The organism is Pseudomonas sp. NPDC086566, assembly GCF_050280885.1.
In the GTDB taxonomy this organism is placed as follows: domain Bacteria; phylum Pseudomonadota; class Gammaproteobacteria; order Pseudomonadales; family Pseudomonadaceae; genus Aquipseudomonas; species Aquipseudomonas vlassakiae.
This window is the reverse complement of the sequence record NZ_JBNNWD010000006.1, coordinates 1-55,018: the sequence shown is the minus strand read 5'-3', so window position 1 is coordinate 55,018 and position 55,018 is coordinate 1. Positions and strand designations below refer to the sequence as shown.

General features: G+C 63.0%; 51 protein-coding genes (1 of these 51 cut by a window edge). 26 read left to right on the top strand and 25 right to left on the bottom strand.

Annotated features, from left to right (window positions below; translation table 11 throughout):
• From ACQKPS_RS15105 to ACQKPS_RS15085, 5 genes are all read right to left on the bottom strand, one after another.
• Positions 1–1,866 carry the 5' portion of a ligase-associated DNA damage response DEXH box helicase gene (locus tag ACQKPS_RS15105; RefSeq protein ID WP_427604685.1) on the bottom strand. Its footprint begins 585 nt before the window's first position, so the window shows 1,866 of its 2,451 coding nt (coding positions 1–1,866); it begins with the start codon at positions 1,864–1,866; the stop codon falls past the left edge of the window.
• A gap of 68 nt (positions 1,867–1,934) precedes the next feature.
• Positions 1,935–3,050 (bottom strand): succinylglutamate desuccinylase/aspartoacylase family protein, encoded by a 1,116-nt coding sequence (locus ACQKPS_RS15100; RefSeq protein WP_254481174.1) that lies wholly within the window; start codon positions 3,048–3,050, stop codon positions 1,935–1,937.
• 98 nt (positions 3,051–3,148) lie between these two features.
• Positions 3,149–4,807 carry an ATP-dependent DNA ligase gene (locus ACQKPS_RS15095; RefSeq protein ID WP_254481173.1) on the bottom strand — a complete coding sequence of 553 codons (1,659 nt, stop codon included), beginning with the start codon at positions 4,805–4,807 and terminating at the stop codon, positions 3,149–3,151.
• On the bottom strand, positions 4,804–5,820 hold the full coding sequence (locus ACQKPS_RS15090; protein WP_427604682.1) for a ligase-associated DNA damage response exonuclease: 1,017 nt from the start codon (positions 5,818–5,820) through the stop codon (positions 4,804–4,806). The genes ACQKPS_RS15095 and ACQKPS_RS15090 overlap by 4 nt, the downstream gene beginning before the upstream one ends.
• A 104-nt stretch (positions 5,821–5,924) precedes the next feature.
• Positions 5,925–6,266 (bottom strand): hypothetical protein, encoded by a 342-nt coding sequence (locus ACQKPS_RS15085; protein ID WP_254481171.1) that lies wholly within the window; start codon positions 6,264–6,266, stop codon positions 5,925–5,927.
• A gap of 296 nt (positions 6,267–6,562) precedes the next feature.
• On the opposite strand from ACQKPS_RS15085, the gene ACQKPS_RS15080 reads away from it, so the two are divergent.
• Both ACQKPS_RS15080 and ACQKPS_RS15075 read left to right on the top strand, forming a co-directional pair.
• Positions 6,563–6,748 (top strand): type II toxin-antitoxin system HicA family toxin, encoded by a 186-nt coding sequence (locus ACQKPS_RS15080; RefSeq protein WP_254481170.1) that lies wholly within the window; start codon positions 6,563–6,565, stop codon positions 6,746–6,748.
• A gap of 17 nt (positions 6,749–6,765) precedes the next feature.
• Positions 6,766–7,191 carry a type II toxin-antitoxin system HicB family antitoxin gene (locus ACQKPS_RS15075; protein WP_254481169.1) on the top strand — a complete coding sequence of 142 codons (426 nt, stop codon included), beginning with the start codon at positions 6,766–6,768 and terminating at the stop codon, positions 7,189–7,191.
• 45 nt (positions 7,192–7,236) lie between these two features.
• On the opposite strand, the gene ACQKPS_RS15070 is transcribed toward ACQKPS_RS15075, so the two are convergent.
• From ACQKPS_RS15070 to ACQKPS_RS15050, 5 genes are all read right to left on the bottom strand, one after another.
• Positions 7,237–9,678 (bottom strand): penicillin acylase family protein, encoded by a 2,442-nt coding sequence (locus ACQKPS_RS15070; RefSeq protein ID WP_427604679.1) that lies wholly within the window; start codon positions 9,676–9,678, stop codon positions 7,237–7,239.
• 240 nt (positions 9,679–9,918) lie between these two features.
• The gene (locus ACQKPS_RS15065) at positions 9,919–10,122 is read right to left on the bottom strand and encodes an SEC-C metal-binding domain-containing protein (RefSeq protein WP_060486211.1); all 204 of its coding nucleotides are present in this window, start codon (positions 10,120–10,122) and stop codon (positions 9,919–9,921) included.
• 7 nt (positions 10,123–10,129) lie between these two features.
• Positions 10,130–10,606: an LEA type 2 family protein gene (locus ACQKPS_RS15060; RefSeq protein WP_254481166.1), complete on the bottom strand. Its 477-nt coding sequence runs from the start codon at positions 10,604–10,606 to the stop codon at positions 10,130–10,132.
• A gap of 2 nt (positions 10,607–10,608) precedes the next feature.
• A complete protein-coding gene (locus tag ACQKPS_RS15055) occupies positions 10,609–11,085 on the bottom strand; it encodes a YchJ family protein (protein WP_427604677.1) in 477 nt (158 codons plus the stop codon).
• A gap of 2 nt (positions 11,086–11,087) precedes the next feature.
• Positions 11,088–11,582 (bottom strand): DUF6231 family protein, encoded by a 495-nt coding sequence (locus ACQKPS_RS15050; protein ID WP_427604675.1) that lies wholly within the window; start codon positions 11,580–11,582, stop codon positions 11,088–11,090.
• A gap of 159 nt (positions 11,583–11,741) precedes the next feature.
• On the opposite strand from ACQKPS_RS15050, the gene ACQKPS_RS15045 reads away from it, so the two are divergent.
• From ACQKPS_RS15045 to ACQKPS_RS15030, 4 genes are all read left to right on the top strand, one after another.
• The gene (locus ACQKPS_RS15045; protein ID WP_254481163.1) at positions 11,742–12,431 is read left to right on the top strand and encodes an OmpA family protein; all 690 of its coding nucleotides are present in this window, start codon (positions 11,742–11,744) and stop codon (positions 12,429–12,431) included.
• A gap of 84 nt (positions 12,432–12,515) precedes the next feature.
• The gene (locus ACQKPS_RS15040) at positions 12,516–13,229 is read left to right on the top strand and encodes an OmpA family protein (protein WP_283725190.1); all 714 of its coding nucleotides are present in this window, start codon (positions 12,516–12,518) and stop codon (positions 13,227–13,229) included.
• Between the two features lie 101 nt (positions 13,230–13,330).
• A complete protein-coding gene (locus tag ACQKPS_RS15035) occupies positions 13,331–13,606 on the top strand; it encodes a DUF1145 domain-containing protein (protein WP_254481161.1) in 276 nt (91 codons plus the stop codon).
• Positions 13,599–14,357 (top strand): collagen-like protein, encoded by a 759-nt coding sequence (locus tag ACQKPS_RS15030; protein ID WP_283725191.1) that lies wholly within the window; start codon positions 13,599–13,601, stop codon positions 14,355–14,357. The genes ACQKPS_RS15035 and ACQKPS_RS15030 overlap by 8 nt, the downstream gene beginning before the upstream one ends.
• 96 nt (positions 14,358–14,453) lie before the next feature.
• On the opposite strand, the gene ACQKPS_RS15025 is transcribed toward ACQKPS_RS15030, so the two are convergent.
• Positions 14,454–14,918 carry a CopD family protein gene (locus ACQKPS_RS15025; RefSeq protein WP_254481159.1) on the bottom strand — a complete coding sequence of 155 codons (465 nt, stop codon included), beginning with the start codon at positions 14,916–14,918 and terminating at the stop codon, positions 14,454–14,456.
• Between the two features lie 98 nt (positions 14,919–15,016).
• Here ACQKPS_RS15025 and dinG point away from each other — a divergent pair, with 98 nt between their 5' ends.
• From dinG to ACQKPS_RS14995, 6 genes are all read left to right on the top strand, one after another.
• Positions 15,017–17,161 carry an ATP-dependent DNA helicase DinG gene (gene dinG / locus ACQKPS_RS15020; RefSeq protein WP_254481158.1) on the top strand — a complete coding sequence of 715 codons (2,145 nt, stop codon included), beginning with the start codon at positions 15,017–15,019 and terminating at the stop codon, positions 17,159–17,161.
• A gap of 81 nt (positions 17,162–17,242) precedes the next feature.
• Positions 17,243–19,480 carry a beta-galactosidase gene (locus ACQKPS_RS15015; protein WP_427604671.1) on the top strand — a complete coding sequence of 746 codons (2,238 nt, stop codon included), beginning with the start codon at positions 17,243–17,245 and terminating at the stop codon, positions 19,478–19,480.
• Between the two features lie 144 nt (positions 19,481–19,624).
• Positions 19,625–20,770 (top strand): serine hydrolase domain-containing protein, encoded by a 1,146-nt coding sequence (locus ACQKPS_RS15010; protein WP_427604669.1) that lies wholly within the window; start codon positions 19,625–19,627, stop codon positions 20,768–20,770.
• A gap of 99 nt (positions 20,771–20,869) precedes the next feature.
• Positions 20,870–21,847 carry an OmpA family protein gene (locus tag ACQKPS_RS15005; RefSeq protein ID WP_427604667.1) on the top strand — a complete coding sequence of 326 codons (978 nt, stop codon included), beginning with the start codon at positions 20,870–20,872 and terminating at the stop codon, positions 21,845–21,847.
• A gap of 19 nt (positions 21,848–21,866) precedes the next feature.
• Entirely contained in the window at positions 21,867–22,514 is a 648-nt protein-coding gene (pdxH, locus tag ACQKPS_RS15000; protein ID WP_427604665.1) for a pyridoxamine 5'-phosphate oxidase, read from the top strand.
• 222 nt (positions 22,515–22,736) lie between these two features.
• A complete protein-coding gene (locus ACQKPS_RS14995; RefSeq protein ID WP_009684613.1) occupies positions 22,737–23,201 on the top strand; it encodes a glycine zipper 2TM domain-containing protein in 465 nt (154 codons plus the stop codon).
• A 105-nt stretch (positions 23,202–23,306) separates the two neighbouring features.
• On the opposite strand, the gene ACQKPS_RS14990 is transcribed toward ACQKPS_RS14995, so the two are convergent.
• On the bottom strand, positions 23,307–24,914 hold the full coding sequence (locus tag ACQKPS_RS14990) for an NAD(P)/FAD-dependent oxidoreductase (RefSeq protein WP_254481153.1): 1,608 nt from the start codon (positions 24,912–24,914) through the stop codon (positions 23,307–23,309).
• A gap of 103 nt (positions 24,915–25,017) precedes the next feature.
• Entirely contained in the window at positions 25,018–25,692 is a 675-nt protein-coding gene (locus ACQKPS_RS14985) for a COG3650 family protein (RefSeq protein ID WP_427604662.1), read from the bottom strand.
• Between the two features lie 282 nt (positions 25,693–25,974).
• On the opposite strand from ACQKPS_RS14985, the gene ACQKPS_RS14980 reads away from it, so the two are divergent.
• Together ACQKPS_RS14980 and ACQKPS_RS14975 are read left to right on the top strand one after the other, a co-directional pair.
• Positions 25,975–26,280, top strand: coding sequence for a hypothetical protein (locus tag ACQKPS_RS14980; protein WP_427604660.1), 306 nt, complete (start codon positions 25,975–25,977; stop codon positions 26,278–26,280).
• A 6-nt stretch (positions 26,281–26,286) separates the two neighbouring features.
• On the top strand, positions 26,287–27,270 hold the full coding sequence (locus ACQKPS_RS14975; protein WP_427604658.1) for a hypothetical protein: 984 nt from the start codon (positions 26,287–26,289) through the stop codon (positions 27,268–27,270).
• A 109-nt stretch (positions 27,271–27,379) separates the two neighbouring features.
• Here the strand turns inward: ACQKPS_RS14975 and ACQKPS_RS14970 are convergent, their stop codons facing one another.
• The 5 genes from ACQKPS_RS14970 to ACQKPS_RS14950 all read right to left on the bottom strand — a co-directional run bounded on the left by ACQKPS_RS14970 (position 27,380) and on the right by ACQKPS_RS14950 (position 32,323).
• Positions 27,380–28,081, bottom strand: coding sequence for an ABC transporter ATP-binding protein (locus ACQKPS_RS14970; protein ID WP_003254879.1), 702 nt, complete (start codon positions 28,079–28,081; stop codon positions 27,380–27,382).
• Positions 28,082–28,849 carry a high-affinity branched-chain amino acid ABC transporter ATP-binding protein LivG gene (livG, locus tag ACQKPS_RS14965; RefSeq protein WP_254481151.1) on the bottom strand — a complete coding sequence of 256 codons (768 nt, stop codon included), beginning with the start codon at positions 28,847–28,849 and terminating at the stop codon, positions 28,082–28,084.
• Complete coding sequence (locus ACQKPS_RS14960; protein WP_054886947.1) at positions 28,846–30,102, bottom strand: high-affinity branched-chain amino acid ABC transporter permease LivM; 1,257 nt, start codon at positions 30,100–30,102, stop codon at positions 28,846–28,848. Before ACQKPS_RS14960 ends, livG begins: the two co-directional genes overlap by 4 nt.
• Positions 30,099–31,022 carry a high-affinity branched-chain amino acid ABC transporter permease LivH gene (gene livH, locus ACQKPS_RS14955; protein WP_054886946.1) on the bottom strand — a complete coding sequence of 308 codons (924 nt, stop codon included), beginning with the start codon at positions 31,020–31,022 and terminating at the stop codon, positions 30,099–30,101. Before livH ends, ACQKPS_RS14960 begins: the two co-directional genes overlap by 4 nt.
• Positions 31,023–31,207: 185 nt before the next feature.
• Positions 31,208–32,323 carry a branched-chain amino acid ABC transporter substrate-binding protein gene (locus ACQKPS_RS14950; protein ID WP_254481149.1) on the bottom strand — a complete coding sequence of 372 codons (1,116 nt, stop codon included), beginning with the start codon at positions 32,321–32,323 and terminating at the stop codon, positions 31,208–31,210.
• A 360-nt stretch (positions 32,324–32,683) separates the two neighbouring features.
• On the opposite strand from ACQKPS_RS14950, the gene ACQKPS_RS14945 reads away from it, so the two are divergent.
• A complete protein-coding gene (locus tag ACQKPS_RS14945) occupies positions 32,684–32,989 on the top strand; it encodes a DUF2288 domain-containing protein (protein ID WP_254481148.1) in 306 nt (101 codons plus the stop codon).
• 160 nt (positions 32,990–33,149) lie between these two features.
• Here ACQKPS_RS14945 and ACQKPS_RS14940 read toward each other — a convergent pair whose 3' ends face one another.
• The gene (locus ACQKPS_RS14940; protein ID WP_427604963.1) at positions 33,150–35,192 is read right to left on the bottom strand and encodes a hypothetical protein; all 2,043 of its coding nucleotides are present in this window, start codon (positions 35,190–35,192) and stop codon (positions 33,150–33,152) included.
• Positions 35,193–35,531: 339 nt separating this feature from the next.
• On the opposite strand from ACQKPS_RS14940, the gene ACQKPS_RS14935 reads away from it, so the two are divergent.
• On the top strand, positions 35,532–36,419 hold the full coding sequence (locus ACQKPS_RS14935) for an NAD(P)-dependent oxidoreductase (protein ID WP_254481146.1): 888 nt from the start codon (positions 35,532–35,534) through the stop codon (positions 36,417–36,419).
• Here the strand turns inward: ACQKPS_RS14935 and ACQKPS_RS14930 are convergent.
• Both ACQKPS_RS14930 and rapA read right to left on the bottom strand, forming a co-directional pair.
• Positions 36,319–38,583 (bottom strand): putative bifunctional diguanylate cyclase/phosphodiesterase, encoded by a 2,265-nt coding sequence (locus tag ACQKPS_RS14930; protein ID WP_427604655.1) that lies wholly within the window; start codon positions 38,581–38,583, stop codon positions 36,319–36,321. The genes ACQKPS_RS14935 and ACQKPS_RS14930 overlap by 101 nt on opposite strands.
• Positions 38,584–38,778: 195 nt before the next feature.
• Positions 38,779–41,625, bottom strand: a complete 2,847-nt coding sequence (gene rapA / locus ACQKPS_RS14925; RefSeq protein ID WP_427604653.1) for an RNA polymerase-associated protein RapA — start codon at positions 41,623–41,625, stop codon at positions 38,779–38,781.
• A gap of 131 nt (positions 41,626–41,756) precedes the next feature.
• Here rapA and ACQKPS_RS14920 point away from each other — a divergent pair, with 131 nt between their 5' ends.
• The 7 genes from ACQKPS_RS14920 (at position 41,757) to ACQKPS_RS14890 (ending at position 46,596) form a co-directional block, all read left to right on the top strand.
• Positions 41,757–42,449 (top strand): M949_RS01915 family surface polysaccharide biosynthesis protein, encoded by a 693-nt coding sequence (locus ACQKPS_RS14920; RefSeq protein ID WP_283725202.1) that lies wholly within the window; start codon positions 41,757–41,759, stop codon positions 42,447–42,449.
• A 106-nt stretch (positions 42,450–42,555) separates the two neighbouring features.
• Entirely contained in the window at positions 42,556–42,885 is a 330-nt protein-coding gene (locus ACQKPS_RS14915) for an aspartate-semialdehyde dehydrogenase (protein WP_254481142.1), read from the top strand.
• Between the two features lie 67 nt (positions 42,886–42,952).
• Positions 42,953–43,114 carry a hypothetical protein gene (locus tag ACQKPS_RS14910; RefSeq protein WP_165837386.1) on the top strand — a complete coding sequence of 54 codons (162 nt, stop codon included), beginning with the start codon at positions 42,953–42,955 and terminating at the stop codon, positions 43,112–43,114.
• 135 nt (positions 43,115–43,249) lie between these two features.
• Entirely contained in the window at positions 43,250–43,366 is a 117-nt protein-coding gene (ccoM, locus tag ACQKPS_RS14905) for a cytochrome c oxidase subunit CcoM (RefSeq protein ID WP_054886936.1), read from the top strand.
• A gap of 167 nt (positions 43,367–43,533) precedes the next feature.
• The gene (locus ACQKPS_RS14900; protein WP_427604650.1) at positions 43,534–45,522 is read left to right on the top strand and encodes an FUSC family protein; all 1,989 of its coding nucleotides are present in this window, start codon (positions 43,534–43,536) and stop codon (positions 45,520–45,522) included.
• Positions 45,509–45,715 carry a DUF1656 domain-containing protein gene (locus ACQKPS_RS14895; protein WP_254481140.1) on the top strand — a complete coding sequence of 69 codons (207 nt, stop codon included), beginning with the start codon at positions 45,509–45,511 and terminating at the stop codon, positions 45,713–45,715. The genes ACQKPS_RS14900 and ACQKPS_RS14895 overlap by 14 nt, the downstream gene beginning before the upstream one ends.
• An 11-nt stretch (positions 45,716–45,726) precedes the next feature.
• Positions 45,727–46,596 (top strand): efflux RND transporter periplasmic adaptor subunit, encoded by an 870-nt coding sequence (locus ACQKPS_RS14890; protein ID WP_427604648.1) that lies wholly within the window; start codon positions 45,727–45,729, stop codon positions 46,594–46,596.
• A 38-nt stretch (positions 46,597–46,634) separates the two neighbouring features.
• Here ACQKPS_RS14890 and ACQKPS_RS14885 read toward each other — a convergent pair whose 3' ends face one another.
• On the bottom strand, positions 46,635–47,393 hold the full coding sequence (locus ACQKPS_RS14885) for an SDR family NAD(P)-dependent oxidoreductase (RefSeq protein ID WP_254481138.1): 759 nt from the start codon (positions 47,391–47,393) through the stop codon (positions 46,635–46,637).
• Between the two features lie 112 nt (positions 47,394–47,505).
• On the opposite strand from ACQKPS_RS14885, the gene ACQKPS_RS14880 reads away from it, so the two are divergent.
• Together ACQKPS_RS14880 and ACQKPS_RS14875 are read left to right on the top strand one after the other, a co-directional pair.
• Positions 47,506–48,447 carry a LysR family transcriptional regulator gene (locus tag ACQKPS_RS14880; protein WP_283725207.1) on the top strand — a complete coding sequence of 314 codons (942 nt, stop codon included), beginning with the start codon at positions 47,506–47,508 and terminating at the stop codon, positions 48,445–48,447.
• 87 nt (positions 48,448–48,534) lie between these two features.
• A complete protein-coding gene (locus ACQKPS_RS14875) occupies positions 48,535–48,855 on the top strand; it encodes a DUF2025 family protein (RefSeq protein WP_176507425.1) in 321 nt (106 codons plus the stop codon).
• 8 nt (positions 48,856–48,863) lie between these two features.
• Here ACQKPS_RS14875 and ACQKPS_RS14870 read toward each other — a convergent pair whose 3' ends face one another.
• Positions 48,864–51,434: a bifunctional diguanylate cyclase/phosphodiesterase gene (locus ACQKPS_RS14870; protein WP_427604644.1), complete on the bottom strand. Its 2,571-nt coding sequence runs from the start codon at positions 51,432–51,434 to the stop codon at positions 48,864–48,866.
• 55 nt (positions 51,435–51,489) lie between these two features.
• Positions 51,490–52,563, bottom strand: coding sequence for a diguanylate cyclase (locus ACQKPS_RS14865; protein ID WP_427604961.1), 1,074 nt, complete (start codon positions 52,561–52,563; stop codon positions 51,490–51,492).
• 130 nt (positions 52,564–52,693) lie between these two features.
• Here ACQKPS_RS14865 and ACQKPS_RS14860 point away from each other — a divergent pair, with 130 nt between their 5' ends.
• The gene (locus tag ACQKPS_RS14860; protein WP_254481135.1) at positions 52,694–53,788 is read left to right on the top strand and encodes an MBL fold metallo-hydrolase; all 1,095 of its coding nucleotides are present in this window, start codon (positions 52,694–52,696) and stop codon (positions 53,786–53,788) included.
• Between the two features lie 2 nt (positions 53,789–53,790).
• Here the strand turns inward: ACQKPS_RS14860 and ACQKPS_RS14855 are convergent, their stop codons facing one another.
• A complete protein-coding gene (locus tag ACQKPS_RS14855) occupies positions 53,791–54,672 on the bottom strand; it encodes a formate/nitrite transporter family protein (protein ID WP_283725210.1) in 882 nt (293 codons plus the stop codon).
• Positions 54,673–55,018 lie beyond the last annotated feature (346 nt).

Sequence of the window (55,018 nt, the reverse complement as noted above, 5' to 3'; positions counted from 1 at the left end):
CCCGGCAAAAGGGTAGAGGAACAGATGCGAGCCCTGGCGTGATCCCAGCGTCTCGGCCAGCAGCGTGCCGCGGGTGGGTAAGGCTGACCACTTCGACTGCAAGGCCAGCAGTGGCCGCACTGCCTGCATCTCCGGGCCGTGACAGGTACCGTGCGCGGCGGCATCGAGCTGCTCGACCACGGCGTCGGCCAGCTCGCTGGACAATGGCATGCGCCCGCCATTCCAGCGTGCCACGGCGGCCTTGCGCGCGGTGCTGCGGCGCACGTAGGCGGTCATCCCTTCTACCCGTACCAGCTCCAGGACCCGTCCGGCAAACACCAACGTATCGCCAGGGCGCAGGCGGGCGATGAAGGCTTCCTCGACACTGCCCAGGTGCTTGCCGCCACCGCCCTTGCTCCAGTACTTGAGCTGTAGGCTGGCGTCGCTGACGATGGTGCCGATGCCCATGCGGTGACGCCTCGCCAGGCGCTCGCTGGCCACCCGCCAGACCCCGTCGGGGTGCGCCTCGACACGCTGATAGTCGGGGTACGCCGTCAATGCGTGGCCTCCGTGATTGACGAAATCGAGCGCCCATTGCCACTGGCTGTCACGCAGTTCACGAAACGCCCAGGTGCTGCGGACTTCGGCGAGCAGTTCGTCAGGCCGAAAGCCCCTGCCCAGGGCCATGCTGACCAGATGCTGGACCAGTACGTCCAGGCACAGGCGCGGCGAGCGGCGCGCTTCGATATGCCCGGCGGCCAGGGCTGCGCGGGCGGCGGCAGCCTCCACCAGCTCCAGGCTGTGCGTAGGCACCAGGGTGATGCGCGAGCGGCGCCCCGGGGCATGGCCGGAGCGCCCGGCGCGCTGCATGAGGCGGGCAATGCCTTTGGCCGAACCGATCTGCAGCACCCGTTCGACCGGCAGGAAGTCCACGCCCAGATCCAGGCTGGAGGTGCAGATGACGGCCTTGAGCGTGCCCTGCTTGAGGCTCTGCTCGACCCAGTCGCGGGTCGCCCGGGCCAGTGACGCATGATGCAAGGCGATCTGCCCGGCCCAATCGGGGCGGGCATCGAGCAAGGCCTGGTACCACAGTTCGGCCTGGGCACGGGTGTTGGTGAATACCAGGCTGCTGGTGCTGGCGTCGAGTTCCTGGGCTACCTGGTCGAGCATCTTCAGGCCCATGTGCCCGGCCCAGGGGAAGCGCTCGATGGCATCGGGCAGCAAGGTGTCAACCAGCAGCTGCTTGTCCTGGCGACCTTTCACCAGCAGTCCACCGCCCGGCAACAGCACGTCGAGGGCGTGCGCCAGGTTGCCGAGCGTGGCCGACAAGCCCCAGGTCATCAGGCCCGGATGCCAGCGGCGCAGGTGGGCCAGGGCCAGCTGCAGCTGGACGCCACGCTTGTTGCCAAGCAGCTCGTGCCACTCATCTACCACCACCAGGCGCAAGCTGGCGAAGTCTTCGGCAGCCTGGGCCCGGGTCAGCAGCAGTGTCAGGCTTTCCGGCGTGGTGATCAGCACGCTTGGCAGGCGTCGGGCCTGGCGAGCGCGCTCGGCGCTGGCGGTATCGCCACTGCGCACGCCGACTGTCCAGTTCAGGCCGAGCTCATCCAGTGGCGCTTGCAGCGCGCGCGCGGTATCAGCGGCCAGTGCGCGCATGGGGGTGATCCACAGCACTTGCAGTGCGGCCGGCTGGCGCCCGCCGGTGGGTGTGGCGAAGGCGCGCAATGCAGCCAGCCAGACCGCATAGGTCTTGCCCGTCCCTGTGCTGGCATGCACAAGCCCGGATTCGCCACGTCCGACCGCCGCCCACACTTGGCGCTGGAAGGCGAAGGGTTTCCAGCCGCGGGCGGCGAACCAGGTATCGGCGAGGTTGGAGGCGGCGGGCATGGGGGCGAGCGGTCCTGCGCAGGCTGTGCTTCTACAGACCACTCGCCGCATGCTTTGGTTTTAACCGATCAGTTGGCCAGCAGGTAGCCGCTGCGCAGCACCTGCTCGCCGGCGACATGGGCGATGACCATGCCGGCCGTGGCCATGCGCCGCACGCTGCGGGCGTAGAGCAAGCCAGGCTGGCTGTTGCGCACCGCGGTCACCCGGTCGCTGAGCGGGTCGATGACTTCAGCGATCAGTTGCCCGGCCTCCAGCTGCTGACCGGGGCGGGCGTGGTACACCAGCAGCCCGCCAAGGGGCGCGGCCACGGGTTCGACAGCGGCCAGCGGGGTGGCCGGCCGTGGCAGCTCGGGCAGTGGGGCGGCGGTGCCTTCGATGACGCCAGCGTGGGTCAGGTAGTCGAGAATCGCCTGGCAGTCCTGGCTGGCCAGGTCATGGCTGACATCGGCCTGGCCCCGCAGTTCTACGGTGACCGAGAGGCTGCCCAGCGGGATCGGGAAGTGCTTGCCAAAGCGTTGCTGCAGCTGCCACCAGACCAGGCTGAAGCATTCGTCGAACGATTGCCCCCCGGAGTCGGTGGCCAACAAGCTGGCCTGGGCACCCAGGTAGCGGGCCAGTGGCTCGACCTGCGGCCAGGCTTCCGGGGTGGTATAGAGGTGCTCGACAGCTTCGAAATCACAGTGCAGGTCCAGCACCAGGTCGGCATCGCAGGCCAGCCGTTGCAAGGTCAGGCGTTGCGACTGCAACGGCGTGCGCGCCGGGTGGGCATCCAGGCCTCGGCGCAGGTACTCGCGGATCAGCGCCACGTTGTGCGCCGGGTCCTGGCTCAGGTGGCCTTCGATCTGGTCGCCGATGCTGTCGGACAGGTCGACGAAGTTGCGGTTGAAGTTCTCACCGCTCTGCAGTTCGAAACGGCCCAGGGGCGCATCCAGCATCACCTGTTCCAGGCCGACCGGGTTGGCCACGGGTACCAGGATGATTTCGCGCAGCAGGCGACCCTGCTGTTCCAGCTCGGCGAGGCGGCGCTTGAGATGCCAGGCGACCAGCATGCCGGGCAGCTCGTCGGCATGCAGCGAGGCCTGGATATACACCTTGGCGCCACCGCGTGGGCCGAAGTGGAAGCTGTGCAATTGGCGGGAAATGCCCGGTACGGGCGAGAGCAGGTCGTGGGTTGAATGGTGCATGGGGGTCCTGGCTGCGTGGCGAAAACGTTCTGCGACACGGGTCGGCACAAAGATAGAAGCATAATTTCCGTCATCGCGCCTCACCGTGGTGCCTTCTTTCAGACCAACAATGCCTGCAGGCTTGCCAGGTCGTCGGCTTCGTCGACCGGTTTGTCCAGGCGCCAGCGCAACATCCGCGGAAACCGAACGGCGATACCGCTCTTGTGGCGCTTGGACAGCGCGATGCCCTCGAAGCCCAGCTCAAAGACCAGCGTCGGGGTGACACTACGTACCGGCCCGAAGGTTTCCACCGTGGTCTTGCGAATGATCGCGTCCACCTTGCGCATCTCTTCGTCGCTGAGCCCGGAATAAGCCTTGGCGAAGGGCACCAGCGCGCGGTCGGGCGTGCCCGCTGGCGCATTCCACACGGCGAAGGTGTAGTCGCTGTAGAGGCTGGCACGGCGGCCATGGCCGCGTTGGGCGTAGATCAGCACCGCATCGACGCTGAACGGGTCGATCTTCCACTTCCACCACAACCCCATGTCCTTGGTCCGGCCCACGCCGTACAGCGCGTCGCGCTGCTTGAGCATCAAGCCCTCCACACCCAGCTTGCGCGATTGCTCGCGTTGCCGCGCCAGTTCGCCCCAGTCGTTGCCCTCGAGCAGGGGTGAAAGCAGCAAAGGGGCCAAGGGGTGGTCTGCCAACAGGCGCTGCAGTTGCTGGCGCCGTTCATGTTGGGGCCGGTTGCGCCAGTCCTCGCCTCGCCACTCCAGCAAGTCATAGGCTTGCAGTACCACCGGGGCGTCCGCCAGCAATTTTTTACCCAGTGTCTTGCGGCCGATGCGTTGTTGCAGCACGGCGAACGGCTGCACTGCCGGTACGCCGGCATCGACGCCGGGCTTCCAGACCAGTATCTCGCCGTCGAGCACCGTACCGTCGGGCAAGCTTTCGGCCAGGCTGTGCAGCTCGGGAAAGCGCTCGGTGACCAGTTCTTCGCCGCGGGACCAGATCCACAGCTGGCCATCACGCTTGACCACTTGCGCGCGTATGCCATCCCACTTCCATTCGATCTGCCAGGCAGCGGGCGACCCAAGCAGGGCTTCGAACTGCTCGAGCGGTGCCTGTAACGCGTGAGCAAGGAAGAATGGATAAGGTTGGCCACCCCGCTGGCTATGTTCATCACTGGATTCTTCGGCGATCAGCCGGTGGTAGCTGGCGGCCGTAGGGCGGTGGCCAATGTCGGTATAGCCGACCAGGCGCTGGGCCACGCGCTTGGCATCGAGGCCCGCCAGTTGCGCCAGGGCACGAGTGACCAGCAACTTGGACACCCCGACGCGAAAGCTGCCGGTGATCAGCTTCAGGCAAAGCATCAGGCTGGGGCGGTCCAGTTGTGCCCACAACGGGGGCAGGCGTCGCTGGATTTCCTCGGGTGGCTGGCCGCGCAAGGGCAACAGATGCGCTTCGACCCAGTGTGCCAGGCCGTCTTCGCTGGCATGGAAGGCCTGCGGCAACAGCAGCGAAATGGTTTCGGCCAGGTCGCCGACGGCCTGGTAACTCTCTTCGAACAACCAGTCGGGCAACCCCGCCAGGGCCGTGGCCAATTCGCGCAAGACGCGGGTCGGCACCAGCTGGCGCGGACGCCCGCCGGCCAGGAAGTAGACGGCCCAGGCAGCATCTTCGGCAGGCGCTGCAGCAAAGTAGTCTCGCAAGGCTTCGAGCTTGGCGTTGCTGGAGGTGGTCGCATCCAGGCGCAGGTACAGTTCGGCGAAGGCTTTCATACCTCGGGCTCCGTGGCTGTGATGTCATCCTCCTCGCCGTATTCGGTCACGAAGGCGCGGGCATCCAGGCCTTGTTCGGTCAGGTAGCGCACCAGCACATTCACTGAACCGTGGGTGACCATGACCCGCTCGGCACCCGTCTGCTCGATGGCCCACAGCAACCCCGGCCAGTCGGCGTGGTCGGACAACACGAAGCCACGGTCGACACCACGCCGGCGGCGGGTACCGCGCAACAGCATCCAGCCGCTGGCAAAGGCATCGCTGTATTCGCCGAAACGACGCATCCAGCTACTCCCTGCGGCGGAGGGTGGTGCCAGGATCAATGCCTGGCGCAGCAGCGGGTCGTTGCGCGGGACATCCCCGGCATAGCGGGTGGTCGGCAGGTGCACGCCGGCTTCGCGGTATACCCGGTTCAGCGGCTCGACAGCGCCATGCACGAGGATCGGCCCGATGTCCGGATCCAGGCCATGGAGAATTCGCTGAGCCTTGCCGAAGGCATAACAGAACAGCACGCTGGCCTTGCCTTGCTCACAGTTGCTCCGCCACCAGGCATTGATCCCGGCAAAGATATCCGCCTGGCTGGGCCAACGGTAGATCGGCAGGCCGAACGTGGACTCGGTGATGAAGGTGTGGCAGCGCACTGGCTCGAAGGCAGCGCAGGTGCCGTCCGGCTCGACTTTGTAATCCCCCGAAGCGACCCATACTTCGCCTTGGTACTCAAGACGCACCTGTGCCGACCCCAGCACATGGCCGGCCGGGTGCAGGCTGAGGGTAACGCCATGATGCAGGATGCGTTCACCGTAGGGCAGGGTCTGCAGGTCGATGCCTTGGCCCAGGCGGCTGCGCAGGATGCCGGCTCCGGGGGCGGCGGTCAGATAGTGCTGATTGCCGGTGCGGGCATGGTCGCCATGGCCGTGGGTGATCACGGCGCGCTCGACCGGGCGCCAAGGGTCGATGTAGAAGTCGCCAGGTGGGCAGTACAGGCCTTCAGGGCGGGCGATGACGAGGTCCATGGCAATGCCTGGGCAGGGGGCTTACCAGTTGAGAACGTCACAGGGTGGGGGAAGTTCGGACGAGGAAGCGCGCCAGCCGGGTTCCCAGATGGCGCCTCGAATGCTTAGCGCAGGTTTATTTTCCAGCCATTGGCCTTGGCATCGGCAATGCTGATTTTTTCGGCATAGCCGTTATTCAGGCGTTTGTTGTCGTGCGCCAGGTAGGGCGAGGTGTGGAAGTAGTCCCAAGTCGTCTTGCCATCATGGGACTTCAAGTCTTCCTGGCTGTACGGAATTTCCAGTATGGCCGGCGAGCTATCTGCGGCCGCCGAGGCATCCAGGTCGCCGATCAGGCTGTAGCCAGCGCTTGCATTGCCAGCCCACAGCTGCGCATTGATGGTCGCGCCTGCGGGGACGGTCAACGATGCTGGCCAGGAGATTTCAATCTTGAGGGTTTCGCTGCTCATGTTAGTCATCCTTTTTGGTTGAGTCGTACTGCGCTCGCCGAAGGGCAAATGCAGTACGACAGGATGCTAAGCACATGGCTCAAGGGTGATCAGAAGGAACTCTGGCCGCTAGCGGCCAGGTACCAGGGTAAACCGCTGGCGCTCCCTCAACGTAGTGAAGCAGCGAAAAAGACTACACATTATTCGGAAACGCAGACGCGCCATTCACGGTTTACTACGGACTCACATTTATCAGGCGCAACAAAAATGTTGCGTTTGGTGTGCGTGTAATGCACATTGAGCAATCGAAGGCCCGTATGAAATACAGTGAATTTCGCCGATGGCTACGCGCCCGAGGTGTTACGTTCGTTCCGGCCAAAGGCAGCCATTTCAAGGTTTACCTCGGTAATCGCCAAACGATTTTCCCTGACCACGGCGGCAAAGAGATTGGCGAGGGGTTGAGAAGAAAGATACTCAAAGACCTGGGCCTGAGCGAATGTTGAAATTAGGGGAGAACACCATGACCTTTGATTATCCAGTCATCATTCATCGAGAGGCGGGGAGTGTCTGGATCAGTTGCCCCGATGTGCCTGAGATGTCCAGTGCAGGCGATACCGAGGAAGAGGCGCTGTTCGATGCTGTAGACGCCATGGAGTCCGCGCTTTCATTCTATGTCGACCAGAAGATTGCCATACCGCTACCTGCCGAGAGATCGGCTGATCTGCCTGTCGTACGCTTGCCGGCCCTGACGGCGGCGAAGGCAGCCCTGTGGAACACCATGGTTGAGCAGAAAGTGAGCAAGACCGAGATGGCGCGGCGGCTAGGCGTCAATCGCCCTCAGGTCGATCGCTTGGTGGATCTCTTGCATCGTTCGAAGATCGAGCAGGTCGAACATGCATTGCATGTGCTCGGTCAGCGAATCGAACTCGCTGTCGTCACGGCTTGACGCCCCCAGGAAAGAAAAAGCCGCCAGTCCAGGCGGCTTTTTTCATTAGCGGCCCGGCACCAGTGTCAACCGCTGGCTGCCATACGCACGCCCAAAGTTCTGCGGCTGCAGCGGCAGGCTCATGAACCGCCCCTTGAACCAGGCGTCCAGCCCGTCGCTGTAATGCGCACTGGCCGGGTTACCCGACTGGCCGTTGCTGGTCAGGACCTGCAGCGGCTCGGCCTGGCCGAAGTCGACAATCATGCGTGCCGAGGCCGGCAGGCGGGTATCGAAATCGCTGCCCCAGGCGTAAGGGGTCAGGGCCGGGGTAGTAAAATCGCCACCGGCAGCCATCGGAGAGCGGCTCAGTGCATCGCCCAGGCCGTGGTAAGCAGGGGCCGGCCAGCGGTACTGGTGCAGCTTGCCCCACTGCCAGGCGCGTCGGTCGCTGCCCAGTTGCGCGGCGCCAGCATCCACGGCGGCCGCCAGGCTGCGGGCGAGGATGGCCGGTTTGTCCTCTTTCTGCGGCGTGTTGCGATCGTCCCAGAACGGGCTATCGTCGCGGCCCAGCAGGTGGTCGGCCTGGGCCGAATACGACAGGCGGGCATTGCTGACGAAGGCGTGCCAGGCTGGGCTCGATTCTGGACCGAGGTCGTCGAGGAAGGTCTGCCGGGCCACTTCCTGGAGGAACAGTTGGTACAGCGCGGCATCGGCCGAGACTGGGCTCAGACGGCCGTCGAAGGCCTTCAGCCGGGCCAGGGCGTCGCGCGCCTTGTCACGCTGGGGGGCAGGCAGGGCGTCGATCGCCTGTTTGAGCGGCTGGGTCATGCCGGGGGCGTCGAACATTTGCTTGAGCTTGCCGCTCAGCAACGTCACCTGATCGTTCTGCAGGGCCATCAGGCTGCGGCTGTCATGACGACCATTGCCGGCCAGCTGACCGAGGCGCTCGGCGCGTTCAGGGTAGTACCAGGTGCTCGACAGCTGCATGCCGTAGCCGCGCGGCAGGCTGCGCTGGTTGGCGTGGGCGATCCAGCCGGCCGCAGGGTCCTGGTCATAGGGATGCAGCATCGGATCGGCATAGCCATCCCAGTCATAGCGGCCTTCCCAGCCGGGCGATGGCAGCAGGCCCTGGCCTTCACGGCGGTTCGGGTAGCGGCCGCTGACCTGCCAGCCGATGTGCTCAGGCTCGGCGAAGACGAAGTTGAGCGCGGCAGTGGCGACTTCGCGGGTGCTGTCGAAGGCGCGCTCGACATTCTGCGCGCGGGTCAGGTCGAACAGCGCATCGAGGCTACGGTCGCCCTTGAGCTGCGGCAGGCTCAGGGCCAGGCCCAGGCTGGCGCTGCCTGCCTGGGGGAGCAGGGTGCCGTGCCGGGTGTCGTACATCACCTCGCGCACCGGGCGTTGGCCACGGATGAAGAAGGTTTCGCTGCGGGCACGGGCCGGCAGCCACTTGCCGTCGGCCAGGTAGGTCACCTGGCTGCCGGCGTGGCGCAGCTGCTCCAGATACAGGTCCTGGTTGTCGGCCATCACCGCGCTGCTGCTCCAGGCCAGCTTGCCGTTGTAGCCGGCCAGCACGATGGGCAGGCCTGGCAATGACAGACCTGCGACCTGGTATTTGCCGGTGTGGATCTGCACCGGGCTCAGCGCCCACGCTGCACGGCTGTCGCTGGCCAGCAGGCTCTTGCCGCTGCGGCTGCGTTGCGGGCCCAGCGCCAGGTTGGCGGAACCTGGGCTGCCGAGCAGGTCGAGATCGGCAAGTTTCTGGCTGGCCGCTGCCAGCGCGGGCAAACCTGGCAGTTGGCTGCTCAGGTTCAGGCCCTTGAGCTTTTCCACCTCGGCTTCTGCCAGGGGCTCGTCCGGTGCGCCGGGCAACAACCAGGGCAGCTTGTCATTGCCGACTTTCTGCGCCAAGGTCAGGGCACTGAGTTCTTCCTGCAGGTTTACCGACTGGCTGAAGGCGTACAGGTTGAAGATCAATGCCGAGTCTTCAGGCTTCCAGTACTCCGGGCGATTGCCACTGCTGGCCAGGTTGGCCGGCAGCTTGTCGCGGTAGCGGAACAGGTAGGCGTTGACCCCGCGGGCATACACTTCGAAGAAGCGCTTCAGACGCGGCGAGGCATCGGCGTACTGCTGGGCGGCGTTCTGCTTCAGGTTAGCGGCGCGCATCAGCCGGTCGATATCCAGCGCTTCGCTGCCGGCCAGCTCCGCCAGGCGGCCTTGGGCAAGCAGGCGCATGGCGAGCATCTGCTCGATGCGATCGCCAGCATGCACATAGCCGAGGGTGAACAGCGCGTCATGGAAGCTGCTGCTTTCGATCAGCGGTGCGCCCATGGCATTGCGCCGGACCGAGACGTTCTGCGCCAGGCCTTTGAGTGGCTGCACGCCAGTGGAGGGTGGCACGCTGTCCTGATAACCGCCCATCTGGCAGCCGGCGAGCCCGAGCATGCCGAGCAGCGTGGCGGCGGTACTGAGCCGCAGGCGGAAGGGAGGAAGGACGGGGGCGGCCATGACAAGGGCTCCTGCAAGGCGTGGCGGGGTTGTGAGAGGCGCTAAAGGTAGCATGCCGAAAGGGTTTTCAGTGTGCTTGCAAGGCGGAATAAGGGGACGCAGATGTGCCTGCCTTGAGATGTTCAGCGCCTGTGAGATCGAGCGCCGCGCGGGCGGCGCTCGGTCTCACAGGCGCCAGAGGGCTTCAGGCATGCACTTGTCAGCCCAGATGCTGTCTCAAGCCTTACAGCCTTTCAGCCATCAAGCGCCGTGGCACTTCTTGAACTTTTTCTGGCTGCCGCACGGGCACGGGTCGTTGCGGCCGACGTCCTTCAGCGCGTTGCGCACAGGCTCCTGGTGGCCATGGTTGCAGTGCGGGCCGTGTACATGGCCGTGGTCGTGATCATGCTGATGATCGTGACCGTGGTTGCAGTCCGGGCCATGAACATGGGGTTGCTGGGTCATTGCAGGGTTACTCCGGTATGAGATCGCCGGGGATTATCTCACCACTGCGCGACAAGTGCAGGTCCTGATGGATGATCAGCCCGGTCTCCAGCTCGCCCTTCAGGCGGTAATGCAGCGGCTGGCCGCTCTTGAGCAGCTTGGCCAATGGCTTCAGGTGCTGCCACAGGTTGGTTCGCGCCGTGATCTTGAACGTGCGCCGGGCATGCCCGCCGACGCTGCGCCAGAGGCTCACTTCGTCCTGCGCCAGCAGCAGGTCGTCGAGCCACACCGAATAACTCAGGTTGCGAATGAACAGGCGGCTGTCGTTGGGGTTGTCGACGCGCAGGTGCAGGACGAACTCCTGCTGCAGCAGCCGCGCCTTTACCGTTTCCACCCTGTCCAGGTGCAACTCAGGCTCGCGCGTATCATCGTCGCCCCAGCTCGCACAGCCCGCCAGCAGCCCCAGCAAGGCGCTGAGCAAGAGCAGGCGGGTGGCGGCAACCATGCTTAATTGCCAACGTAGCTGGCACAGCATTTCTTGAATTTCTGCCCGCTGCCGCACGGGCAGGGGTCGTTGCGGCCGGCCTTGAGCGCAACGGTGGGGTCGATGAAATACCAGCGCCGCTCGTGCTGCACGAAAGCAGAGCGCTCGCGGTGCTGATGGTCGCCCTGCTGGTCATGCCAGCGCGCGGTGAAGGTCACGAAGGCGTGTTCGGGCTGGCCGCCGAGCACTTCGGCGCTTTCCACCTCCAGGCCCAGCCAGGTGCTCTGGGCGCTCCATGCTGCCATGGCGGCACGGTCCAGCCCCTCCTGCTGGGCCGGCAGGGTGGTGGCCACCAGGTAGTCGACCAGCCCCAATACATAGGCGCTGTAGCGCGAGCGCATCAGCGTCTGGGCGTCGGGAGCCGCGGTGCCGGCATGGTAATGCCCGCAGCAGGCGTCGAGCAGGTTGCCGCTGCCACAAGGGCAAACCGAGACACTCATCATCACCACCAATACTTGCCGAAGTTTTCAGGGTTGGCCCAGAACTTGGCGTTGAGCCAGTCCGGGACCTGCTTGTAGTCATGTAGATCATAGGTGAACAAGCTCAACACCTGCTCGTTACGGCGGAATTTCTCGCTGGCCGACAGCGCCAGTGAGAAGAAATCGGTGTCTTGCCAACCGCAGGCGGGCAGGTCGGCCAGTACTGCCACCCGGCTTGCGTTGAGGTTGCGGATGCCGCCCAACAATTGCAGGCCGGTGCGTTTGGGCAGGTGCTCCAGGCAGTCCACCAGCACCGCCAGGTCGAAGCGCTGCGCAGCCAGTGCTGCTGGCAATGGGCCCGGCGCGCAGGCTTCGATGGCCACCTGGGGGTGCGCCTGGGCAAACGCATCGAGAGCCGGGAAGCGGGTGCCCACGAGCAACAGGCGTTGCGGGGTGAAACGCTCTAGCAGGGCGGCCAGGGCTTGTTGTGGCGTGCGCTGGGAAAAACCGTCGGTCATTGCCAATCCTCGTTCAAGTCATCCAAGACTAGCGGGCTGCTGCCCGCCGGCATAGAGGCAAGAGGCCGCGTCGTGGCTTATTGCTGGCAGGGATGGATTGCGCGGTCTTTACTCCCAGAGATCGGCCTTATGCCGATTCCCCTAGGAGAAGCTACGAAAATGAGCATAGTACGCACAGCGTTACCCCTGGTCCTGCTCACCAGTGTGTTGACTGGTTGTGCAGGTTTGCAAAAAACCGACTGGCCTAAGTGCGCTGCCGTCGGGGGTGTTGCCGGTGCCGGCCTGGGTGCCATCGAGAGTTCCAGCTGGGCTGGCTGGGGCGCGCTGCTCGGCGGTGGCCTGGCGGCAGGCTATTGCTGGGCTCACGGCGATGGCGACGAAGACGGTGATGGCGTGCCGGACAGCCGTGACAAGTGCCCGGGTACGCCGCACGGCGTGAAGGTCGATGCCAATGGCTGCCCACCGCCTCCACCGGTGGTCGAGGAAGTGGTGGTACAGAAGGAGGAAGTGATCGTCATTCGTGATGTGCACTTCGAGTTCAACTCTTCGCGCCTGACTGTGGCCGACAAGGAGCGCTTGAACACGGTTGCCACGCGCCTGAAGCAAGAGGCCCCGAGCGCCCGTTTGAGCGTGACCGGCCACACCGACAGCGTGGGCTCCGACAAGTACAACCAGAAGTTGTCCGAGCACCGTGCCCATGCGGTAACCGATTACCTGATCGAGAGCGGTGTGCCTCGCGCCAGCTTCGTTTCGGTGGCAGGCGCAGGCGAAACCCAGCCAGTGGCGGACAATGCCACGGCCGAAGGGCGTGCCATGAACCGTCGTACCGAAATCAAGATCCAGCGTTGACGTCACGGCGCCCGCGCCTTGTGAAGTGGCGCGGGCGCGTCTTCAACCCCGCTGGTGATGGCCGATGACACAGGAGCATTCAGCATGAGTGTTATGTCGAAGGCGGCAATGCCATTGTTGTTGGTTACCAGCCTGCTTGCAGGCTGCGCCACCCACAGTGACGGCAGTGCGCCCCTCAATCAAAGGACCTGGCCCGTCTGCAGCCTGCTCGGTGGTGCGGTCGGTGGTGGCCTTGGCGCCATCGAAAACTCGGGCTGGGCGGCTGGCCTCGGCGCCCTCGGCGCGATCACCGGTGGGCTGATCTGTTATGCCCAGGATGGTGACGAGGATGGTGACGGTGTGTTCGACCGTCGCGACCGCTGCCCCGACACCCCGGCCAACACAACGGTCAACCACATGGGCTGCCCGCTGCCGCAGTATCCACCGGCGCAACCCGCACCACAGCCCAAGCCTGAGGTGATCAGCCTCGATGACCAGGGCCAGGTGATGTTCGCGTTCAATTCTGCCGATCTCACCCCGGGTAGCGAAGAACGCCTGAAAAGCCTGCTGCCGCGCCTTAACGAGCTGGGTGTCACGCGTGTCAAGGTCGTCGGCCATACCGACAACGTTGGCTCGGACAGCTACAACCAGGCGCTTTCCGAACGCCGCGCCGCCAGTGTTGCCGAATACCTGATCGGTCAGGGCCTGGCACCGCAGAAGGTGACCAGCGAGGGCCGTGGCGCTCATGAGCCGGTCGCCGACAACGCCACCGATGAAGGGCGTGCGCACAACCGACGGGTGGACCTGCACCTCAACTGACTGCACTGGCGCGTGCCTGGGCATGCAGGTAGTGTGGGCTGCGCGGCGCGCGTGCTCGGGCCGCGTAGACATAACAATAAATAGACACGTAGGGGCGGGGTATGAAGTTCATCCTGGGCCTGGGCAAGGTCCTGACCGTGGCGTTCTGGGGCGTGGTGCTGTTCAACCTGATGATGCCGCAACCGTTGCCGTTGAATCTGTTGATCAATGCCCTGGGCATTTTTGTGCTGAGCCTGCATTTTCTCGAAATGCTGTTTTTCAATGGCAGCTTGCGTGGCCGCAGCCATCGCTGGTTCGACCGGTTGCAGATCCTGCTGACCGGTATTTTTCATGTCATGTCCATTCCCCGTCCGCAGGAGGCGCCTCGCCATGCGTAAGTTGATGTTGCTGGCAGTACTGGCCGCGCCCATGGCACAGGCGCAGAGCCTTGAGGTTGCCTCGCACTCCATGTTGCGCCTGCCGAACAAGTCGGCCAGCGTGCACCTGGAACAGTTGAATGTCGCGGATTCGGCGACCTTGCTGTTGCCGTCCACATTGACCGAGCTGAAGGTCGATCACCTGCAACTGGGCCGCGATGCGCGGATTGCCATTGCGCCTGCCGAAGCACCGCTACTTATCGAGGTACGCAGTGCTGTGCTGGGCGAGGGCAGCGAATTCAGCGCACCAGGGGCGCCCGGCACCTATGAGCGGGCTGCCCGCACGGGGCGCAGCCTGGAGTTGAAGCTCGCCGAGGTCGATGCCGAGCGCCTGGCCATCGATGCCCGTGGCGGCGCTGGAGCGCCGGGTTACATGGGCCTCGATGGCGCCAATGGCCAGGCGGGAGGTTGCGCCTGGGGCCAGGCCAGCAAAGGGGCGAATGGCGATGATGGTGGCAACGGGCATGACGGTGCACCCGGCGGGCGGATCCGCCTGAGCCTGCCGCAAGGGTTCCCGCAGGAACGCATCGTGGTACGCCTGGAGGGTGGTGCGCCGGGCAAGGCCGGGGCTGCGGGCAAGGCCGGTAAAGGTGGGGCGAGTAAGGGCTGCCTGGTGTATCGCACCGATGCCGGAGCCAATGGCCGACCGGGGCAGGAGGGTCAGCCTGGGTTGGCTGGCGCCGAGGGGGAGCTGATTTTGCAGCGTTTGTGAGACCGAACGCCTGACTTTGTAGTTGTAGGGCCTGTATCGAGCGCCGCGCGGGCGGCGCTCGATCTCACAGGCGCTGAAAATCTCGCGTAGACCCCCTCACATCACCAACCGGGAACTGGCTACTGCCACGACCGCCAGGCCCAGCAGCAGGTTGATCCCTACCATCCGTCGAATCCGTCCGAGCACCGCAGCGCCCGCCGGCCAGTCTTCAGCCTGCACCGCCGCCTTGAGCTCCGGCAGCAGCAATGCCTGGATGCGCATGAACAGCGCGAACATGGCAATCCCGCCGCCAATCATCACGTGTACATATTTGGGCGCAGTCTCGAAGCCGCTGAAACGCATGTGCAACATGCCGATACCACTTATCGCCAGAATCGCCACGGCCAGCCAGACCCAGACGAAGAAGCGTCGGAAAACTTCCACCCACAGGCGCAGGCGGGCGGGCCCTTCAAGGGCTGCAACCGTTGCCGGGCGCAGCACCAGCCAGGCGAAGAACATGCCGCCGACCCATATCAGGGCGGCAAGGACATGCAGTGTGTAGGGCAGGGCAAAGGCAAGCATCCGGATCTCCATGCGGCACAAAGGGCAATAGCGGGTTATGATAGCCGCCCCATGCGAAACACTGAAAATATATCCAGCCCTCCGGGCGCCTGCAGACCATGATCAGCAACGAACTCAAAGCCACCATCCAGGGCGCCTACACGCGTTTTCTCGAAGCCAAGGGCCTCAAGCCACGGTATGGCCAGCGCCTGATGATCGCCGAAGTGGCCAAGGTGCTCGGCGACATCGCCTGTGACGACGAAGGCCGCCGCGCCGGCGAGCCCGCCGTGGTTGCGGTGGAGGCGGGCACCGGTACCGGCAAGACGGTCGCCTACGCGCTGGCCGCGATCCCGGCCGCCAAGGCCGCCGGCAAGCGCCTGGTGATTGCCACTGCGACCGTGGCATTGCAGGAGCAGATCGTCATCAAGGACCTGCCGGACCTGATGCGCAACAGCGGCCTGAACTTCAGCTTCGCCCTGGCCAAGGGCCGTGGCCGATACCTGTGCCTGTCCAAGCTCGACATCCTGCTGCAGGAGGGCCACGCGCAGTCGGCCACTGCCCAGCTGTTCGAGGAAGAAGGCTTCCACATCGAGGTCGACGAGCGCAGCCAGAAGCTGTTCAACAGCATGATCGAGAAGCTCGCCGGCAACCGTTGGGACGGCGACCGCGACAGCTGGTCGGAGGCCATCGAGGACCAGGACTGGGCGCGACTGACCACCGACCACAGCCAGTGCACCGGCCGCCACTGCCCGAACTTCCAGCAGTGCGTGTTCTACAAGGCCCGTGAAGGCATGGGCAAGGTCGATGTGATCGTCACCAACCACGACATGGTCCTGGCCGACCTGGCGCTGGGCGGTGGCGCGGTACTGCCTGACCCGCGCGACACGGTGTACGTGTTCGACGAAGGCCACCACCTGCCCGACAAGGCCATCGGCCACTTCGCCCATTATTCGCGCCTGCGCTCCACGGCCGACTGGCTGGAACAGACCGCCAAGAACCTCACCAAGCTGCTGGCCCAGCACCCCTTGCCGGGCGACCTGGGCAAGTACATCGAACAGGTGCCGGAGCTTGCGCGGGAAGTGCGCACCCAACAGCAGTTCATGTTCACCCTGTGCGAGCAGGTCGCCGATTTCCGCCCGAGCGAGGATACCGAAGGCCGAGAGCGCCCGCGTTATCGCTTCGAGGGCGGCGTGGTGCCGGAACAGATCCGCGAAGTCGGTATCGAGCTTAAAAAGGGCTTCGCCCGCCTCAATGACCTGTTCACCCGCCTGGCCGACCTGCTCAAGGAAGGCATGGATGGCGAAGTCAACATCGGCATCGCCAGCCATCAGGCCGAGGAGTGGTACCCACTGTTCGGCAGCCTGGTCACTCGCGCCCAGGGTAACTGGGAACTGTGGACCGCGTTCACCGCCGAGGACCCGGAGGACAGTCCGCCAATGGCGCGTTGGCTGACCCTGGCCGAAAGCGGCGCGCTGTTCGACATCGAGGTCAATGCCAGCCCGATTCTCGCCGCCGAGATGCTGCGCCGCAGCCTCTGGAGCGTTGCCCATGGCGCCCTTGTCACTTCGGCCACGCTGACCGCACTGGGCAAGTTCGACCGTTTCCGCATGCGTTCGGGGCTGCCCCGCGATGCCGTCACCTGCGTGGTGCCCAGCCCGTTCGTGCATGGCGATGCCGGCCTGCTGCGGGTCCCGGACCTCAAGGCCGATCCGCGCGACGCGGCGGCACATACGGCGGCGATCATTCGTGAACTGCCAGGTATCGTCGAAGATGCCCGGGGTGCGCTGGTGCTGTTCTCTTCGCGCAAACAGATGCAGGAAGTGTTCGATGGCCTGGACCGCGACTGGCGCAAGCTGGTGCTGATCCAGGGCAACCTGTCCAAGCAGGAAACCTTGAACAAGCACAAGGCAAGGGTCGACGATGGCCAGCACAGCGTGTTGTTCGGCCTGGCCAGTTTCGCCGAGGGTGTCGACCTGCCAGGTGCCTACTGTGAGCATGTGGTCATCGCCAAGATCCCCTTCGCCGTACCCGACGACCCGGTCGAAGCAGCATTGGCCGAGTGGATCGAAGCCCGTGGCGGTAACCCGTTCATGGAGATTGCCGTGCCCGACGCCTCGCTGCGTCTGATCCAGGCCTGCGGTCGCCTGTTGCGTACCGAGCAGGATCGCGGCGTCATCACCTTGCTTGACCGGCGCCTGGTCACGCAGCGCTATGGCAAGGCTATTCTCAATGCGCTGCCGCCTTTCCGGCGGGAAATTTCCTGAGGGCAGGAGCACGATGCGCCGGCCCGTTGTCCATTACTCAGTCGCGGGCCCATGAGGGCCTGGAAGGAGAGCCCCAGCCCTATGATCCGCCACACCCTGCCCGCGCTACTCACGCTGTTGTTCAGCACGCCTTTGCTGGCCGGGCAACAGACGCTGTTCAGCTTCGTCCGCCCGGCCTCGGTGGTCAATGTGACGACCGAAGGCACCGGCATGCCGCAGTACAATGCGGAGCAGACAGCTGAGGGCGAGGTGCTCAGGCGGGTGGTGTTCAATCCGGTCGAACGGCCGACCTTGCGCCTGAGTCCGCAGAGCGGCGTGTGGGACTGGTCGGCGGGGCGTTACCTCACCTTGCGCATGCAAAGCGCCCAGGATTGGGCGTTGACCGTCGACGTCATCCTGCTCGGCAGTGATGGGCGCACGCTGACCAGTCGTATCGACCTGCCTGCCGGGCCTGCGCAAACCGTCATGGTTCCGCTCACGGCCAATTCGCCTTTGAGCCAGGGCATGCGGGCCGGCCCGCCGATGCCATGGGTCCATGACGGGCAGCGGTTGCTGCTGACCAGCAGTGCCGGTGAACTGGATCTCAAGCAGGTGGTGTCCGTCAGCCTGACCATACCCAACCCGAAGGTGGCGCAGAACCTGCTGATCGAGAAGGTTGGCATCCAGGACGACGACCAGGCCTACCAGGCGGCCTACCACGAGCTAATCGATGCCTACGGCCAGTCCACCCGGGGCAACTGGCCCGAGAAGATTGCCAGTGACGAGCAGCTAAAGGCAGCTGACGCGCGCGAACAGCAACAACTCAAGAGCTGGCTGGCTGACCGTGAGAAACAGCAACTGGACAGCTACGGGGGCTTGCTGGCCGGGCCGGCGTTCGCCGCCAAGGGCTTTTTCCGTACCGAGAAGCGCGAAGGCCGCTGGTACCTGGTCACACCGGAAGGCCACCCGTTTTATTCGCTGGGGGTCAATGCCGTGGCCGCCGATGGCGGGCGTACCTACGTTGCTGGCCGCGAGGGGATGTTCAAGGCCCTGCCAGGTGAAGGCGACGCGCTGACGGCCTTTTATGGTGAAGGCAACAACGACGATGGCAACGCCTCGTCGCAAGGGCGCAATTTCAAGCAAGGGCGCTGGTTCGATTTCTATGCCGCGAATATCCAGCGCACCTATGGCAAACCTTGCCCGCCTGCCGTGCAAGGCCAGGCCACACCCGAGTGCCCACCGCTGGCGCTGGATGCCGAGCGGTGGCAGGCCCACACGCTGGACCGGCTGCAGGCCTGGGGCTTCAATACCTTGGGCAACTGGAGCGACCCGGCCATCGGCCAGGCCAAACGCATGCCCTACACCTTGCCGCTGTCGATCGTCGGTGACTATGCCAGCATCAGCACCGGTATGGACTGGTGGGGCCGCATGCCTGACCCGTTCGACCCACGGTTTGCCATGGCCACGGAGCGCGCCGTGGCCATCGCCGCGCGGGATCACCGTGACGACCCCTGGCTGATCGGCTATTTTGCCGACAACGAACTGGCCTGGGCGGCGCCCGGCAACGACCCCAAGGCGCGCTATGGCCTGGCCTACGGGACACTGCGTCTGACCACCGACGTGCCGGCCAAACGCGCTTTCCTCAAGCAGCTGCGCGACAAGTACCGCAACCAGGAGGGGCTGTCCAAGGCCTGGGGGATCGACCTGCAGGCCTGGGAGCTGATGGAAGACCCAGGCTTCGAGGCTCCGCTGCCGAATCCCGAGCACCCTGAGATCGAGCGTGACTACCAGTATTTCCAGCAGGTGTTCGCCCAGACCTACTTCAGGACCATTGCCGACGCACTGAAGTGGCATGCACCCAACCACCTGCTGCTGGGCGGCCGCTATGCCGTGAGCACGCCGGAAGCGGTCAAGGCCTGCGCCGAGTTCTGCGATGTCCTGAGTTTCAACTTCTACACCCTCAAGCCCGACGATGGCTATGACTTCGCCCGCCTGGCCGAACTCGACAAGCCGGTGCTGGTGTCCGAGTTCCAGTTCGGTTCCCGCGACCGCGGGCCGTTCTGGCCAGGGCCGGTGGAAGTGGCCAGGGAAGAGGACCGCGGGCCGGCCTATGGCAACTTCCTCAAGGCCGCCCTGGCACAGCCGATGATCGTGGGCGCGCACTGGTTCCAGTACCTCGACCAACCGGCCAGCGGGCGCTTGCTCGACGGTGAGAACGGCCACCTGGGCCTGGTGGCGATCACCGATGTGGCGTACCCGGGTTTCGTCGAGGCGGTGCGCAAGAGCAACCTGCAGGCCGTTGGTCAGTTGCGCAGCGAACTGGAGAAAAAAGCCCCCTGAATGTCTACCGGGGGCGCTCAGCGCCTCTGGCACATTCGGTCCTGCAGGTTCGGCACCGTCCGTCCGGCTTCGCCCAGTAGGCAAAACCGCCAACTACTGAAACAATGCACGCCTTTGTCAGCATGGTCGTACGGAGAACAGCGGGTGCAGATCCAGGGTCACTATGAGCTGAAGTTCGAAGCGGTGCGTGAAGCGTTCGCGGCACTGTTCGAGGATCCCCAGGAGCGTGGCGCTGCGCTGTGCATCCAGGTCGGTGGCGAGACCGTGGTCGACCTGTGGGCAGGCAGTGCCGACAAGGACGGCCAGCAAGCCTGGCACAGCGATACCATTGCCAACCTGTTTTCCTGCACCAAGACCTTCACCGCCGTGACCGCGTTGCAGTTGGTGGGCGAGGGCAAGCTGGCCCTGGACGCTCCGGTGGCCCGTTACTGGCCGGAGTTCGCCCAGGCTGGCAAGCAGAACATCACCCTGCGTCAATTGCTCAGTCACCGTGCAGGCCTGCCAGCCATCCGCGAGCTGCTGCCGGCTGAAGCCCTGTATGACTGGCAGGTCATGGTCGATGCCCTGGCCGCCGAAACGCCCTGGTGGACGCCCGGCACCGAGCACGGTTATGCCGCCATCACCTATGGCTGGCTGATCGGCGAACTGATCCGCCGCGTCGATGGCCGCGGCCCGGGTGAATCGGTCGTCGCTCGCACTGCCCGGCCGCTGGGCCTGGACTTCCATGTCGGCCTGGCCGACGAAGAGTTCCACCGCGTAGCGCACATTGCCCGTGGCAAGGGCAACGCGGGTGATGCCGCAGCCCAGCGCCTGCTGCAGGTGACCATGCGTGAGCCCGCGGCGCTGTCGACTCGCGCCTTCACCAACCCGCCGGCAATCCTGACCAGCACCAATAAACCCGAGTGGCGGCGTATGCAGCAGCCGGCGGCCAACGGCCATGGCAATGCACGCAGCCTGGCGGGCTTCTATGCCGGCCTGCTCGACGGCAGCCTGCTCGAATCCGAACTGCTCGACGAACTGACCCGCGAACACAGCCTGGGCCAGGACCGTACCTTGTTGACCCAGACCCGTTTCGGCCTGGGTTGCATGCTCGACCAGCCCGATGTGGCCAATGCCACCTTCGGCCTCGGCGCCCGTGCCTTCGGCCATCCAGGCGCTGGCGGCTCGGTCGGTTTCGCCGACCCGGAGCACGACGTGGCGTTCGGTTTCGTGGTCAATACCCTCGGCCCTTACGTACTCATGGATCCAAGAGCCCAGCAGCTGGCACGCGTGCTTGGCACTTGCCTTTGATCGGGTAAAGCGGGTATTACGCAGCCCCTTTGACTATCCTCAATGCCAACGCCTGAAGTGCGTTGGCAAAATATCTTTCAATTTCATGGTGTATCGCTGATGTCTTCACATAAAACCTTAGCTCTCGCCCTGTGCCTGGCCGCTATGACCGGTTGCGCCAGCCATTCTCAGGATGCCTCCAAGGACGGCGGCAGCAACTGGTGGCCGTTCGGTTCGGACAAGGTTGCCGACAAGGAAGTGAAAGCGGCGGTCACCGAGAAAGTCGCCAAGGCCGACGCCAAGTCTGAAAGCGCCAGCCACTGGTGGTGGCCATTTGGCGGTGACGACAAGCAGGCCAAAGGGCCGGTCGTGCCGAAAATCGACGAAAAGGCTACCCAGGCCTGGTTGGACCAGTACGAGCCAAAGCTGCGTGAAGCCGTCAAGGACAGCAAGCTGGAGCTGGAGCGCCGCGATAACGTGCTGGTGGTGACCATTCCGGTCGACAGCTCCTACAACCCGGACCGCCCGAACATGCTGTTGCCGATGACCCTGGCTCCGATCACCCGCGTGGCCAAGGCTGTCGAAGGCGACTCGAAGACGGCCGTGCTGGTGCTTGGCCATGCCGACAGCAGCGGTGTTGCCGCTGCCAATCAGAAGCTGAGCCTGGAGCGTGCCGCTTCGGTATCGGCGATCTTCCGCCTCAGTGGCCTGCAGCGTGACCGTCTGTCGCTCAAGGGCATGGGCTCGGAAATGCCGCGTGCCGCCAACGACAGCGCTGAAGGCCGCGCCCTGAACCGTCGCGTGGAAATGCTGCTGACGCCGCAGAACACCATGGTTGCCTTGCTGGCCAAGTATCAGCAGACTGCTCCGGCTGCAACCCCGGCTTCGATGGTTGCCGTGCAGGACGCCAAGGCACCTGCGGCCAAGCCTGTTGAAACCAAGAAAGCGGTCGCCAAGCCAGCAGCGAAGAAAGCCGCTGCCAAACCTGCAGCGAAGACCACCGCGAAGAAAAAAGCCGCGCCAGCCAAGCCGGCCGCCAAGAAAGCCGCTACCACTGACAAGAAAGTAGCTGCCAACAGCCCTGCGAAGACCAACTGATCGTCAAGGAAACGCAGCCATGATCCAATCCCTGGCCGATATGCGCCGCGACTATACCCGTGATGGCCTGGCCGAAGCCCAGGCCCCGGGTGAGCCGTTCGCCCTGTTCCACCAGTGGTTTGCCGATGCGGTGAAGACCGAGCAGCCTCCTGTGGAGGCTAATGCCCTGACACTCGCCACCGTCGATGGCGAAGGCCGCCCGCACTGTCGTGTGCTGCTGCTCAAGGGCCTTGATGACCGTGGATTCACCTTCTTCACCAACTATGACAGCGCCAAGGGCCAGCAACTGCAGGCCAACCCGTTCGCTGCCATGACCTTCTTCTGGCCGGCGCTGGAGCGCCAGGTACGCATCGAAGGTCGAGTGGAAAAGGTCACGGCCAAGGAGTCGGATGACTACTACCAGGTGCGCCCGCTGGGCAGCCGCCTGGGGGCCTGGGCATCCCCGCAGAGCCGCGTGATTGCCAATCGCGAGGAGCTCGAAGGGTTGGTCAAGGCCACCGAAGCGCGCTTTTCCGATACCCAGCCACATTGCCCGGAACACTGGGGGGGCTACCGTCTGCTGCCTGAGAGGATCGAGTTCTGGCAGGGCCGGGCCAGCCGGTTGCATGACCGCCTGAACTACCGCCTGGTAGACGGGCAGTGGACGCGAGAGCGCCTGGCGCCCTGACATCCACGGGGCTGTCAGGCAGCCCCCGTGGCCCTCAAGCCAACACTTCTTCACAGATGATGAAGTAATCCATGGCTATCCTCTGTCTGATCTGTAACGCCCCCATTGCTTTCCCTGGAAGGCTGTACAGGGGCTGAATGGAAATTTATTTTTGGTGCTGGCGCCGTGACAGCTGTCAACGCGTAGCGTCTAATGGACACCTGTTTTCTGGAGACTGTACCCATGCGTAAATCCGCTTTGCTGGTGGCAACTTTCACCACCATGTCGCTGCTGCTCGGTGGCTGTGCTTCGAGCCTGACCGGTGACAGCTACTCCCGTGATGAGGCCCGTCGCGTGCAGACCGTGCGCATGGGGACCATCGAATCCCTGCGCCCGGTCAAGATCGAAGGCACCAAGACGCCGATCGGTGGTGGTGCTGGCGCCATCGTTGGTGGCGTCGCCGGCAGCGCCGTTGGCGGTGGCCGTGGCAGCATCGTGGCTGCCGTGATTGGTGCGGTGGCGGGTGGCCTGGCAGGCTCCGCTGCCGAAGAAGGCCTGACCCGCACTCAGGGTGTGGAAATCACCGTGCGTGAGGACGATGGCAGCATGCGCGCTTATGTGCAGGCCGTGCAGGAGAATGAAATCTTCCGTGTGGGTGACCGTGTGCGCATCATGACCGTTGACGGTACCAGCCGCGTTTCGCACTGATCGTAGCCGCCAATAGAAACCCCGAACGGGCCAGGCCTGTTCGGGGTTTTTTGTTGTCCTGCTCCGGCCTCTTCGCGTCGAACCGCCGCGAAGAGGCCAGTGGCTTTAAAGGCCGAGGATGTCGCGAGCCACGGCTTCGGCGATGCGGATGCCATCCACGCCTGCCGAAAGAATCCCCCCGGCATACCCTGCGCCTTCGCCTGCCGGGAACAGCCCCTTCAGGTTCAGGCTCTGGAAGTCCGCACCCCGGGTAATGCGTAGTGGCGACGAGGTGCGCGTTTCAATGCCGGTCAGCACGGCATCGTGCAGGTTGTAGCCTTTGATCTGGCGGTCAAAGGCCGGCAGCGCCTCGCGGATCGCCTCGATGGCGAAGTCCGGCAGGCTAGGCGCCAGGTCACCCAGGGTCACCCCCGGCTTGTACGATGGCTCGACGCTGCCCAGCGCGGTGGACGGCCTGCCAGCGACGAAGTCGCCCACCAGCTGCGCCGGGGCCTGGTAGTTGCTGCCCCCCATCACGTAGGCATGGGCTTCCAGGCGCTCCTGCAACTCGATGCCGGCCAGCGGGCCGCCCGGGTAGTCGCGCTCGGGGTCGATGCCGACGACGATGCCGGAGTTGGCGTTGCGCTCGTTACGCGAATACTGGCTCATGCCGTTGGTCACCACGCGGCCCGGCTCGCTGGTGGCGGCCACCACGGTGCCGCCCGGGCACATGCAGAAGCTGTATACCGAACGGCCATTCTTGGCGTGGTACACCAGCTTGTAGTCGGCGGCGCCGAGTTTCGGGTGACCGGCGTATTTGCCCAGGCGCGCCTTGTCGATCAGCGTTTGTGGGTGTTCGATACGGAAGCCCACCGAGAACGGTTTGGCTTCCATGTACACGCCCTTGGCGTGCAGCATGCGGAAGGTGTCGCGGGCGCTGTGGCCCAGGGCCAGGACCACATGGCGCGAGTGCAGCTGCTCGCCGCTTTCGAGCACCACGCCGGTCAGCTGACCGTTGTCGATCAGCAGGTCGGTGACCTTTTCCTGGAAGCGTACTTCGGCGCCCAGGGCGATCATGTCCTGGCGCATCTGCTCGACCATGCCGGTCAGGCGGAAGGTGCCGATGTGCGGTTTGTTGATGTAGAGGATCTCGTCCGGCGCACCGGCCTTGACGAACTCTTCCAGGACCTTGCGGCCGTGGTGGTTGGGGTCCTTGATCTGGCTGTAGAGCTTGCCGTCGGAGAAGGTCCCGGCGCCGCCTTCGCCGAACTGCACATTGGACTCGGGGTTGAGCACGCTTTTGCGCCACAGGCCCCAGGTGTCCTTGGTGCGCTGGCGCACTTCCTTGCCGCGCTCGAGGATGATCGGCTTGAAGCCCATCTGCGCCAGCAACAGGCCGGCAAAGATACCGCAAGGGCCGAAGCCAACCACGATCGGGCGTTCCTTCAGGTCGGCCGGGGCATGGCCAACGAACTTGTAGGTGACGTCGGGTGCCACGCTGATGTTGTGATCGTCGGCGAACTTGCTGAGCAGCTCGGCTTCGTTGCTGGCTTCCAGGTCGATGGTGTAGATGAACAGCAGCTCGCTGTTCTTCTTGCGCGCATCGTAGCTGCGCTTGAACAGGTTGAAGCTGAGCAGTTGCTCGTCGCGGATGCCCAGGCGCTGGACGATGGCTTCACGCAGGGCTTCGTCGGGATGGTCCAGGGGCAGCTTGAGTTCGGTGATTCGTAGCATGGCAGGGTCCAGTATCCCGGCCATGGGCGGCCGGCGGCTTTACACAAACCGCCAAGTATAAGCTGTATGCCGCCCCGACTGGCAGGATAAAAGCGCCCGGCGATCAGTTGTCGCGGGCACCGCCGTAGTAACCGCAGCCGCGCAGGGTCTGGCCGTCGATGCGCAGCTCGGCGCGCAGATGACGCACGGCGCCGCTCATGCTGTCGACGCAGCGTTGCGGCGCGACCCACAGTTCGACGTGCTGGCTGTTGGCGTCGCTGGTCAGGGTCAGGCCGCCGCCGGGCACTTCTTCTTCGAGGAACGGCAGGGGCAGAGGGTCCTTGCCGACGCGGTTGAGGACCATGCCCTTGCCGCTGGCCTTGATGTCCCAGTCCGGTTCATGGCCATTGGCGCGCAGGGTCAGCTGCTTGAAGTTGGGGTCGTCGCAGGCGCGGGTGGAAGGTTCCAGGCGGTACAGGCGGCTGACTTCCAGTTGACCATCGTTGTCGGCCTGTTTGGCGCCGGTGAGGCGGCCACGTACGTCAGCGAACAGCTTGGCGTTGGCGTCCTTGGCCAGGTTGGCGGATTCCTGGAGGATGCCGGTACCGGCGACATCGTTGATCACGAAGTGGCGGCTTTCACCGCAGGGTTTGAACAACAGCCGGCCGCCGCCTGCGCTCAGCTCGCCCTGCATGCGCGTGGTACCGATGTTCGGGTCACGGGGTTGCTCGGCCAGCAATTGGCAGCCGGCAAACAGGGGCAGCAGGGCAGTGAGCAGCAGGGTAGGGGTGATGCGCATGGGGCGGGCTCCAGGAAATCTTGGCCAAAGAGCTGGCCACGTTACTGAGACTAAGCGAACTCCACAAGTGACATTGGGTCTGGTCAGATCCCACATGAACCAGTTGCGCGACCTAGGGCAAGTAGAGATTGCTGAAGTGATGGCTTTTGGCCTTTAGTTATTTCTGTCAGTAGTCGAGCTGCTTCCTTTTAGTAAGAATATTGCAACCGCTGCTTGCTGCTTGGAATCGCTGGCTATTTCTGCATGGGTTGCGGTTATTCCATCTTTTTGAGGGCGGTCATAATGAATCAGAATAAACAGGTACCCAACTTCCCTGTTGAATATCGCGTACCCTTTCCGATCCCCGAGGCCACTAATAAAAATACATTGATTGTTCCCGTTGGAGAAAAGCGTTACCTGCTGGATGGAGCAGAGAAAAGGATCATGGTTGGTCGTGTAACAAATGATGGTACTGCGGATAAAACGTTTAATCTGAAAGGTTTCAACTCTCATGTTGTCTCTGATTTTGAAGATCCCCGTCCAACCAGTGCGGGATTGGTACCTCAACCAGACGGCGGCGTGATCGCTGGCTTGTACAATGCGTCGTAGTTGGGGTTGGCTCGTTTCAAGGCCAATGGCGATGTCGACGTGTCGTTTGGTCAAGCCGGCACGGTTTTTCATAAAGTTGATAAATCAAGTGCAAGCGCTGGGGAGGCTGACAGTGACGAAAAAGGCCTTCAGCGGGCGGCTTCTCCGGCGTTGCCGGCTGCCTTGACACCGGCCAAGGACGGCAAATTTTACGTGACTCTGGGTAGCCGCTTTTCGGGTGACTTCTCATTGTTGCGGTGTTTGGCGGATGGCGCGCTGGATAGCGGATTCAATGGCTCTGGCATTGTCAGCGTCCGACATCCGACTTTGGCCACAGATGCTCCGGCAGTTGTCAGCGCTGAAGATGGGGGCGCTGTGGTAGCAGGCACATTGGGTGACAGATTGGTTGGGATGCGCGGCTTTTTCTGTCGATACAAGGCCGATGGTGCATTGGACGAGCAATTCGGCGAGAAAGGTTACTCAATTTTCGATTCTGAAGCCGCAGGTATTCCGTTGCCCGAACTGTTTCAAATGGAACTTGGTCACGTGGCAATCCTGAAGGACGATGGGTATGTCGCGTGTGGTTACCTTACAGCACGTAATCCATGGCGCTACTTCGGATTAGTGGTACGTATAGATTCATCTGGCCGACCAGAACCGACTTTCAATAGCGGTAAGCCGTTGCTTTTTGAATTGCCTGGTGTCGAGATCGACTTCCTTTGGGGAGGGATTGCGGAAATGGCAGATGGCAAGCTCATCGTGGCGGGAGGCGCAGTAACGCGGGATTCAGGCTATCAGCGACATGTATTGCTGGCCCGGTATGATGCCAAAGGGGTACTGGACCCCACCTTTGCTGAGCAGGGCTGGATGATACGCGCGCCGTTTGGAGATACATTCACTTTTCTGCAGAGTCTGCAGGTCGATTCAATGCAGAAAATCCTGATTTCTGGCGATAGCGGCCTTAATGACGAGATACAGTCTCTGATGGGCTTTGCCGCGCAACTTGATTAGCGTGCTTCAAGACCGACGACCTCAATGCTCTTTGTCATTTACCTTGGAGCATTGAGGTGTCAGGTTACGTAACCGGGCGCCTTGGAGACGCGGTCAGCTATCTCGAAGCTTATCCCCCCAGATAAGCGTCGCGCACTTTCGGGTCGGTCAGCAGTGCTTCACCTGTGCCTTGCATCACCACCCGGCCGTTCTCCAGCACATAGGCCCGGTCGGCGATCTTCAGCGCCTGGTTGGCGTTCTGCTCCACCAGGAACACCGTCACGCCATCGCGGCGCAGCTGTTCGATGATGTCGAAGATCTGCTGGATGATGATCGGTGCCAGGCCCAGCGAAGGCTCGTCGAGCAGCAACAGCTTGGGCTTGCTCATCAGCGCCCGGCCGATGGCCAGCATTTGCTGCTCGCCACCGGACATGGTGCCGCCGCGCTGGATGTAACGCTCCTTCAGGCGCGGGAACAGCTGCAGGACTTTGTCCAGCTGCTCCTGGTAGTCGCCCTTGTCGGTGAAGAAACCGCCCATGGCCAGGTTTTCCTCGACGGTCAGGCGGGCGAACACGCGGCGGCCTTCCGGCACCACCGCGATGCTCTTGCGCATGATGTGCGAAGACGGCTGGCCGACCAGCTCCTCCCCGAGGTACTTGATGCTGCCGCTGTGCGCCTGCGGCGAGCCGCACAGGGTCATCAGCAAGGTCGACTTGCCGGCACCGTTGGCACCGATCAGGGTGACGATCTCGCCCTGGTTGATCTCAACGTTGACGCTGTGCAGCGCCTGGATCTTGCCGTAGAAGGTGGAAACGTTCTCGAACTTCAGCATTTACGCTTCCCCCAGGTAGGCTTTGATCACATCAGGGTTGTCGCGGATCTCCTGCGGTGTGCCATGGGCCAGGGGCGTGCCCTGGTTGATCACGACGATGTGGTCGGAAATGCTCATCACCAGCTTCATGTCGTGCTCGATCAGCAGCACGGTGACGTTGTGCGACTCACGCAGGTAGGCGATCAGTGCCTTGAGGTCTTCGGTTTCCTTCGGGTTCAGGCCCGCAGCGGGTTCGTCGAGCATGATGATCCGTGGCTGGGTCATCATGCAGCGGGCGATTTCCAGGCGGCGTTGCTGGCCGTAGGCGAGGGTGCCGGCGGTACGGTTGGCGAACTCGGTCAGGTTGACCTTGTCCAGCCAGTACTGGGCGCGCTCCATGGCCTCCTTCTCGCTGCGGCGGAAGCTCGGGGTCTTGAACAGGCCGGCGAAGAAGTTGGTGTTGAGGTGACGGTGCTGGGCGATCAGCAGGTTTTCCAGCGCGGTCATTTCCTTGAACAGGCGCACGTTCTGGAAGGTCCGCACCACGCCCTTGCGGGCGATCTGGTGGCCGGCCAGGCCCTGGATCGGCTGGCCGTCGAGCAGGATGGTACCGCCGCTGGGCTTGTAGAAGCCGGTCAGGCAGTTGAACACCGTGGTCTTGCCGGCACCGTTCGGGCCGATCAGCGCCACCACTTGTTTTTCCTTGACGGTCAGGCCCACGCCGTTGACCGCCAACAAGCCGCCGAAGCGCATGCTCAGGCCGCTGACTTGCAGAATTTCGCGGCTCATCGACGCAGCTCCATGTGGGGACGTTGCATAGGCAGCAGGCCTTGCGGACGCCAGATCATCATCAACACCATCAGCGCACCGAACATCAGCATCCGGTATTCGCTGAACTCACGCATCAGCTCCGGCAGCAAAATCATCACGATGGCCGCGAGAATCACGCCCAGTTGTGAGCCCATGCCGCCGAGCACGACGATGGCGAGGATGATCGCCGACTCGATGAAGGTGAACGACTCCGGCGTCACCAGGCCCTGGCGCGCAGCGAAGAAGCTGCCGGCGAAACCGGCGAAGCAGGCGCCCAGGGTGAACGCCGAGAGCTTGATCACAGTGGGGTTCAGGCCCAGCGCACGGCAGGCGATCTCGTCTTCGCGCAGTGCTTCCCAGGCACGGCCGATCGGCATGCGCAGCAGGCGGTTGATCACGAACAGTGCCAGCAGCGCCAGCAGCAGGGCGACCAGGTAGAGGAAGATGACCTTGTTGATCGAGTTGTATTCCAGCCCGAAGAACTCGTGGAAGGTCTGCATCCCCTCGGCGGCCTTGCGCTCGAAGGTCAGGCCGAAGAACTCCGGCTTGGGGATGTTGCTGATGCCGTTGGGGCCGCCGGTCCAGTCGGTGAGGTTACGCAGGAACAGGCGGATGATCTCGCCGAAGCCGAGGGTCACGATCGCCAGGTAGTCACCGCGCAGGCGCAGCACCGGGAAGCCGAGCAGGAAGCCGAAGGTGGCGGCCATGAGGCCGGCAATCGGCAGGCAGACCCAGAAACTCCAGCCCAGGTAGTGCGAGAGCATCGCGTAGCTGTAGGCGCCGACGGCGTAGAAGCCGACGTAGCCCAGGTCCAGCAGGCCGGCCAGGCCGACCACGATGTTCAGGCCCAGGCCCAGCAGCACGTAGATCAGGATCAGCGTGGCGATGTCGACCGCCCCGCGCGAGCCGAAGAACGGCCATACCAGGGCCGCGACGATCAGGCCCATGATCACATAGCGCTGGGTTTTCGGCAGGGTCAGGTAGTTGCTGACGGCTGGCGGGATCAGCTTGCGGTCCGAGCGACGGCCCATCACCGAGTTCCACTGCCTGTCGAACAGCACGCGCAGGAACATCAGCACCGAACACACGGCGATGATGCTGATGGTGAACGACCCTTGGCTGTGCACCGCCAGGCTGATGCCGTCGATGCTCAGTTTCAGGCCCAGCACCGGGAATGCCACGGCCCATACCAGCAAGGCGCTGAAGAACGCCTGTTTGAGATTTCTGTTCATACTTTTTCAACCTCCGGGCGGCCCAGGATGCCGGTCGGCCGGAACAGCAGGACAAGAACCAACAAGCCGAATGCCACCACGTCCTTGTACTGGTCGCCGAAAATGTCGGCGCCGAAGGCTTCGGCCACGCCCAGCACCAGCCCGCCGAGCATGGCGCCCGGAATGCTGCCGATGCCGCCCAGTACCGCCGCGGTGAAGGCCTTCAGGCCCACCAGGAAACCGGCGTTGGGGTTGATCACACCGTACTGCATGCTCAGCAGCACGGCCGCCACGGCCGCCAGGGCGGCACCGATGACGAAGGTCAGGGCGATGATGTTGTTGGTGTTGATGCCCAGCAGGTTGGCCATCTTGATGTCCTCGGCACAGGCGCGGCAGGCGCGGCCCAGGCGGGAACGAGAGATGAACAGCGTGAGGCAGGTCATGGCCACCAGGGTGACCACGAACACCAGGATCTGCATGTAGGAAACCAGGACCTCCTCCGCGCCGCCCGGCCCGAAGGAAATGCTCCCGGGGATCAGGTTGGGAATGGATTTGTCCTTCGAGTCTTGCGAAAGCAAGACCGTGTTCTGCAGGAAGATCGACATGCCGATGGCAGAAATCAGCGGGATCAGGCGGTTGCTGTTGCGCAGGGGGCGGTAGGCAACCCGTTCGATGCTGTAGCCGTAGGCACTGGTGACGCAGATCGTCGCGACGAAGGCGACGGTCATCAGGATCGGCAGCGAATGGATACCCATCATGGCCAGGCCCGCCAGGGCGATGAAGGCCACGTAGGAACCGATCATGTACACCTCGCCGTGGGCGAAGTTGATCATGCCGATGATGCCGTACACCATCGTGTAGCCGATGGCGATCAAGGCATAGGTGCTGCCGATGGTCAATCCATTAACCAGTTGTTGGAAGAAATGGTAGATCTCAGGCATTACAGCGCTCCTAAAAACCTGATTTGCATTTCGCTGGCGGGGGTAAGGCCAGGAAACCGCGGGTGACGGTTTTAAGATTTTCAGGTGGGTCGGCCCCCGGATCGCGGGGATCAGGCCCATGAACCTCATAAAACAAAGCCCACTGCTCGCACAGTGGGCTCGTAGGTCAGCTATTAGTCACGCAGTTACTGAGGGGAGACTTCGGTCTTCGGCTTGCCGAAGTGCCATTCGTAGACCACGAACTTGAAGTCTTTCAGGTCGCCTTTCTCGTCGTAGGACAGTTCGCCGGTCGGGGTCTTGAACTTGCCGGCGTGGATGGCGGCTGCCACCTTGTCGGTGTCTTCGGACTTGGCTGCTTCGATACCTTTGGCGATCAGCTCGACAGCCGAGTAGGCCGGGAACACGAACGGGCCGCTCGGGTCCTTGCCGTCAGCCTTGATGGCGTCGACGATGGCCTTGTTCTCTGGGTCGGTGTCGAACGACTTCGGCAGGGTCACCAGCAGGCCTTCGGAGGCGTTCTGAGCGATCTGCGAGATGGAGTCGTTACCCACGCCTTCCGGGCCCATGAACTTGGCTTTCAGGCCCTTTTCCTGGGCTTGGCGCAGGATCAGGCCCAGCTCTGGGTGGTAGCCGCCGTAGTAGACGAAGTCGACGTTGTTCTGCTTGAGCTTCTGGATGATCGAGGAGAAGTCCTTGTCACCCGCGTTCAGGCCTTCGAAGACGGCAACCTTGGTGCCTTTCTTTTCCAAGGTCTGCTTGACCGCGGTGGCGATGCCTTCACCGTATTGCTGCTTGTCATGCAGCACGGCGACGACCTTCGGCTTGACGTGGTCGGCGATGTAGTTGCCGGCAGCCGGGCCCTGGGCGCTGTCCAGGCCGATGGTGCGGAAGATCAGCTTGTAGCCACGGGCGGTGATTTCCGGCGAGGTGGCGGCCGGGGTGATCATGATCACGCCTTCGTCTTCGTAAATGTCGGACGCTGGCTGGGTGGAGCTGGAGCACAGGTGGCCGATGACGAACTTGACGCCGTCGTTGACCACTTTGTTGGCGACTGCCACGGCCTGTTTAGGGTCGCAGGCATCGTCGTATTCCTTGGCTTCGAGCAGCTTGCCATCGACGCCGCCCTTGGCGTTGATATCCTTGATGGCTTGCTTGGCGCCGATGAACTGCATGTCGCCGTACTGGGTCACAGGGCCGGTCTTGGGGCCCGCGATCCCGATCTTGATGGTATCGGCGGCAAACGAATGGCTGGCAACCCCGGCCAGTACCATTGCGGCGAACAGCTTGGAAATCTTGATCATAGTGCTCCACTCATTCTGTTGTAATTCTTATAGTCCTGGCGGCCAGGGCTACAGACCGGGCGGGATATGCGGCATGGCCACGCCATACTGCATGCCCACCTTCCCCCGGAACATGTCCCGGAACTGTACCGGTACAGTGTAGAGCGCTGTTCGCGCGCTTGAAAAGCGGGCAAAAAGTGCCTGGTTCGCGGGTTGTCGCATGATCGACACAAAGATACAGAAAAGCGCCATCACTTTGCCTGCATCCGCGGCCCCACCCCACAACTTCGGGGCCAATCGACCAAATTACATATTTGAAACCGGGTTTTTCTGCAAAAATGCCGGCCTTTTTTCATTGGCCGAATTTGCGGGTACAAACCCATGACTGATCAAACAAGCACCCTCTATGCCAAATTGCTCGGCGAGACGGCGACAATCGAGTGGAAGGCTTTGGAGCGTTTCTGGGCCAAGGGTGACCTGATTTGGGTCGACCCCAGCCTTGACCTGATCGAGGTTGCGGCGGCAATGGCCGAGAATCGCAGCGAGATCTTCGCCAAGTGGCGCAGTGATGGCACTGTCGGGCCGGTTAGCGCCGAGCAGGCACTCGACCTGCAAAGCCGCGATCCAGAGATCTGGGCGGTGGTGGTTTCGCCGTTCATCGTCATCCAGGCAAAGCAAGCGGAATAACGACGCGCTTTTTTAGTGCGTAAAATTACGCAGCCGCCCCAGGCTGGTGCTTGTTGACGCTCACGTAAGGTGGAAGTTGGTAACAGTGGGGGGCTGATTCGCCGCTGCGGTAACAGTTTACGGGATGCGTAATCGGGGCTGCGAAGCAGCCCCATGCGGGTCAGTAGTCGACCCGGCCGGTATGGTTGTTCAGCGAAATCACCCGGGTCTTGCCGATACGGTGACGGTAGATCTCACGCAGGTACTTCACCGCCTTCTTTACGCATTCGCGCGACAGGCGAATATCGTTGATCGACACGAAGCGGCTCTTGTCGTTGATCAGTTCGCGGTACTTCTTCTCGTACATCGGCTTGATTGCGTACCAGTTGGTATCGAGGATCTTCGCCGGGTTTTCGAACTCGCTGAGCAGGTCGTCGATCCGCGCCTCCTCGAAGTGCTCGCTGGTGATGAACTCGAGGATGGCGTTGTCCAGCGTGTCATCGAAGCGGTATGGGGCGCGGGCGAAGCAGCGCTTGATGAAGGCCACGATCAGGGTCAGGAAATCGTCCGACAGGCACGGGCTCTTGGCGATCAGGGTGGTCAGCGACAGGTTGGCAGAGGCGCCGATCACCAGGGCGTAACGCTTGAGCGTGGTGTTGGGGAACAGGCTGTTAAGGTGCGTCTTGAGCCGGTTCAGGTCCATGTACGACAACTTGTAGTCCTTGGGCAGCGAGACGATCGACACCACTGACGAGCAGTTCTTGAAGAAGTGCAGGTCATGCAGCGCGGCGGCGTCGTAACCGGAGGCCTGGTATTGCTCCAGGGCCGCGCGGTAGCGGCGCGACTCGATCGGCAGCAGGCTGATGCCTTCGATGGCCTGGGTCTGCTTGTTGAAGTGCGGCAGGTCGATGGAGCGCAAGAACAGGTCGTCGATATCCAGGCGCGGGCTTTCGCGCTCGAACACCTTGAACTTGTCCGTGCCTTGCGCGGGCACTTCCGGCACCACCGATTCGGCATAGGCAATCGCCACCGGGCCGGCCAGGCTCATGAACAGGTCGTTGGCGTCCAGGCGGATGGTTTCGCCAATGTCGATGCCGGCGCGGCGGAAGTAGTTCTGGTCGTAGTCGGTGGTCACCGCCTGGGCGGTGAGGATGTTGAAGATCTGCTGGGAGATGTACTGGTTGGCGTGCTTCTCCATGGCGTTGACGTCGATGTTGTGAATGGTGCCGTCATCGCTTTCTTCGGCGTAGCGCATGATGTCGTTGGAGATCAGCATCATCGCGTTCCACGGGCGGATACGCCCCATCACGCTGGCCTCGCTGCTGTCTTCGTCATCGAAGTTGTACGAGAAGTCCCATTCTTCCGAGAGGTATTTGCACAACAGCCGGCCGGCGTTGATGTGCAGGGCCTCGGACATCTCGCTGCGATGGTCGGTAGCATTGGGCAGCACGCAGATGCCGCTGGTGAAGATCGGTTCGAAGACGAACGAGTGGCCGCTCTTGCCGTCGTTCTCGTCGGCAGGCTTGGTATCGAAGGTCTTGTTCATGTACGAGTACTGCTGGGCTAGGCCGAACTCCGAGGCCATGCCTGAACCGGTACCGCCACCGGCACTGAAGATGTAGAAGTACAGCCGCGACTGGTTGGCCTTGATGCCGCAGGAGTCGATCAGGTACGAATGAATCAGCTTCCAGTCGGCGCTGGAGAAGCGCTGGGTGTCCTTGTTGAGGATGATCTTGGCCAGGTACTGGCCAAGGATCGGGGCGTTGCCTGCACCGCCAGCATGTACCTCGGACAGGTCCATGATCTTCATCTTGCTGTAGTCGCGCAGGAACTCGCCACGCTCGCCCTTGCGCGAGAAGCGGATACGCCCGGCGATGTCTTTGTCCAGGTCGCCCAGCATCACCAGCGGTTCGACCAGGAACACCGGCTTGACGCCCTTGTTCTGCACCAGTCGCAGGTTCTGGCGGATCCAGCGTGCCGGGCTGTAGCCCGGCTCGCCTTTCATGCGGTCTTCATTGTTGAACTCGTTGAGGAAGAAGGTACGGGCGTTGTAGACCAGTTCCGCCACGTCCAGGGCGATGTTCGAGCCGCAACGGCCGAGGCCGATCAGGCAGACCGACGGAAACTGCTGCTCCAGGCGCGGTGGGTTGCCGTCTTCGATGTGCTGGTTTCCGGGAAACACCAGGTCACGCAGGCCGTCGAGGTTGTCGAGGATCCGCTGCATGTCCTGCTCGGTGAAGTACAGGTACTGCTGTGCCGGAGAGCTGCGTGCCGGCAGCGTGTCACGAACACCACTGGCGGTCGGTAGGTGGGGAAGAGCCGAAGACTCGGGGACCGCATTGGCAGAAGTGTTCGTAGAGGTCATAGTGCGCCATTTGCCTGGTGTAAGTGATTATCAGAGGGTTATGCCATATGGCCATCACGCAAAACGCCGCGACTCTATCAGTGCGCCATTTGCGGATGCGATAGGGGTTTCCCTTACTTGTTTTAAGGAATTTTCAGTCGAGCTGGCATTGCATCGCCCGTTTGTCGCGCTTCTTTAATCTTCTGCCTGGAGTCGTTCATGAGTACTGCACTGCCTTCGTTGGGATTCGCCGGGATTGGCCTGATGGGCCTGCCGATGTGCCAGCGCCTGTTGGCGGCGGGTTATCCGCTGACGGTGTGGAACCGCAGCCCGGACAAATGCGCCACGTTGGTGGCCGCCGGTGCGCGGCTTGCGGCCAGCCCGGCCGAGCTGAGCCGTGACAGCGACATGGTGTTGCTGTGCCTGGCCGACACGGCGGTGGTACGCGAGGTTGTGTTTGGCGAGCAAGGCATCGCCGAGGGCGGGCGCAGCGGCCAGTTGTTGGTGGACTTGTCCAGCCTGGAGCCGACTGCCACGCGGGAAATGGCTGCCGAACTGGCTGCGCTGTGCGGCATGGCCTGGCTGGATGCCCCCGTGTCGGGTGGTACGCCAGGGGCCGAGGCGGGTACCTTGGCGATCATGGTGGGGGGTGAGGCCACGGATCTGCAGCGGGCCCGCCCGGTTCTGCAGGTGCTCGGCCAGCGGGTGACGCACATGGGCGGTGTGGGTGCGGGGCAAGTGACCAAGGCCTGCAATCAGATGATCGTGGCCTGCAATGCGCTGGTGATTGCCGAGGTGGTGGCGTTGGCCGAACAGTCAGGTGTTGACGCCACGCTGATCGCCGAAGCCCTTGCCGGTGGCTTTGCCGATTCGAAGCCGCTGCAGATCCTGGCACCGCAGATGGCCGAAAGCCGTTTCGAACCGGTCAAGTGGCATGTGCGCACTTTGCTCAAGGACTTGGACGGAGCCGTCAAGCTCTCCCGCGAGCAGGGCACGGCAACGCCGCTCAGTGGCCTTGCCGCGCAGTTGATGCGCCTGCACGGTAGCCAGGGCTTTCTGCAAAAAGATCCGGCGACCCTGGTAGAGCTGTATCGCAACAAGGCCTGAATACAGCGTCCTGGCGGTCGAGCTGATCGAGCAGCGAGCGTAACTCGCTCAGCGGTAGCGGGCGGCTGAGCAGGAAACCCTGCAGATAGTCGCAGCCATTGCTGGCCAGGAATTCGTGCTGCTCGACGGTTTCCACGCCTTCACTGACCACCTCCAGGTGCAGGGTGTGGGCCATGGCGATGATCGCCTGGATGATCTCGCGATCCTTCTGGCTGCCGGGCACATCCTGCAGGAACGAGCGGTCGATCTTCAGCACGTCCAGAGGCAGGCGCTTGAGGTAGGCCAGCGACGAATAGCCGGTGCCGAAATCATCGATCGACAGGCCTACTCCCTGGTCGCGAATGCGCTTGAGCAGGCTGACGGTGTGCTCGATGTCGCCCATCAAGGCATGCTCGGTGACCTCCAGCTCAAGATGGCGAGGCGCCAGGCCCGCCTGGTACAGCGCCACTTCCACTTCATCAGGCAGGGTTTCATGGCCCAGAGTCACTGCCGAGCAATTGACCGTGAGCTGGAGGCTGGTAAAACCATGCTGCTGAAGCCGGGCCAGGTCCTGGCAGGCGTGACGCAGCACCCACAGGTCGAGGTCGACCATCAGGCCGTTGGCTTCGGCAATGCTGATGAACCGGTCAGGCCCCATCAGCCCGTGCAGCGGGTGCTGCCAGCGTACCAGCGCTTCTAGCTTGGCCACCTGGCCGGTGCGCACGTCGAATATGGGTTGGTAGTGCAGGCACAACCCTCGTTCTTCGAGCAGGGCAATGCGCAGTTCCTCTTCCAGCTGCAAGGCCAGGCTGGCACGGTTTTTCAGGCTGCTGTTGAAAAAGTGCAGGCTGTTGCGGCCGCTGCCCTTGGATTGATACAGAGCCAGGTCGGCATGCTTGAGCAGTTCCTCGGCGTTCAGGCCGTCATCGGGGTAGATGCTGATGCCAATGCTGGTGGTCATGACCATGCGCCGGCCGCCCAGATCAATAGGGTCCTTCATCCGTTGCATGATGCGCTGTGCGAGGTGGCGTGCCTCGTCACGGTTGTTGAGCGAGGTGACCACGCAGAATTCGTCACCGCCGAAGCGGGCGACCAGGTCGTGGCTGCGGGTGGCTGCCTTGATGTGGTTGGCGATCACTTTGAGCAGTTCGTCGCCGGCATCGTGGCCGAGACTGTCGTTGATGCGCTTGAAGTGGTCGATGTCGAGGAACATCACTGCCAGGCGGTGTTCGCCGGGATTCTGTGCGGCCAGGCGTTCGGCAAAAATCTGGTTGAAACCACGGTGGTTGACCAGGTTGGTCAGGGCGTCGTAATGGGCGGCCTGTTGCAAGGATTCGCGGGCCTGGTCCAACTGGCTGAGCAGCACACCATAACGGCGCAGGTCGTCTTCCTTGCTCTGCAGCTTCTTGTCGGCCAGTGCGGCACTGATGCTGCTGCCACTGATCAGTAAGGTGATGAAGGCTACGGTCAGCCCCAGCTGCAGGCTGTTGTCGGTCGTTGGCAGGCTCAGGGCGGTGGAGGCGGGGATGACCAGGGTCATGGCGGCCATGGCGGTGAAATGGGTAGCAACGATGCCGCCGGCCATCAGCAAACTGGCGCCATACTTCAGGGTCTGGTGCAGATTGCCGCTGCCTTTGCGGAAGTAACGGGCCAGCAGCAAGGCGGCAAGGCTGGTGAGCAGGGCGATGGCGGCGCTGCTCAGCAGCAGCTGGGTCTGGTAGTACTGCCGGGCGCCGGTCTGTAGCGCGGCCATGCCAACGAAATGCATGAGGATGATGCCCAGGCCGATGAGCAAGGCACTTTGCAGGTAGTGATGCAGGCGCATGTTGCTGCGGTCGAGGCTGGTCATTGCCAACCACGCTACTACCAGGGCGATCAGCAGTGACAGGCCGGTCAGCGAAACGTCGTAGTGCATTTCCAGCGGGGCCTGGAAGGCCAGCATGCTGATGAAGTGCATGGCCCAGATGCCGCCAGCCAGGCAGCAGGCACCGAGCATGCGCCACTGCCGCTGCGCGGCGCGCTGTTCGCTTTGGGATTGGCGCTCGGCCATGTCGAGGGTGGCAAAGCAGGCCGCGCTGGCCACGGCGAAGGCAATCAGAATCAGCAGCGGTTCATGGCGGCAGTCAATGACGATGCGCCCGGTTGCCGGCAGTTCGGTGAACAGTTGCAGCCCCAGCCATTCCATTGCTTGCCCTTCGCTCGAGTTTTCACTCGTCTCCGTTCAAGCGCCGTGGAGACTGTTCTGGGGCAGTATAGAAACAGCTCGGTGAACCTTCCTGGCTAGTGGCACTTTGACTTCAATGATTTGGTTCTGGCGTTGATAGCCATTGGGCATAACGAACGGGAGGGCGCAATCGCCCCCCGTCCTATGGCAAGCCGATCAGCCGGCGACCAGCACACGGATCGCTTCAAGGCGCAGCGCAGCCTTGTCGAGCATCGCCAGGCCTTGTTCACGCTGCTTGCGCAGCGCTTCGATCTCGCTGTCACGCACGCTCGGGTTGACGGCTTGCAGGGCAGTCAGGCGTGCCAGCTCTTCATCGGCTTCGGCGACCAGGCGGCGCTGGGCTTCGGCCACACGCTCGACGTGCACTGGCATGACCTTGGCTTCACCGCCGCTGATGCGCTTGGCCAGCACGTCACGCTGGGCCTGGACGAACTTGTTGGCGCTGGCCCGTGGCACGCTTTCGAGCTGGTCGTTGAGGGTTTCGAACGCCACCCGCGAAGCCAGGTCGTTGCCGTTGGCATCGAGCAGGCAGCGCAGTGCTGCTGGCGGCAGGTATCGGCCCAGTTGCAGGCTGCGGGGCGCCACCACTTCGCTGACGAACAGCAGTTCGAGCAGCACGGTGCCCGGCTTGAGTGCCTTGTTCTTGATCAGCGCGACCGCCGTGTTGCCCATCGAGCCGGACAGCACCAGGTCCATGCCGCCCTGCACCATCGGGTGCTCCCAGGTCAGGAACTGCATGTCTTCGCGCGACAGCGCCTGGGCGCGGTCGTAGGTAATGGTCACGCCTTCGTCGTCGCCGAGCGGGAAGCTGGCGTCGAGCATCTTTTCGCTGGGTTTGAGGATGAGGGCGTTTTCCGAATGGTCTTCGCTGTCGATGCCGAAGGCGTCGAACAGGGTTTCCATGTAGATCGGCAGGGCGAACTGGTCATCTTGCTCAAGGATCGCCTCGACCAGTGCCTGACCTTCGCCGGCACCACCGGAGTTGAGCTCCAGCAGGCGGTCACGGCCGCTGTGCAGCTCTGCTTCCAGGCGCTCGCGCTCGGCGCGCGCCTCGCTGACCAGCGCAGTCCAGGCCTTGGCATCGCCGCCTTCCAGCATCGGCAGCAGACGCGGGCCGAACTGGTGCTGCAGGGCGTTGCCGGTCGGGCAGGTATTGAGGAAGGCGTTCAGGCCTTCGTGGTACCACTGGAACAGGCGCTCCTGCGGGCTGTCCTGCAGGTACGGGATGTGCAGCTCGATGGTGTGCTTCTGGCCGATCCGGTCGAGGCGGCCGATACGCTGTTCGAGCAGGTCCGGGTGGGCTGGCAGGTCGAACATCACCAGGTGATGGGCGAACTGGAAGTTACGGCCTTCACTGCCGATCTCGGAGCAGATCAGCACCTGGGCGCCGAACTCTTCGTCAGCGAAGTAGGCCGCGGCGCGGTCACGTTCGAGGATGCTCATGCCTTCATGGAACACTGTGGCCGGGATACCTGAGCGCACGCGCAGGGCGTCTTCCAGGTCCATGGCGGTTTCGGCGTGGGCGCAGATCACCAGGACCTTGGTGCGCTTGAGCATCTTTAGCGTGTCGATCAGCCAGTCGACCCGTGGGTCGAAGCGCCACCAGTGTTCGTCATCGCTGACTTCACCTTGGGCCTGGAAGGCTACTTCCGGGTACAGCTCGGCGTGTTCGCCGGCGGGCAGGTCCTGGTATTGCGCGGGGTTGGCCAGTGGGTAGGGGTGCAGCTGGCGCTCGGGGAAGCCCTGGACAGCCGCACGGGTGTTGCGGAACAGCACGCGACCGGTGCCGTGGCGGTCGAGCAGTTCGCGGATCAGGCGGGCACTGGCCTGGGTATCGCCATCGTTGACTGCAGCCAGCAAGGCTTCGCCTTCGGCGCCGAGGAAGCCCTGGATGGTGGCATGGGCCTTGGGTGACAGGCGGCCTTCTTCAAGCAGCTCTTGCACGGCTTCGGCCACCGGGCGGTAGTTTTCACTCTCGGCGCGGAATGCCGCGAGGTCGTGGAAGCGGTTGGGGTCGAGCAGGCGCAGGCGGGCGAAGTGGCTGTCCTGGCCGAGCTGTTCCGGGGTGGCTGTCAGCAGCAGCACGCCCGGGATGACTTGCGCCAGTTGCTCGACAAGGCCGTACTCAGCGCTGACTTGATCTTCGTGCCACACCAGATGGTGCGCCTCATCGACCACCATCAGGTCCCAGCCTGCGGCGAACAGTGCGTCCTGTGCCTTTTCGTCATCGACCAGCCATTCCAGGGCGACCAGCGCCAACTGGGCATCCTCGAACGGGTTGCTGGCGTCGCTTTCGATGAAGCGCTCGGCGTCGAACAGGGCGACCTGCAGGTTGAAGCGCCGGCGCATTTCCACCAGCCACTGGTGCTGGAGGTTTTCCGGGACCAGGATCAGCACGCGGCTGGCGCGGCCCGACAGCAGCTGGCGGTGAATCACCAGGCCGGCTTCGATGGTCTTGCCCAGGCCCACTTCGTCGGCCAGCAATACGCGCGGGGCGCTGCGGTCGGCGACCTCGCGGGCGATGTGCAGCTGGTGGGCGATCGGTTGCGCGCGGCAACCGCCCAGGCCCCAAAGCGACGACTGCATCTGCTTGCTGGTGTGGTGCAGGGTGTTGTAGCGCAGGCTGAACCACGACAGCGGGTCGATCTGCCCGGCGAACAGGCGGTCGCTGGCCAGGCGGAACTGGATGAAGTTCGACAGTTGGGTTTCCGGCAGGGTGCGCGCCTGGTTCTGGCCATCCAGGCCGTGGTAGACCATCAGCCCGTCGATGTCCTCGACCTCGCGGACGGTCAGCTTCCAGCCTTCGAAGTGCGTGATCTGGTCACCCGGAGAGAAACGCACGCGGGTCAGCGGCGCATTGCGCAGGGAATACTGGCGGGTGTCGCCAGTGGCCGGGTAGAGCACGGTCAACAGGCGGCCATCCTGCGCCAGGATGGTCCCAAGGCCAAGCTCCGCTTCACTGTCGCTGATCCAGCGTTGCCCCGGTTGATACTGCTGCGCCATACTGCCTGAACTCCCGCGATGAAAAGCCGGCTATGTTAACGGATAGGCCGGGCGGACCATAGACCAGAAGTCCATGAGTCTAGCTGTTTCATTGCAGAATACCGTCTTGCTGACGAGGGCTACGCACCGATATGCCGCTCAAGCACCGCTGGTTGCACACTTCTCTGGCCATGGGCAGCTTGCTGCTGGCCGCCTGTGAGCAGAAAAATTTCGAAACCTTGCCTGCGATCCCGGTCGAGCAGCTCGAAGTGCTGGGCGTGCAGACGCCGATCAAGAGCGTGCACTTCCGCGATCGCGACGGCGAAGGGCTGCTGGTGCTTAGCCGCAGCGATGGCCAGGCAGTCGATGCCGAGTCCGAACAGGAAGTCGACAAGGTGGTGCTCAAGGCCACCCTGTATGGTCGCACCGCCGAGGGTGACGCGTTCAAGCCGCGTTGGCAGATCGAGCAGGAAACCACCTGCCCGGGGCTGGACCTGGATGTCGACTTCTATACCGATGTCAGTGATGTCAGTGACCTGAACAAGGACGGCGTCGCCGAAGTGACCGTGGCCAGCCACGCCTTTTGTGGTGGCGGCATCGACCCGCATGACATCGCCATCGAGATGCGCGAAGGGCAGAACGCCTACACCATCACTGGCCAGTCGCTGATCACCCCGGCAGGTGAAGAGCCGGTTGGCGGTGAGCGTGAAGACAGCGCTTCGTTGAAGAGCGCGCCACAGGTGCTGCGTGAGCATATGGATTCAGTCTGGCAACAGGTCTACAAGCGGCCCTGGAGCGAAGCCAGCCCGCCAGCCGACGACGACCCTGAGGATGAAGCCGAATAACGGCGGTCTATACTGGCAAGGTGCGGCGGTGGTGGCCGCACGTCCTCACCTTTGACGCTCAAGCTGGCTAACGGATGGCCGATACAGTGGGCACAGGAGAATTTCCATGCTGCCGCCGATCATCCCGCTCAGTGCTGCCCCGGTGACTTCGCAACTGGACCCGGTGAAACAGACGCCCGACATCAAGCCGGTGGTGCCGGTGCAGCCTTCGTCCGATGAAAGCGCCATCGACCTGAAGCAGCAGCGCGACCCGCAGGAGCAAGTCCTGTTGCTGCGCGAAGAGCAGCGTCGCCAGCAGCGGCGCAACAACAAGGGCGAAGCGGAGCTGTACAGCGCCTTGCCGGGGGACGAAGTAAACGCCGACAACACCGTGCCGGTGGCGCCGCTGATGGGTGAGAACCCACGCCAGGGCCTGCTGGTCGATATCGAAGTTTGACGCGGGGCTGGTCACGGCCAGCGCCTGGCTTCATGATGCAAGTCTCTGTTGATCGTCGAGCCCACCCATGAGCCAAGACAACCTCATCGACTTCGATGCCGAGCGCGCCAAGCGCATCCATGACCTCAAGGAAAAACGCCTGAACGAGGTGCGCCAGGCATTCGAGCAGGCCATGCCGCTTGCCACCGCGAAGAAAAAGAAGCCCAAGGGCAAGCCCAAGAAGCGCTGAAACTTGACGCAGGTCAAGCCTGCACCCGCCTCGCGTGCCCGGTCCCGGGCAGCATTGACCCTGATCAATTTTCCCCGCCCCCGTATTCGTTACCTTGCACCCATCGGACAACGGCAAACGAATCGGGAGGCCAGCATGTTCTTCGACAATGTGGTTATCGCGGGCGTGGTAACGGTCGGGTTGATGTTTGCATTCTTTGCCGGTCTGGGCATTTTCATCTGGAAGGACGCACAGAAGCGCAAGCCGCGCTGATCTTCCGGATCCACGAGCACGCAAGGCATTTAGGGCGACTTCGGTCGCCTTTTTTTTTGCCTGCGTTTCTGTCGCCCAATATTGTTAGCTAGCTAATTAATCGGCTCGTGAGTATCCTTCGCTACGTTGTCTATCGTTTATCAATACATCCTTACAAGGTCGGTTACGTGCCCATCACCTTCCAGGCCCTTTTCGCACCCAGCAGCCTTGCCATCAAGTTCGCCATCAAGACCCTGCTAGGTGCTGGCCTGGCACTGTGGCTGGCCATGCGCTGGGGGCTGGAGCAACCGTCATGGGCATTGATGACCGCGTTCATCGTCGCCCAGCCGTTGTCCGGGATGGTGGTGCAGAAGGGCCTGGCGCGGCTGGCGGGTACCTTGGTCGGCACGGTGATGTCGGTGGTGTTCATCGGCCTGTTCGCCCAGGCCCCCTGGCTGTTCCTGATCACCCTGGCGTTATGGCTGGCCCTGTGCACGGCGGCTTCCACGCAGTTGCGCAGTGCCTGGGCCTATGCGTTCGTGCTGGCCGGCTATACCGCCGCCATCATCGCCTTGCCCGCCATCAGTCATCCCTTGCAGGTGTTCGACCAGGCGGTGGCACGTTGCACTGAAATCTGCCTGGGGATTTTCTGCGCAACGGCCAGCAGCGCGCTGATCTGGCCCATGCGGGTCGAACAGCAGCTCGCCGGGCAGGCCCGTCAGGCCTGGCAGAATGGCTTGCAGGCGGCAAGTGCCATGCTCGGCGGCGAGGATGAAGCGCGCAAAGGGTTGCTGGACAGCCTCGGGCGTATTGTCGCCATCGATACCCAGCGTGAGCACGCCTGGTTCGAGGGGCCGCGCGGGCGGCAGCGGGCCAAGGCCATTCGCGGGTTGAGCCAGAAGCTCATGGTGATGCTGCGTATTTCACGTTCGGTCCGTCGGCAGTGGCGACAACTGGACGAGCGCGAAACCGCGCACCTCGGTCCTTGGCTCGAAGAACTGCGTGCCCTGCTGGTCAAACCTGATCAGCCGAGCCTGCTTGTGTTGCGCCAGCGCATCTGGGACGCCGCGCATGCCGAGCAGATCAGCTCTGCCGAGCACTTCTGCCTGGCACGCATGGCCTTGTTGCTGGACTTCGCCATGGCCGCTACTCAGGCCTTGGACGATGTCGAGGCGGGCAGGGCGCCGAAGGATGTCGCCCAGGGCCTGGCAGCGCACCGCGACTGGTCGCTGGCTTTGTTGTTCGGCTCACGCAGTGCCCTGGCCTTTCTGGTCATGAGCGGCTTCTGGCTGGCCACTGCCTGGCCGTCTGCGCCGGGCGGCCTGGTGCTGACCTGCGTGGTCTGCAGCCTGTTCGCCAGCCGCGAGAATGGCGCACAGATCGGTCTGAGCTTCTTGCGCGGCATCTGCCTGGCGATCCCGACGGCCTTCCTGGTCGGGCAGATCATCCTGCCGCAGTGGAGCAGCTTCGCCATGCTCTGCCTGAGCATGGGCGTGCCGCTGTTCTTTGGTGCCCTGGGTATGGCCCATCCACGTACCGGTGCCACCGCGACCTCTTATTGCCTGCACTTCATCGTGCTGGTCTCGCCGCTCAATGCCATGACCTTCGGGGTGGCGACCATGCTCAACAGCGCCCTGGCCATGTTGGTGGGCGTGGGCGCCGCCGTGTTGGCGTTCCGCCTGCTGGTGTTCCGCCACCCGGCCTGGCTTGGCCGGCGCCTGCGCGCCGCGACCCAGAGTGACCTGGTGCGCCTGACCCGGCGCGACCTGCGCGGTGCCGACAGTTGGTTTGGCGGGCGCATGGCCGACCGCCTGATGCAATTGGCCCGGCACGCCAGCGAATTGCCGGCCACCGAGCGCAAGCGTTGGGATGACGGCTTGCATGGGCTGGATATCGGCGACGAACTGGTGCATCTGCGCATGTGTCTGGCGGTGGCCCAGGTGCCGTTGGGGGCTGCGGAGCGTGAATACCTGCAGCAGGTCGAGGCGGTACTGGCCAAAGGCCCGGCGGTTGGCCGCGAGCAGCGCCTGGATGGGGCCAGCGAGCAGTTCATCGCGGCCTTGCAGCGGGCGCCGGCCAGTGACCCATTGCGCCTTGCCCAAGGCGCGGTGCTGCAGTTGCAGAAGAGCTGGGGGAAATGGTGCCGTGCGCAGGAGGATGACCATGGGCTTGCGTGAGTGGGAGCTGGGCGGTGTGCTGCTCAGCCCTTTCCTGATTTATGTGTTGATGGCGCTGGCGCTGACCGGCGTGCTGCGCCTGCTGGTGCAGGCCACACCGTTGGGGCGCTGGATCTGGCATGAAGCGCTGTTCGATGCGGCGCTGTTCGTTTGTCTGCTGTTCCTGGTAGTTCGCCTGCTGGGGCCTTTGTAAGGAGTGATTCGATGCGTGCTGTCGTCCGTATCCTGGTGACCTTGTGCGTGGTCGCTATTGCTGTTCTGGCCGGTTTCAAGCTCTGGCAGTACTACATGCTCACGCCGTGGACGCGTGATGCCAGGGTGCGCGCCGATGTGGTGGTGATCGCCCCGGACGTATCTGGATGGGTGCGTGATCTCAAGGTGCAAGACAACCAGCAGGTCAATGCGGGCGACCTGTTGATGAGCATTGATCGCGAGCGTTTCCAGGCCGCGTTCGACCAGGCCAGCGCGGTGGCTGAAACCCGCGCCCAGCAGTTGCACCTGCGCGAACGTGAAGCGGCACGACGCACGGCCTTGGGCCCGGAGGCGATCAGTGCCGAGCTGCGCGAAAACGCCCAGATCAACGCCGCCATAGCCCGTGGTGAACTGCACGAGGCCGAAGCCCAGTTGCAGGTGGCGAAGATCAACCTGGCGCGCAGCGAAGTGCGGGCGCCGCGTAGCGGGCATATCACCAACCTGCGCCTGGCCGAGGGCAACTACGTCAATACTGGCCAATCGGTGATGGCCCTGGTGGATGATTCGACGTTCTACATCCAGGCCTATTTCGAGGAGACCAAGTTGCCGCGCATTCGGGTTGGCGACGAGGTCAAGGTCTGGCTGATGGGCGCAGGCAATGCGATGCAGGGCCATGTGGAAAGCATCAGCCGTGGTATCACCGACAGCAACAGCAACCCGGACAGCCAGCTGCTGCCGGTGGTGGAACCGACCTTCAACTGGGTGCGGCTGGCGCAGCGCATACCGGTAAGGATCAGGCTGGATGAGATTCCTGAGGGCGTGCACCTGAGCGCGGGGATGACCGCGAGCGTGCAGGTGCATGAGCATCAGGCGCAACAGTGAAGCCCTAGGGGCCGTAAAGAGGCCCCGTTTCCGCGGCCTTAAAGGAACATCCCACCCGACACTTCCAGCCGCTGCCCGGTAATCCAGCCATTGCCTTCTTCCAGCAGCAGCGCAATGGCAGCGCCGATATCGTCCGGTAACCCGACCCGCCCCAGCGCAGTATTGCCGGCAATGAAATCATTGACCTGCTGGTTGTCGCGCACGACACCGCCACCAAAATCAGTCTCGATCGCCCCCGGCGCGAGGATATTGACCCGTATGCCCCGTGCGCCGAGTTCCTTGGCCTGATACCGGGTCAATACCTCCATCGCCCCCTTCATGGCCGCATAGGCGGCATACCCGGGCAATGCAAAACGCGCAAGTCCGGACGACACGTTGACGATACGCCCGCCATCGACCAGCAACGGCAGCAGCCGTTGGGTGAGGAAGAACGGCCCCTTGAGCTGAATGTTCAGCAACTGGTCGAACTGTGCCTCGGTGGTTTCGCTGAACGGCACGTTCAGGCCGATACCGGCGTTGTTCACCAGGAAATCTAAGCGCTCACGGCCGAAGCGTTGCTGCAAGGTCGTGCCCAGGCGTTCGGCAAAGCTGGCGAAGCTGCTGCAGTCGCCGACGTCCAGTTGCAGCATGGCAGCCTTGGCGCCAGCCGCTTCGAGGGCCTTGGCCACCTGCTGGGCCTCGTCAGCCTTGCTGTGATAGGTGCCGATGATGTCGATACCGCGTGCAGCCAGATGCTCGGCGGCATTGCGGCCCAGGCCACGGCTGGCGCCAGTGATCAGCGCGATCTTGCGAGTCATGTCGTATCCCTCTTGGGTGGTGGATGAGGGACAGGTTATTGATCGCTTCGCGGCTGTTAAATCCAGCAGAATCGGAAATACTGTTCGTGTATTTCGAACAGTCGGGGTGAAGATGAACAAGCTGGAGCTGCTGCGCACGTTCATTCGGGTCAGCGAGTTGAACAGTTTCACTCTGGCGGCAGACAGCCTGGCCCTGCCACGCTCGACGGTATCGGAGCAGGTCAGGGCGCTTGAACAATTACTCGGCACGCGCCTGTTCAACCGCACCACACGGCGCGTCCAGGTGACCCAGGACGGTGTTCTGCTTTATGAGCGCAGCAAGGATCTGCTGTCGGGCATGGATGAGATCGAGAGCCTGTTCCGTGCCGATGATGCGGAGCTGGCAGGCTGCCTGCGGATCGACATGCCGACCATGATGGCCCGGCGTGTGATCATTCCGGCTTTGCCGCAATTCCTGTCACGGTTTCCCAGGCTGGAGGTGGAGATCAGTTGCACCGATCGACAGGTTGACCTGCTGCGTGAAGGGTTCGATTGTGTGATGCGCATCGGTGCGCTGAACGACTTGGATGTCGTGGCGCGGCCTGTCGGCCAGTTGAGCATGCGTAATTGCGCCAGCCCCGCCTACCTTGCCCGATTTGGGGTGCCGCAGTGCCTGGAAGACCTAGCCGGGCACCGCCTGGTTCACTATGTGCGCAACCTGGGTGCGCGCAGTGCCGGTTTTGAATATGTGCAGGATGGCCAGGTGTGCTTTCAGCCCATGGGCGGCGCGGTCACGGTCAATAACGCCGAGGCCTATTCGGCGGCATGCCTGGCGGGCCTTGGCTTGATCCAGGTGCCGGCAGTGGGTGTCGCGCATCACCTGGCAAGCGGCGAATTGGTGGAGGTCATGCAAGCCTGGCAGGCACAGGCCATGCCGGTGTCCTTGCTGTATGCGCGGCAACGCCATGTACCACGCCGGGTCCAGGCCTTCATGAGCTGGCTGGGCGGCCTGCTGGCGTCGCAGGTCGACCCACTGCCGGGCAGCGAAAACCTTGGCACAACGATGAGCACATGAGCTAGGCTGCCCACTGCGCGTCGCTCATCAGAGGCGACCGCTGCCTGCCTGGCGTGCGTCACTTCCGTTCATTTGCGAGGTTACGTCATGGCCATCACTTCCCAAGACATCTGCAGTGCTGCCGACCAGCTCAATGGCTTTGTCGGTTTTCATCGCAAGCGCGGTGTCCATATCGTGCGGTTTTCCGAGGACGCGTTCGGCATGGACGTGGCGGATGACAGCATCACACCCTGCAGCGAGTTCGTCTGGCGGCCGCAACAGGATGCGCGCATGGCGCTGTGCCGGGAGCGTCTGGCACTGTTGCTGGAGCAGCATGTGGACGACCGGCTGAACATTGGTGAGCCGTTGCGCATCTACCTGCGGCGCAGTGACCTTCCGGAAATCGTGGCTGAGCGCTCGCTGCGCTGAGCCGCGGCTCAAGAGGCGTTTGCGGTCCAGCCAGGCTTGTGTTGCAACAATTGCTCGAAGCCGGCCTTGTCCAGAGGCCGGCTCAGGTAGTAGCCCTGCACTTCATGGCAGCGGTCGTTCTGCAGTGCCAGCAATTGTTGCTCGGTCTCCACGCCCTCGGCCGTCACCGTCAGCCCCATCGCCTCGCCCAGGTTGATGATTGCCTGTACAACGGCGCGGTCGCTTCCCGTGTCGTTGGCCAGGCCGGCGATGAAACGCTTGTCGATCTTGATGCTGTCGAACGGGTAGGTCCGCAGGTAGCCCAGTGAGGAATAGCCAGTGCCGAAATCATCCATGTTCAGCCGTACGCCCAGCTCCTTGAGCGCGAGCATGGTGCCCAGGGCGCCTTCGATGTTGTTGAGCATCACGTTCTCGGTAATCTCCAATTCCAGCCGCTGGGCAGGGAAGCCGGTTTGCAAGAGGATGTCGCGCATGTCGGCGACCACGTCACTGCGCATGAATTGGGCAGGTGACAGGTTGACTGAAACCAGCAGAGGGGCGGGCCAGTCGCGGGCGCTGCGACAGGCCTCGCTCAGCACCCAGCGGCCGAGGGCAACGATCAGGCCGCTTTGCTCGGCCAACGGGATGAAGTTGTCCGGCGCGAGCAAGCCTTCCTGCGGGTGCTGCCAGCGCAGCAAGGCTTCGACCGAGACGATACGCAAATCGCTCAGGCGATAGCGTGGCTGGTAGTGAAGGACGAGCTCGTTGTTCTTCAGGGCGCGGCGTAAGTCGTTTTCCAGCTGGCGGCGGTACTGGATCTGCTGGTTCATCGCGGCAGCGAAGTAGCGCCAGGTGCCCTTGCCGTCGACCTTGGCCTGGTACAGGGCGATATCGGCGCAGCGGATCAGCTCGCCGGCATCGAAGCCCGGGTCGCGCGTCTGGGCAATGCCGATGCTGACACCAATGTCCAGTTGCTGGTTTTCAAACGCAATGGGTTGCTGCAGCAGTTCGATCAGGCGCCGGCAGAGGCGGTCGATTTCGCTGCGGTTATCCAAGCCTTGGAGGACCAGGACGAACTCATCGCCGCCCAGCCGCGCCACCAGGTCCACGTCGCGTGTGGTGTCGCGCAGGCGTGCGGCCACTTCCTGCAGCACGGCATCACCCGCGGTATGGCCGAGGGAGTCGTTGATCGGCTTGAAGTTGTCCAGGTCGAGCAGCAGCAAGGTCAGCGGCGGTGAGTCGCTGCCGCGCAACAGGGCCTGTTCCAGGTGCCTGGCCAGCTTGTTGCGATTGGCAAGGCCGGTCAGTGGGTCGTGCAAGGACAGGTGCTGTATGCGCGCATGGGCCTCGACTTCGTCGGTGATATCGCTGGCCGTACCGCGAAAGCCGACGAGCTTGCCGTCGAGCTGGATTGCCCGTGCTGATATGCGGCAATAGCGGTTCAGGCCGTTGTGGTCGGGGTAGGCGCAACGCAGGTTGGCCGGTTGTTCCGAGTCGGTCTCGATCTGCCCGTCGAGCCAGGCCGACAACGGCGTGGTTTCACAGCTGAGCAGTTGATTGAGTGGTTGGCCAAGCCATGCCTCGACCGGGTCGCCGGTAACACTGACGAAGCGCTGGGAAAGGTAGGTGAGCCGTTGCTGTCGGTCGGTTTCCCAGATCCAGTCGGAGCTGGCCTCGGCGACTGCGCGAAAACGTTGCTCACTGGCCTCCAGAGCCTGATTGCTCGTATGCAGGTGCTGCAGGCTGAGGTCGATGACACGGGCGTTGCGCAACGCCAGACGAAACAGGTAGAGCAACACCAAGCCCAGTATCAGCAGCGCGCAGAGCAAGGGCGGCAGTACGGCCCAGAGCAGCTGGCGACCGGGCATCGGGCTGGTCCAGCCCAGGCGATAACCGGTGTCGCCCAAGGCAATCTGCTGGCGACCGGGCTCGGGCTCCTCGTTCTTTTCTATATGCATATGTGCAAGGCCAGCCACTTCGCCCAGGCGCGCGAGCTTGGCTTCGGTCAGCTGGTCGATGAACAGCATGACCGGTGCCTGGCTCACCTCTGCTGTGGTGACCTCCTTGTCCGGGCGCACGGCGGCAGCGCTGAGGACTGCCGGCCAGTTATTGAACAGGACGAAACGGTTGACCTGCCCGCGAGCGCTGGCGGCTGCGCGTGCGGCCGCGATGATTTCGGTCAGGGGCGCATCGATGAAACTGCCTGCAGGCGCCTCGGCAGGCGCACCTTTGAACAATGCGTAGGTGGTGTGCTGGTCATCGACCACGAACACACCTTCGTAGCCGCTGGCGCTGTATAGCGATTCGCCGACGTTCTTCTCTTCATAGGCCCACTGCCAGTCGACCTTGCCTGCCAGGTGCTCGAAGGCAGCATCCCACACGGCGTAGCTGGACAGAAACTGCCGTGAGGCCAGCAGGCGTTGTTCCAGCGCCTGGGTGGCATGGAAGGCGCTGCGTTGTTTTTCTTGCTGGTCGAGGGTGGACGCGATGTTGAACAGTGCGCCGAGGGTGATCAGGCAGACGACGCCGAACACCACGCAGAAAAAGCCGATCAGACGACGGACGTGAAGGTGAGGGAGAGGGCTGGCGGTCCTGGCCATGCGCAAACGACTCCTTGTTGACTGCAACTCCCAGCCGGGCAATCAGCAAGGAGGCTCAGTCAGGATAGGCCAGCCTGAGCGCGGTGGCCTCGTCTTGGGCGAAATTGATCTGGTCGCGCCCGCGGCGCTTGGCGCAGTACAGTGCCTTGTCGGCCTGCTCCAGCCAGTGCTCGGCGGACTCCAGGTCGGCGTGGAAAGCCGCCAGACCGATGCTCAAGCTGATGCGCAGGTGCGGCAGCTGTGGGTTGCGGTAGCTGGCGACTTGCTCACGCAAACGCTCCATGGCCTGGCACGCCTGGGCCTCGCTGGTGTCGGGCAGGATCACGCAGAACTCATCGCCGCCGTAACGCCCGGCTTGGTCGGATTCGCGAAGGGAGCGCTTGAGCGCCTCGCTCATCTGGCGCAGCACGCAATCGCCGACCACATGGCCAAAGGTGTCGTTGATGGTCTTGAAGTGATCGATGTCGATGAGGGCGATCACGGCAGCAGACGGTTGCTGCCGGCAGGCCTGGAACCTGAGCAGCAGCAGGTCTTTCCAGGCGCCATGATTAAGCAGGCCGGTCAGGCTGTCGGTCAGGCTCAGGGCGCTGAGGCGACGCTTGTGTTCCCCCAGCTTGATCGCCAGGCGGTAGCAGACCCAGCCCAGCGCCAACGGGTAGAGGGTCAGCATTGGCAGGCAAGCGTAGATCTGCAGCGCCGTTGCGTTCAGCTGTAGCCCGGTGCCCAGCAATGCGCTCCCCAGCAGCATGCCGGTCAGTTGCGCGATTACCCCGCGAACGATCAGGCGCTTGCCGCCTGCGGCCACGTTGTTCATGGTCATCATCGACAGCACGGTCACGGTTGGCAGCGGGTTGAAGTGCATGGCCGCGGTCCAGAAGCCCCCCAGAAGCGAGTCCAGCAGCAGGTTGCGTTGTTCGGCCTGGTAAGGGGCTGCCGAACGCGTTGCCCATTGATAGGCAACATGGGGCCAGAGCAGACCGTTTAACAGTAACAGCGCCCAGACCCAGGCTGGCGGCGCCAGCGGTGCCACGCCAGCGGCTACGCTGAACAGGCCGATCCCAAGGCCGATGACGCGCGGCAGGTAGATGCGTTTGACGAAAGAAAGTCCCTTGCCGCTGCGATTGTCCATCATGGTCTTTGGTCTTCTGCTGGGGTGCCGTTTATCGCATAACTCACGTGAATATTGTCGAACAGTGTTTCATCGACGAAAAATGACCTTACAAGCCAATTCACGGTTGATGTGATCCCAGTGGGGTAACATGAAGCCTTTCCTCTTGCTTGGAGTGTTGCTGCTCATGGCCCCCATGGCTAATCCTGGCGACCGGTCGGCGCCACAGCGGGACGGACGTTTTCACAACCAGGCCAGCCTGCCGCAGGATGGCGTGCTGAAGAAGCTGCGCATCGGCCTCAAGTACCTGTTTCTGCGCAAGCCGCCGGAAACCCGGCCGGCCACCCCGATCAGCGTGCAGCCCATGACCCGGCAGCAGGTGCTCGATGCGCCGGACCACAGCCTCTGGCGCCTGGGGCACTCCACCGTATTGCTCAAGCTGCGTGGTCGCTATTTCATTACCGACCCGGTGTTTGCCGAGCGCGCCTCGCCGGTGCAATGGGCCGGGCCGCTGCGCTTTCATGCGCCACCGCTGGGGCTGGATGAGTTGCCGCCGCTGACGGCGGTGATTCTGTCCCATGACCATTTCGACCATCTCGATGAGCAGGCGATACGCCGACTGGCGCTGCGTGCCGAGCGCTTTCTGGCACCGCTCGGGGTGGGTGACTTGCTGATCGAATGGGGAGTGCCTGCGGCAAAGGTCGAGCAACTGGACTGGTGGCAGGAAACCGAAGTCGAGGGTGTGCGTTTCGTCGCAACGCCCGCGCAACATTTTTCAGGGCGCGGCCTGTTCGACAGCAACCGCACCTTGTGGGCCTCCTGGGTGCTGATAGACGACCAGACGCGTGTGTTCTTCAGCGGTGATACCGGTTACTTCAAGGGCTTTGGCGAAATCGGCGAGCGCTTCGGGCCGTTCGACCTGACATTGATCGAGACCGGTGCCTACAACGTGGCCTGGCCCAACGTGCACATGCAACCAGAGCAGAGTCTGCAGGCACATCTTGACCTGCGCGGGCGCTGGATGCTGCCGATCCATAACGGCACTTTCGACCTTTCCATCCACGGATGGCAGGAGCCGTTCGACCGTATCGTAGCCCTGGCAGCGGCGGCCCAGGTGCGCCTGAGCACGCCACAGATGGGCGAACGGGTCAGTATCGACTCTCCCCATGAGGGCCAGAACTGGTGGCAGCCGCACCCCGCGCATCAGAGGGGCAGGGCGGTCGAACGGGCATTGGCGGCGCGCTGAGTTCAATTGCGGCCTTGTCGCCGCTCTTCGTCCTTTAAAAGCTGCGATGGCGGCTTGCCGCTGTCGCTGCGCACCTGAGCATGGCTGATCAGGGCAAAGATGAAACTGCCGCCGACGATATTGCCCGCCAGGGTCGGCAAGGCGAATTCCAGCCAGAAGCTGCGCCAGGTTTCGTCGCCCGCCCACACCAGATAGGAAACTTCCACCGAGCCGACGACGATATGGGTGAAGTCGCCCAATGCCATCAGGTAGGTGATCATGAGGATGATCCAGATCTTGGCATGCTCCATGGACGGGATCATCCAGACCATGGTGGCGATCATCCAGCCCGAAACGATGCCTTTGGCGAACATCTGGCTGATGTCGTTCTGCATGACTTTGCGCCCGACTTCGAGGAAGGCCACGTCGGTCTTGCTGTCGAAGATCGGCAGTTCGAGCATTACCCAGGCCACCAGCAAGGTGCCTGCGAGGTTGCCGAGCAGCACCACGCTCCACAGTCGCAGCAAGCGCCCGAGGTTGGCCAGGCTTGGCGTGGTCATGACCGGCAGCACGGCGGTGAGGGTGTTTTCGGTGAACAGTTGCTGGCGTGCCAGGATCACCGCAAGAAAGCCTGCGCTGTAGCCAATGCTGGCGATGACCTGGGCGCTGCCGCCGTCGGGCAACCGGGCGTAGAACAGCCCCATGGCCATCAGTGACAGGCCCATGGTCAGGCCGGCGGCAAGTGCAGACCACCAGAGTGCAGCGAGTGTGCGCTCCAGTTCCTGGTCGCCCTGGTATCGAATGATCTCGTGCAATACCGCAGCCCGCGGCGGCTGGTTATGGCTGACTTCCTTCTCTTCGTCCGCCGACAGGCCAGGGGTCTTTTCGCTCTGCGCATCGCTCATGGTCGTTACGCTCCAAGGGTGGGATTCTCTACAGAGCGGTGCGGCATGCATTTAGTTGCCAGGCCGCTGCAGAGGACTCTCTAAAGTTTTTTCAGATCAAGGTGTTGACTCTGATTTCAAAGCGCGTATTATTCGCCTCCTCGCAGCGTTGAACGCAACGAGGCAGGCGTAAGTTGTTGAAGTTGAAGGCTTTTGAAAGAAAGCGACTTCGAAAAAAAACTTCAAAATAAACGCTTGACAGCAAATGAGGGAAGCGTAGAATGCGCGCCTCGGTTGAGACGAAAAGCTCTTAACCAAACGCTCTTTAACAAATCGAATCAAGCAATTCGTGTGGGTGCTTGTGAGT

Excerpts from the sequence above, each read along its gene's own strand:
- ACQKPS_RS15030 (WP_283725191.1), top strand. The coding sequence starts at position 13,599 with ATGCGTAAGTTGATGTTGCTGGCAGTACTGGCCGCGCCCATGGCACAG.
- ACQKPS_RS14945 (WP_254481148.1), top strand. The coding sequence starts at position 32,684 with ATGACTGATCAAACAAGCACCCTCTATGCCAAATTGCTCGGCGAGACG.
- rapA (WP_427604653.1), bottom strand. The coding sequence starts at position 41,625 with ATGGCGCAGCAGTATCAACCGGGGCAACGCTGGATCAGCGACAGTGAA.
- ACQKPS_RS15075 (WP_254481169.1), top strand. The coding sequence starts at position 6,766 with ATGACCTTTGATTATCCAGTCATCATTCATCGAGAGGCGGGGAGTGTC.
- dinG (WP_254481158.1), top strand. The coding sequence starts at position 15,017 with ATGATCAGCAACGAACTCAAAGCCACCATCCAGGGCGCCTACACGCGT.
- ACQKPS_RS15040 (WP_283725190.1), top strand. The coding sequence starts at position 12,516 with ATGAGTGTTATGTCGAAGGCGGCAATGCCATTGTTGTTGGTTACCAGC.
- ACQKPS_RS14860 (WP_254481135.1), top strand. The coding sequence starts at position 52,694 with ATGAAGCCTTTCCTCTTGCTTGGAGTGTTGCTGCTCATGGCCCCCATG.
- ACQKPS_RS15025 (WP_254481159.1), bottom strand. The coding sequence starts at position 14,918 with ATGCTTGCCTTTGCCCTGCCCTACACACTGCATGTCCTTGCCGCCCTG.
- ACQKPS_RS14855 (WP_283725210.1), bottom strand. The coding sequence starts at position 54,672 with ATGAGCGATGCGCAGAGCGAAAAGACCCCTGGCCTGTCGGCGGACGAA.
- ACQKPS_RS14875 (WP_176507425.1), top strand. The coding sequence starts at position 48,535 with ATGGCCATCACTTCCCAAGACATCTGCAGTGCTGCCGACCAGCTCAAT.
- ACQKPS_RS14985 (WP_427604662.1), bottom strand. The coding sequence starts at position 25,692 with ATGCGCATCACCCCTACCCTGCTGCTCACTGCCCTGCTGCCCCTGTTT.
- ACQKPS_RS15090 (WP_427604682.1), bottom strand. The coding sequence starts at position 5,820 with ATGGACCTCGTCATCGCCCGCCCTGAAGGCCTGTACTGCCCACCTGGC.
- ACQKPS_RS14870 (WP_427604644.1), bottom strand. The coding sequence starts at position 51,434 with ATGGCCAGGACCGCCAGCCCTCTCCCTCACCTTCACGTCCGTCGTCTG.
- ACQKPS_RS14980 (WP_427604660.1), top strand. The coding sequence starts at position 25,975 with ATGAATCAGAATAAACAGGTACCCAACTTCCCTGTTGAATATCGCGTA.
- ACQKPS_RS14885 (WP_254481138.1), bottom strand. The coding sequence starts at position 47,393 with ATGACTCGCAAGATCGCGCTGATCACTGGCGCCAGCCGTGGCCTGGGC.
- ACQKPS_RS14910 (WP_165837386.1), top strand. The coding sequence starts at position 42,953 with ATGAGCCAAGACAACCTCATCGACTTCGATGCCGAGCGCGCCAAGCGC.
- ACQKPS_RS15035 (WP_254481161.1), top strand. The coding sequence starts at position 13,331 with ATGAAGTTCATCCTGGGCCTGGGCAAGGTCCTGACCGTGGCGTTCTGG.
- ACQKPS_RS15005 (WP_427604667.1), top strand. The coding sequence starts at position 20,870 with ATGTCTTCACATAAAACCTTAGCTCTCGCCCTGTGCCTGGCCGCTATG.
- ACQKPS_RS14890 (WP_427604648.1), top strand. The coding sequence starts at position 45,727 with ATGCGTGCTGTCGTCCGTATCCTGGTGACCTTGTGCGTGGTCGCTATT.
- ACQKPS_RS15060 (WP_254481166.1), bottom strand. The coding sequence starts at position 10,606 with ATGGTTGCCGCCACCCGCCTGCTCTTGCTCAGCGCCTTGCTGGGGCTG.
- ACQKPS_RS14920 (WP_283725202.1), top strand. The coding sequence starts at position 41,757 with ATGCCGCTCAAGCACCGCTGGTTGCACACTTCTCTGGCCATGGGCAGC.
- ACQKPS_RS14995 (WP_009684613.1), top strand. The coding sequence starts at position 22,737 with ATGCGTAAATCCGCTTTGCTGGTGGCAACTTTCACCACCATGTCGCTG.
- ACQKPS_RS15100 (WP_254481174.1), bottom strand. The coding sequence starts at position 3,050 with ATGCACCATTCAACCCACGACCTGCTCTCGCCCGTACCGGGCATTTCC.
- ACQKPS_RS14895 (WP_254481140.1), top strand. The coding sequence starts at position 45,509 with ATGGGCTTGCGTGAGTGGGAGCTGGGCGGTGTGCTGCTCAGCCCTTTC.
- ACQKPS_RS14950 (WP_254481149.1), bottom strand. The coding sequence starts at position 32,323 with ATGATCAAGATTTCCAAGCTGTTCGCCGCAATGGTACTGGCCGGGGTT.
- ACQKPS_RS14865 (WP_427604961.1), bottom strand. The coding sequence starts at position 52,563 with ATGGACAATCGCAGCGGCAAGGGACTTTCTTTCGTCAAACGCATCTAC.
- ACQKPS_RS15055 (WP_427604677.1), bottom strand. The coding sequence starts at position 11,085 with ATGAGTGTCTCGGTTTGCCCTTGTGGCAGCGGCAACCTGCTCGACGCC.
- ACQKPS_RS15045 (WP_254481163.1), top strand. The coding sequence starts at position 11,742 with ATGAGCATAGTACGCACAGCGTTACCCCTGGTCCTGCTCACCAGTGTG.
- ACQKPS_RS14990 (WP_254481153.1), bottom strand. The coding sequence starts at position 24,914 with ATGCTACGAATCACCGAACTCAAGCTGCCCCTGGACCATCCCGACGAA.
- ACQKPS_RS15050 (WP_427604675.1), bottom strand. The coding sequence starts at position 11,582 with ATGACCGACGGTTTTTCCCAGCGCACGCCACAACAAGCCCTGGCCGCC.
- livG (WP_254481151.1), bottom strand. The coding sequence starts at position 28,849 with ATGAGCCGCGAAATTCTGCAAGTCAGCGGCCTGAGCATGCGCTTCGGC.
- ACQKPS_RS15065 (WP_060486211.1), bottom strand. The coding sequence starts at position 10,122 with ATGACCCAGCAACCCCATGTTCATGGCCCGGACTGCAACCACGGTCAC.
- ACQKPS_RS14960 (WP_054886947.1), bottom strand. The coding sequence starts at position 30,102 with ATGAACAGAAATCTCAAACAGGCGTTCTTCAGCGCCTTGCTGGTATGG.
- pdxH (WP_427604665.1), top strand. The coding sequence starts at position 21,867 with ATGATCCAATCCCTGGCCGATATGCGCCGCGACTATACCCGTGATGGC.
- ACQKPS_RS14915 (WP_254481142.1), top strand. The coding sequence starts at position 42,556 with ATGCTGCCGCCGATCATCCCGCTCAGTGCTGCCCCGGTGACTTCGCAA.
- ACQKPS_RS15015 (WP_427604671.1), top strand. The coding sequence starts at position 17,243 with ATGATCCGCCACACCCTGCCCGCGCTACTCACGCTGTTGTTCAGCACG.
- ccoM (WP_054886936.1), top strand. The coding sequence starts at position 43,250 with ATGTTCTTCGACAATGTGGTTATCGCGGGCGTGGTAACGGTCGGGTTG.
- ACQKPS_RS15070 (WP_427604679.1), bottom strand. The coding sequence starts at position 9,678 with ATGGCCGCCCCCGTCCTTCCTCCCTTCCGCCTGCGGCTCAGTACCGCC.
- livH (WP_054886946.1), bottom strand. The coding sequence starts at position 31,022 with ATGCCTGAGATCTACCATTTCTTCCAACAACTGGTTAATGGATTGACC.
- ACQKPS_RS15095 (WP_254481173.1), bottom strand. The coding sequence starts at position 4,807 with ATGAAAGCCTTCGCCGAACTGTACCTGCGCCTGGATGCGACCACCTCC.
- ACQKPS_RS14940 (WP_427604963.1), bottom strand. The coding sequence starts at position 35,192 with ATGCAGCGGATCCTCGACAACCTCGACGGCCTGCGTGACCTGGTGTTT.
- ACQKPS_RS14930 (WP_427604655.1), bottom strand. The coding sequence starts at position 38,583 with ATGGAATGGCTGGGGCTGCAACTGTTCACCGAACTGCCGGCAACCGGG.
- ACQKPS_RS15080 (WP_254481170.1), top strand. The coding sequence starts at position 6,563 with ATGAAATACAGTGAATTTCGCCGATGGCTACGCGCCCGAGGTGTTACG.
- ACQKPS_RS15085 (WP_254481171.1), bottom strand. The coding sequence starts at position 6,266 with ATGAGCAGCGAAACCCTCAAGATTGAAATCTCCTGGCCAGCATCGTTG.
- ACQKPS_RS14935 (WP_254481146.1), top strand. The coding sequence starts at position 35,532 with ATGAGTACTGCACTGCCTTCGTTGGGATTCGCCGGGATTGGCCTGATG.
- ACQKPS_RS14970 (WP_003254879.1), bottom strand. The coding sequence starts at position 28,081 with ATGCTGAAGTTCGAGAACGTTTCCACCTTCTACGGCAAGATCCAGGCG.
- ACQKPS_RS14880 (WP_283725207.1), top strand. The coding sequence starts at position 47,506 with ATGAACAAGCTGGAGCTGCTGCGCACGTTCATTCGGGTCAGCGAGTTG.